We start from the raw sequence: 41,490 nt of genomic DNA on the forward strand, positions 1-41,490 counted from the left end.
GATCAAGGCAACTGAAGGCGGCGACCATGTCGACGATGCCTTCGCCGCCAATTTGCGTGCGGCCCGCGCCGCCGGCCTTGCCGTCGGTGCCTATCATTTCTTCACCTTCTGCAGGCCTGGTGCGGATCAGGCACGCAACTTTATCTCGGTGGTGCCGCGCGATCAGCCTTTGCTGCCGCCGGTGGTAGACATCGAGTTCGGCGGCAATTGCCCGCAGCGGCCAACCCCCGAACAGCTGAGCGCCGAACTCTCCGCCTTCCTCGGCCCGGTCGAAGCAGCGTTCGGCAAGACGGCGATCCTCTATGTGACCGACGAGGCGGCGAAAGCCTATGCCGGGCAGGTAGCCGGCCGGCCGCGCTGGCTGCGTTCGCTGGCGCTGCGGCCGGGCCATGACGACTGGATTTACTGGCAGTACCACAACCGGGGCAGCGTCGACGGCATCAGCGGTGATGTCGACCTGAATGTTCTCCAAGGCGGACCGGCGACGCTGGCCGCGTTGTTTGCGCCAGCGCCTGAAGCGATGTCGTCGGATTGACGCTATTCCTGTCCACCAAATCCTGTCCACCAAAAACAGCCTCAATGGCACGAAGACAGAACGACGAAGCCTTCGCAAATGTAGCTATTCATATCGCAGGCGGCGCCGTGCTAAGGGCATTTGATGCCGGAGCGCCCTTCATCAACCAATGACAGCAACGCCCCGCCTGCTGCGACGGACGGCGGCGACCCCCGCCTTGCATTTGTCTATGCGGAGGCGGTGCGTGGCCTCCAGCACCAGCAGGGCGTGATTGAAAGTCTCAATACGCGCGCCGGCAATCTGATCTTCGCAACCGCGTTCGCGAGTTCTCTCCTCGGAGGCAGGGCGCTCCTGGATGGCGTAGGGCCTTGGGACTGGCTGGCGCTGACATTGCTTTTTCTTATCGGGCTGCTGGTCGCGATTATGGTGTGGCCGTATTATAACTATACGTTCCGTTTCGATCCAGGGACGCTGATCCAGGACTTCGTCGATCAGCACCCTCCCGCAACCATGGACGGGATGCACCGAGCGCTTGCGCTGCGCATCAAATCCGACATGGCCAGCAATTGGCGGATCATCCAACGCCTGCGCGTCGCGCTGCAGCTCGCACTGTTTCTGTGGTTGCTGGATCTCCTGGCCTGGTTGTTCGCGATTGCCCGAATCTAGGGCTTGCCGGCGAGCCTCGTCCGACTCTATGTCTTCAGAAAAGCTTCTATCTGACTGAAGATATTAACGAACATCGCTTCCGTCAGCACGCCGGTATTGGTGTTGTAGCGCGAGCAATGATAGCTGGAAAACAGCGTGATGCCATTGGGTTGCTGCTGCCCACCATGCCGGAACGGATAGGCGGCGACGCGCTGGCCGAGCGCCCGCACGGTCGACTGGTGCGCGATCGAGCCCAGCGCCAGCACGGCGCGCAGGTTTGAAAACCGGGCGATCGTCGGCACCAGAAACGTCCGGCAGGTCGCTATCTCGGCGCCAACCGGCTTGTTCTCCGGCGGCACGCAGCGCACCGCATTGGTAATCGCCGTACCGACAAGCTCCAGCCCGTCATCTGGTCGCGCTTTGAATTCGCCGCGCGCAAAGCCGTGCGCGATCAGCGTGTTGTAGAGCAGGTCGCCGGCAAAATCGCCGGTGAAGGGGCGCCCCGTCCGGTTCGCGCCGCGCAGGCCAGGCGCCAGCCCGACGATCAGCAAGCGTACCGCATTCTCGCCTTCCGGCGGCAAAAAAGTCGGCACCGGCGCGTTGAACCAGGACGGCTCACGCCGCCGCCACTCGGCGATGAAGTCGTGCAGCCGCGGGCAGAGCGGGCAATCGCGATCGGGTTCGGGCGAGACGACCAGGGGCGCGGTCAAGGCAACGACCGTCAATAGTCTTCCTCGTCGACTTCGGCCGGCTCGGGCCGACGCACCGGCCGCTCCGACGGATCGCGGCCGACTTCATTCTTGAGCGTCATCAAGTCGATGAAATGGTCGGCCTGGCGGCGCAGATCGTCGGAGATCATCGGCGGCTGCGAAGCCATGGTCGAGACGATCGACACCTTGCGTCCGCGCCGCTGCAGCGCCTCGACCAGCGTGCGGAAATCGCCGTCGCCCGAAAAGATGACATAATGGTCGACGACGTCGGCAAGCTCGAGCGCATCGACGGTCAGCTCGATATCCATATTGCCCTTGATCTTGCGCCGGCCGGTCGAGTCGGTGAATTCCTTGGCAGGCTTGGTCACCACCTTGAAGCCGTTATAATCGAGCCAGTCGATCAGCGGCCGTATCGAGGAGTATTCCTGATCCTCGACCAGCGCGGTGTAGTAATAGGCGCGCAGTAGATAGCCGCGTTTCTGGAAGCTCGACAGAAGTTTGCGGTAGTCGATGTCAAAGCCCAGCGCGCGCGAGGTGGCGTAGAGATTGGCACCGTCGATAAAGAGAGCGATTTTTTCACGAGGATCGAACATGGAAAAATGTCCTTTTTCGAAATAAGCGGTCGTCTAAATGCGTGGCGACTATCGGCCGGTCTGATAATAGACCTGTTGGCCTTCATCGTTCGAGATAACGCCAGTTTTACGGCAATCCAAGCCACCATGCGGCACCGCAAGCAATTGTGATCGGCGCTGCGTCGTCGCAGGCGGCCCGCGTCAGAGCTGCGCGCCGCCATAAAAGCTTGTATTTTGGCGGCGTTCGGGTTATGGACCGCGCCTGTTTTCCATCAAATCCAGGCATGAAAGGGGCAACTCATGGCCCGCGTAACCGTTGAAGATTGCATCGACAAGGTCGACAACCGCTTCGAGCTGGTGCTCCTGGCCGGCCACCGCGCCCGTCAGATCAGCCAAGGCGCGCAGATCACCGTACCGCGCGACAACGACAAGAATCCGGTCGTTGCGCTCCGCGAAATCGCCGACGAGACGCTGTCGCCGGACGACCTCAAGGAAGATCTCATCCATTCGCTGCAGAAGCATGTCGAGGTCGACGAGCCGGAAGCCGACGGCGAGGCGATTGCCGACCAGACCGGCAGTGCCGTTGCGGCCACCGATGCCGACGACGTCGAGGACAACGTCACCTTCGATCGCATGACCGAAGAAGACCTGTTGGCCGGCATCGAAGGCCTGGTACCGCCGGAAAAAAGCGACGATTATTGATCTTAGCAATAACTGCCGACACTTTCGCGTCGGCAGTTTCGTGGCTATCTATGACATGCGCCGTACGCCAGTGCGGCGCATGATTCATTTCAGCATTGCGAGATCCCGCCCATGATGCGTCAGTATGAGCTTGTCGAGCGCGTGCAGCGCTACAAGCCTGACGTCAACGAGGCGCTGCTCAACAAGGCCTATGTCTACGCCATGCAGAAGCATGGCCACCAGAAGCGCGCCTCCGGCGACCCCTATTTTTCGCATCCGCTCGAAGTCGCCGCCATCCTCACCGAAATGCACATGGACGAGGCGACGATCGCCGTTGCGCTGTTGCACGACACGATCGAGGACACCACGGCGACCCGGGCCGAGATCGACGAATTGTTCGGCCCGGAAATGGGCAAGCTGGTCGAAGGCTTGACCAAGCTGAAGAAGCTCGACCTCGTCTCCAAAAAGGCCGAGCAGGCGGAGAACTTGCGCAAGCTGTTGCTGGCGATCTCGGAAGACGTGCGCGTGCTTCTGGTCAAGCTCGCCGACCGCCTGCACAATATGCGCACCCTCGACCATGTGCCGGAAGCCAAGCGCCTGCGCATTGCCGAAGAGACGATGGACATCTACGCGCCACTGGCCGGCCGCATGGGCATGCAGGGCATGCGCGAGGAGCTGGAGGAGATCGCCTTCCGCTTCATCAATCCCGAAGCCTATCGCGCCGTCACCGCACGGCTCGCCGAAATCTTCGAGCGCAACAAGGGCGTGCTGTCCGAGATCGAGAAGGCGCTGTCCACGCTGTTCGACAAATATTCGATCAAGGCCGAGGTCAAGAGCCGGCAGAAGAAGCCGTGGTCGGTATTCCGCAAGATGGAAGCCAAGGCGCTGTCGTTCGAGCAGCTGTCCGACATTTTCGGCTTCCGCGTCGTTGTCGAGACGGTCGAAGATTGCTATCGCGCGCTCGGCGCTATCCACACCACCTGGTCGATGGTGCCCGGCCGCTTCAAGGACTACATCTCCACGCCGAAGCAGAACGACTACCGCTCGATCCACACCACTATCGTCGGCCCGTCGCGCCAGCGCGTCGAATTGCAGATCCGTACCTACCAGATGAACAAGATCGCCGAATACGGCGTCGCCGCTCATTCGATCTATAAGGATACCGGCGGCAAGATGAATGGTGCCGCCCATGCGATCTCGAAGGAAACCAATGCCTATGCGTGGCTGCGGCGGACCATCGAGCAGCTTGCCGAAGGCGACAATCCCGAGGACTTCCTCGAAAACACCAAGCTGGAGCTGTTTCAGGACCAGGTATTCTGCTTTACGCCGAAGGGCATGCTGATCGCGCTGCCGCGCGGCGCCACGCCGATCGACTTTGCCTATGCCGTCCACACCGACGTCGGCGATACTTGCGTCGGCGCCAAGGTCAATGGCCGCATCATGCCGCTGATGACGGAGCTGAAGAACGGCGACGAGGTCGAGATTATCCGCTCGAAGGCGCAGGTGCCGCCGGCGGCGTGGGAATCGGTGGTCGTTACCGGCAAGGCGCGCTCGGCCATCCGCCGCGCCACCAAGAACGCTATCCGCAAGCAATATTCGGGTCTCGGTATCCGAATTCTGGAGCGCGCCTTCGAACGGTCAGGCAAGACCTTCACCAAGGAAAGCCTGAAGTCGGTGCTGCATCGGCTGGCGCGCAAGGACATCGAGGATGTGCTGGCCTCGGTCGGCCGTGGCGAACTCGCCTCCACCGATGTCATGAAGGCGGTGTTTCCCGACTACAAGGACGAGCGCGTCACGCTGGTCGCGCCCAAGCAGCGCGAGGAGGGCTGGTCGAAGATCCGCAACGCCGCCGGCATGCTGTTCCAGATTCCGGGCCGCGCCGCGCGCAAGGACAAGAACCAGCCGCGCGACGATGCGGTGCCGATCCGCGGCGTGCGCGGCGATCTGCCGGTGCGCTTCGCACCGGAGGGGGCAGTGCCTGGCGACCGCATCGTCGGCATCGTGCAGCCCGGAACCGGTATTACCATCTATCCGATCCAGTCGCCGGCGCTGCAGGCCTTTGACGACCAGCCCGAGCGCTGGATCGACGTACGCTGGGATATTGACGAGCGCACCAAGGAGCGGTTCCCGGCGCGCGTCTCGGTTACCGCCATCAACGCACCGGGTTCGCTGGCCGACATAGCGCAGGTCGTCGCATCCAACGACGCCAACATCCACACTTTGTCGATGGTGCGCACCGCGCCCGATTTCACCGAAATGCTGATCGATCTCGAAGTGTGGGATCTGAAGCACTTGAACCGGCTGCTGTCGCAGCTAAAGGACAATTCGAGCGTCAGCGACGCGCGACGCGTGAATGGGTGAATAGTGAAAGAGGGCGCTCTCACTACTCGCTACTCACCACCATTCACCGTGGACATGGAGCGAACAATGAATACCGATGAAGTGCTGGGCATTTTCCGCGAGGCCGGCGCCGTTCTCGAAGGGCATTTCATCCTGACGTCCGGCCTGCGCAGCCCGGTCTTCCTGCAGAAGGCGCGAGTTTTCATGCATGCCGACAAGACCGAGCGCTTGTGCAAGGCGCTGGCCGAAAAGATCCGCGCTGGCGTGCCCGGCAGGATCGACTACGTCGTCGGTCCCGCGATCGGCGGGCTGATCCCGGCCTATGAGACCTCGCGCCATCTTGGCGCGCCAGCGATCTGGGTCGAGCGGGAAGGGGGCGAATTCAAGCTGCGCCGTTTCGAGATCGCCAAGGGATCGCGCGTTGTCATTGTCGAGGACATCGTCACCACCGGCCTGTCGATCCGCGAGACTATCGACTGCCTGCGCGGACTTGGCGCTGAAGTCGTCGCCGCTGCGTGCATCATCGACCGCTCGGCCGGCAAGACCGATGTCGGCGTGCCGCTGATCGCGCTTGCGGAATATGAAGTTCCGGCCTATCCGGCCGACAGGCTGCCGCCCGAGCTCGCCGCCATACCGGCGATCAAGCCGGGCAGCCGCAATATCTAATGCATGTCGCCCAAAAGTGCGCAGCGGTTTTGGGACAACGACATGCATAAAAACAAGTCAAGAGGCGCTGCCGTGATCGCCGGCATAGATCATTTCGTGCTGACAGTTCGTTCGGTGGACGATACCTGCGCCTTCTATCAGCGCGTGCTTGGCTTCGAGCGCCTCGACGAGCCGGACCGACCAACGGCGCTGCTGTTTGGAACGCAAAAGATCAATGTGCATGAGGTCGGGCACACTTTCGAGCCGAAGGCCAAGGCGGCGACGCCTGGCGCCGGAGATTTCTGCTTGATTGCCACCCGGCCGCTCGTCGAGATATGTGCCAGCCTCGCCGCCAATGGCGTGGTGATAGAGGTCGGCCCGGTCGAGCGTGTCGGCGCTCGTGGCGCGATGATGTCGGTCTATTTCCGTGACCCGGATGGCAACCTCGTCGAGGTCAGCGAATATCGATCCTAAGCGGCGCTCCTTAAATTCGCCGCGATCATACCCTGTTCAGAACGGCGACACCCAGGGCTGGCGCGACCGGCCACCCAGCGGATGCCCTCGGCCTCGTTGTTCTTCGGCCAGCGCATCGCTATATCAAAGTCGTAGTTGCTTTTCGGCGACCGCAGAGCGCAGCATAGGGCTGTCGCGCCCCGGCTGGGAAAAGCCGGCGCGAAGTCATTAATGGAACTAGGAACAGGAACAGAGTGCTTTTTCGACGGCGCAAGCCTGATGGTTTTTTCGAGCGGGTGCGTACTTATTTGTGGCCGCGCCGCTCGTTCTCGCGCTCGCTGCGGTATTTCTCCAAGCGCATCCTGCGGCTTAGGGCCACGCCGCACGCCGTGGCCGCCGGTGTTGCGGCGGGCGTATTCGCGTCGTTTTTCCCGCTTGGCTTCCACTTCATCATTGCCGCCATCCTGTGCTGGCTGATCGCCGGCAATCTGGTCGCGGCAGCACTTGGCACGGTGTTCGGCAACCCCCTGACCTTTCCGCTGCTATGGGCCGCCTCCTGGGAGGTCGGCAAGCTGATCCTGCATGAACACCTGCCGGCGCATGGCCCGCCCGCCCATCTTGGCGACATGCTGCATAATCTCTCCTTTGCGCAGTTGTGGGGACCGGTGCTGAAGCCGATGACAATCGGCGCGATACCGCTCGGCCTGGTTTTCGGCCTGCTGTTTTACGGCATCACCCGCTGGGGCATGGTCACTTTCCACGAGCAGCGCCGCAAGCGTCTGGCCGAAAGAGCCGCAAAGGCTGGAAAAACCGGGCCGGAAGTTCCTGCCGAATGATTATCGGTATCGGCAGCGACCTCATCGACATCAGACGCATCGAGAAGTCGCTGGAACGTCATGGCCAGCGCTTCATCCAACGCATCTACACCGAGATCGAACAGGCGCGCTCCGAAAACCGCGCGGCGCGTGCGGCCTCCTACGCCAAGCGTTTCGCCGCCAAGGAAGCCTGTGCCAAGGCATTGGGCACCGGTATGGCGCAGGGTGTGTTCTGGCGCGACATGGGGGTCGTCAACCTGGCCAGCGGCAAGCCGGCCATGGCGCTGACCAACGGGGCGGCAGCGCGGCTGGACGAAATCCTGCCTGAAGGGCACCGCGCCGTGATCCACCTCACAATAACCGATGATTTTCCGCTCGCTCAAGCCTTTGTGATCATTGAAGCGTTGCCGGTCGAAGAAGCGCCACATTGATTGCATCTGACCACCGGCATGACGTTGCCCAGCGCGCGCCGAGACTCTATACCATCCAACGCACAATCGAGGACGACATGAGCGTGGCTGAAAAAACCCAGAAGAAATCCGGCGGACTTGGCGAAACCGTCAGCGTCATCGTCCAGGCCCTGCTGCTTGCGCTGGTGATCCGCACGCTCCTGTTCCAGCCGTTCTCGATCCCGTCAGGCTCGATGCGGCCGACTTTGCTCGAAGGCGACTATCTCTTCGTCACCAAGTGGTCCTACGGCTTCTCCCGCTATTCACTGCCGTTCGGGCCGAACATCTTTTCGGGCCGCATCTGGGGCTCAGAGCCGAAGCGCGGCGACGTGGTGGTGTTCAAGTTTCCGCCGGATCCTTCGGTCGATTATATCAAGCGCGTCGTCGGCCTGCCGGGCGACAAGATCCAGGTCAAGGATGGCCAGCTCTTCATCAACGACGTGAGCGTGCCGCGCGTCAAGGTCGGGCAGATCGACAACCGCGACATCACCGAGGAGAACGGGCCGGTCGATGTCTATCGCGAGACGCTGCCGAACGGCGTCACCTACGACACGCTCGACCTGACGCAGGCCTCGATCGGCGATAATACCAAAGAGTTCACGGTGCCGCCCGGTCACTATTTCATGATGGGCGACAATCGCGACAACTCGTCGGACAGCCGCTTCACGGTCGGCTTCGTGCCGGAGGAGAACTTGGTCGGCCGCGCCAACCTCATCTTCTTCTCGATCGCCGGCAGCGCCAGCCCGCTCGAAATCTGGAAATGGCCGTCGCAGATGCGCGCCTCGCGCCTGTTCCATTTCGTCAATTAGGGCCATGGCGGCGACGAAACGGCTGACCGCCGATGCGCTCGCCGAGGCGCTCAGGGAGCGCACCGGCCACAGTTTTGGCGACCACCAGCGCCTGCAGCGGGCGCTAACCCATGCCAGCGCTCGCGGTAGTCACGCCGGCATCGACTACGAACGTTTCGAATTCCTGGGCGACCGCGTTCTCGGCCTTGTCGTTGCCGATATGCTGCTGGCGGCATTTCCCGACGCCGCCGAGGGTGAGCTGTCGCTGAGATTGAACGCGCTGGTCAACGCCGAGGCCCTGGCGGAGATCGCCGAGGAGATCGGCCTGGCGGAACTTATTCGCGCCGGTTCGGACGTACGTGGCCTCGATGGCCGCAAGCGCGTCAATCTGCGCGCCGATGCATTGGAATCGCTGATCGCCGTGCTCTATCTCGACGGCGGGTTGGAAGCGGCCCGCGCCTTCATCCACAGATACTGGCAGCCGCGCTCGCAAGCCATCGACGCCGCCCGCCGCGATGCGAAGACCGAACTTCAGGAATGGGCGCATCAGGCGGCGGGCGCAGTGCCGGTTTATATAATCGACAGCCGCGAGGGACCGGACCACGATCCGCTGTTCACCGTCAGCGTCAAGGTCGGCGCCTATCCGCCAGCGACCGGCAGCGGGCGCTCCAAGCGCGAGGCGGAGCAGGCTGCAGCTGCGGCACTTCTGCAGCGGGAAGGCGTCTGGCTCGATCAGGGGAGTGCCGCATGACCGCCACCGAAACTCCGGCGACAGAACCTCCCGCTACCCGCTCCGGCTTCGTCGCGCTGATCGGCGCGCCCAATGCGGGGAAATCGACGCTGGTCAACCAGCTGGTCGGCGCCAAGGTGTCGATCGTGACGCACAAGGTGCAGACCACGCGCGCCATCGTGCGCGGCATTGCCACCCACAACAACGCGCAGATCGTCTTCGTCGACACGCCGGGCATATTCAAGCCGAAGCGCCGGCTGGACACCGCCATGGTGACCACAGCCTGGGGCGGTGCCAAGGACGCCGATGTCGTGCTGCTCTTGATCGATGCCGAGCGCGGCATTCGGGGCGATGCCGACGCCATCCTCGAGCGGCTGAAGGATGTCCGGCAGCCTATGGTGTTGATCCTCAACAAGGTCGATCGGGTCAAGCACGAGACGTTGCTCGCATTGTCGGCGGCAGCCAACGAAAGGGTGCCGTTCAAGCGCACCTTCATGGTTTCGGCGCTGACCGGGTCCGGCTGCAAGGACCTGCTCGACTATCTCGCCGAGACCTTGCCGGCCGGACCCTGGTACTACCCGGAAGACCAGATCTCCGATCTGCCGATGCGCCAGCTCGCGGCCGAGATCACCCGCGAAAAGCTCTATCTCAGGCTGCATCAGGAACTGCCCTATTCCTCCCACATCGAGACCGAGAAATGGGAAGAGAAGAAGGACGGCTCGGTGCGCATCGACCAGACCATCTATGTCGAGCGCGACAGCCAGAAGAAAATCGTGCTCGGCCATAAGGGCGAGACGATCCGCGCCATCGGCCAGGCGGCGCGCATGGAAATAGCAGGCATACTCGAGCAGAAGGTGCACCTCTTCCTGTTCGTCAAGGTGCGCGAGAACTGGGGCGACGATCCCGAGCGCTACCGTGAAATGGGGCTCGAATTTCCGCACTGAGCCTGTTTGGGCGATCCACCGAGCGGCCTGTTGGCCGCCTCAGGATTTTGAGCGATACCCAAGTGCCAGCGACACGCCGTCGGCAAGATGTTCTGCGTCGGAGGCGTTTTCGAACGGGATGCCCGTTCTTGCATAGTCGAGCGGCGAGAAATCGGAGCCGTCGGCGTTGATCAGCGCAGCCTGGCGCTTTGCCGCCTGCATGTCGCCCAACTGAGCGTAACAGGCGGCAAGCCGGGTGCGGATCCATGGCGTCGGTCGCGTCGCCAGCTCCAGCGCCTCGGCGGCAGTGCGGTATTCGCCCAGCATGTACAGCGCGAGCGCGCGATCGTACTGATACCAGTGAGGATGCAGCGGGTTGATGCGGATGGCGCGCGCCAGCCAGGCGAGCGCGTCGAGCGGCCGGCCGCGCATCGTCAACAGATGCCCCATCTGCTCGATACAGTCTGCGTCGCCCGGATTGAGCTCGAGCGCGATGCGTAAATGATGCTCGGCCGCCTCGTGGTCGCGCATATTGAGCCGCACCAGCGACTGGATGCGGTGTGCCGTTGCCTGGTCCGGCGACAATGCGATGCCCCGCTCGGCCAGGTCGCGGGCCTTCGTCAGAACGGCGTCGCTGATGGGTCCGAATTCGCTGTTAAGCACATGCGACAGCGCCAGATAGGTGTAAGCAAGGCCATAGGCCGGGTCTCTGACGATCGCCGCCTCGAAAAACGCTGCCGCTTCTTTCAGTTCGCTTTGCGCCGGATCGCGCAGTAAAGCGACGCCGCGCAGCACCAGTTCATGGGCGGCGAGGCTGGCTACCGGCTGCCGCGAGGCACGTTGCAGGCCGGCATTGTTCAACCGAACCACCAGCCGGCCGACGATCTTTTGGACGATCTCCTGCTGGATGGCGGACAGGCCGGCGTAGTCGGCCTGGTAGCGATCCCCCCAGAGCTGGGAAGCGCTGGCTGCGTCAACGAGATTGACCGCACAGACGATGCTGTCTGCCTGGCGCCGCACCGAACCCTCGACGAGATAATCGGCGCCGATGCGCGAACGCACGACAGGCCATTCACCAGGCGAATATGAGGCAAACGAGAAGCTCGAATTGCGCGCCAGGACCGTCAGCGTGCCGAAGCGGGCGAGGCCGTTGATAATGTCTTCGGCAATACCGTCGACGATCGCTTCGTCGGCCGGATCGGCGCCGTCATTGCGGAACCTGAGCACCGCCAGGATCGGCTGTGCGCCGGCTTCGGGCACCGGTTCGATTTCAGAGATCACCATGTAGCCGCGCTTCGATACGGTCCGTATCGTTTCTTCGCCGAGCACCTTGCGGATCTCGCGAATCGACTGCGTCAGCGAATCCTCGATGACGAAAACACCTGGCCAGACCGCATCCATCAATTCCGACTTCGGCACCACACGACCGATGTGGCGGGCGAGATGCGTCAGCAATGCGTAGGCCTTCGGCCGCAGGAAGGCCGGCTGTTCGGCCCGTCTGAGCGTACCTTTGCCCAGATCGAGCGTGAAACCGCCAAACTGAAAAACCTGGTCAGTGGCCGAAACCGCCATCGAAACGGCCCGCTCCCTGAAGCCGTGCCTGTATTGGCCTACGGCTGGAGGGCTGGGTCAAGGTCTGCCGCCGCCGAAAAGCGGCGACTAAACGGCGCCAGCGAGAGCGGGCTGCGTTGCCGACCTGCGGACGAAGCTCTCGGTGCCGTAGACGGCAACGATGGCGACCGCAGCCACCGCCCAGATCGCAACACCGATCCATTGCTGCTGCATATGGTCGGCGTCGATGAACACCTTGCCCAGGAAGCGTACGCTGTTCTGATGGGTGACGTGCATCAGAATGGCGAGAAGCACGCTACCGGTGTTCTGATAGAGCCAGGTAAATACCACTGCCGCCAGCACGACGTTGACTGTGCCGTAGACGCTGAGATCGCCGACCAGGCCGAGCGGAAAATGCCAGATCGCCCAGATCGCGCCGAGAATCAGGCTTCCGGCAAGCGCCGAATGTTTGGCCAGCAGACGCGATGTTGCAAAGCCGCGCCATCCCGGCTCTTCGCCAAGCGGGCCGCTGAAGACCGCGTACAGCGCGATGATCGGCAGTATCTCAATGACAGCTGGAATATTGCCCCAGGCCGGCGTCGCCGAGCCGAACAGCGGATTTACCAGGATCGAGGCAAGCTGCGTGCCGAATGGCAGGCCGAATGCCACCAGATACCAAAACGGAGATACCCGCCACTTCACCATGGAAGCGAGAATGGCCTTGACCGAAGTCCAGCCTCCGGAGAGGGCTGCGACGACGAATCCGGACAGCATCGGGCCGAAGGTAAACCAGGGAATGCTATCGCCATTCGACAAGTAGAACGGGATAAAGGCAAACCAGGTCAGGGCAAGCGCCAACGAAAAGAAGGCAGCCAACTGATGCTGCCGCACCAGGAGCAGGAAAGAAGTCATATCGGGCCTCTCACGGGCAGACGACAATGAGAGGTCGCCGGGCTGCCCAATCGGTCGACTTGCATCTTGAACAGCCGGCTGAATCAATCCGGGAGGCCATGCGCCGACCACGTCGGTCGACCCGTTTCTTATTGGCACCGGCGCGACCCGAAATCCTGAGCGGGTTCTGAGAAATTTCCGATATTTCATGCAGAACCGGCCAGTTAGACCGGCTGGAGCACCTGCCGACACTGCGATCGTGCATGGTTCCCGTTCGTCGTCTCTCCGTCACACATCCTGCCTATAGCCTGTGCGAAAGGCCGGCTTCCGAGCAAACCGGAACCGGCAGGCAAACAGCCAGATCAGGACATGACCGGGACTTGGAATCGCATCGACCCCATCCGTCAGACCGAGTTTGCAAACGCCGTCGCTGTTGAGATCGAGCGCGTGCTGGCGCGGCAAGGCAAGGTGACGAACAGCGATGCGGTCGTTGCAGCGGGCAGGGTCGCCGGCGCCGTTGCCGCCGCCGTCGCTTTGCTTGCGCCGACCGACATCAGCGCGATCGATACCATGCAGGAAAGATTGCCCGGCATGGCGTCGCGTTTCGTGCGGATATTGGCGGCCGAAGCGACGGAACGCAGTGCCCGGACGCCTCTGGCGACGGCGCACGGAGGCCGAGGGGCAGACATCCGACCCCTGGCCGGAACGGGCGATCGCGATGCGATGCGGGTCGAGGACTGGGCCGGTCGGGTTGCCGGGTCGACATTCCTGCAGGAAAATCTCGGCATATCGCGCTCGACCCTGCATCGCTGGCAGCGGAGCGGCACGGTCGTTGCGTTGCGCACCGGTGGCCGCAAGCATGTATTTCCCCTGGCCCAGTTCATCGACGGCAGGCCGGCGCCGGGTATCAAGGAGGTGTCGTCCGCGATGCCCGATCCGCGGCGTGCCTGGTCGTGGCTGATCGGCCCCGCGCCCGGCCTTGCCGGACGTATTCCCATTGAAATGCTCAAACAGGATCTGGTCGCGGAAGTCGTTCTTGCCGCACAGAACGCAGCGATGGCGAAGTTGGCTCGATTTTCGCCGCCAACGTTAGAAGTATATTCCAAAAAAGAACACGTAAAAGGAATGCGTTCGGATTCTGACCAATTTTCCGGCTAATGGCATGAGTATATTTTCGTACAATTGTGACAAATGTCTCGTTTGTGCCAGGAGAAAACGTGAAGAAAATATGAAGTGATATTTGCGCAACATGGATTTCTTCTGTTATTCAAACATTGATTATCTTTGGAATCGTCATTGAGACTGGAATACGGATGAGTATGTTCGCCGCCTGAAGAGGGGGTGCGGTGCGCGCCTTTTTCGACGTGGGTGAGGCGTTCAGCCGTTCAACCCATGAATCCAAAGCCATTTTTAACTTTGACTGGAGAGGTCAGAAAATGAATATCAAGAGCCTTCTTCTCGGCTCAGCCGCGGCATTCGTCGCGGTCTCCGGTGCGCGCGCCGCCGACGCCGTCGTCGTCGCCGAGCCGGAACCCGCTGAATACGTCAAGATTTGCGACGTCTACGGTGCTGGCTACTACTACATCCCCGGCACCGAGACCTGCCTGCGCATCGGCGGCTATGTCCGCTATGACGCCAGCTTCGGCGACGGTGGCCGCGTTTTCGACGGCGCGACGACACACGACCTTATGGACGGTGACGAGCAGCAGACCTGGAACAAGAATGCCCGCTTCAATCTGAAGACGTGGACCGGCCAGGAAACCGAACTCGGCACGTTGAAGACGTACACCGAGACCCGTTTCAACTTCGGCAATACCAAACGCACCGTGAGCGGTGTTGATTTCAGCGTGCAGGACAACAAGGCGGTTACCCTGAACTTCGCCTGGATCCAGCTTGGAGGTTTCCGCGTCGGTAAGGATGAAACTGTCTATGATTCGTTCATCGGCTACGCCGGCAGCGTCGTCCAGGACACTATCATTCCTTACGGTACCAAGGACACCAACCTGATCAGTTACTATTTCGACGGCGGTAATGGCTTTACGGCAGTCGCCTCGGTCGAAACGGGCTCCGGCGCTGACCAGTCGATCGACAGCTACGTTCCGTTTGTCGTCGGCGGCGTGAAATACAAGGGTGACTGGGGTGCGATCACCGCGGTCGGCGCCTATAACAGCACGTCGGAAGAATGGGCCGGCAAAGCTCGCCTCGACGTCAAGCCGATTACTGACCTGACCCTGTTCGTGATGGCGGGCTACGGCAGCGACGACAACGTCGCAAAGAACTTTTACAAACCGTGGACTGGCAACTTTGCCGTCTGGGGCGGCGGCAGCTATGCCGTCAACAAGAAGACCGCTTTGAACGCCCAGGTCTCCTATACCGACGACAAAGACTTCGCCGTTGCGGCCAACGTCGCCTACACCATCGTTCCTGGTTACACGATCACCGCCGAAGTCGATTATTACGACAATTTCGATGCCGACGATGCCGACGCAATCGGCGGCATCTTCCGCTTCCAGCGCTCGTTCTGATCAAACGACGATCTCGCAAAAAACGGCCCGTAGCGATACGCTACGGGCCGTTTTGGTTTGGCGGCGGATAAGTCGTCATCTTGATTTCGCCATCCAACCGGTGACAAGCTCTCATCATGGAATGGCGCGACGAGGGAATCATTCTCGGCACCCGCAAGCATGGCGAAACCAGCGCCATTCTCGAGGTGATGACACGTGCGCATGGCCGCCATCTCGGTCTCGTGCGCGGCGGCCGTTCGCGCAAACAGCAGCCTGTTTTGCAGCCCGGCAATCGCGTCGACCTGTTGTGGCGGGCGCGGCTCGACGAGCATCTCGGCACCTTCCAGGTCGAGGCCATCGAGATGAACGCCGCCCGGCTGATGGACAGCGCCGTTGCCGTCTACGGCCTGCAGACGATGGCCGCGCATTTGCGTCTTCTGCCTGAGCGCGACGCCCATGGCGGTCTCTATGAGACGCTTGCGGTGATGATCGCTCATCTCGACGATGCCGATGCCGCCGGCGAGTTGGTGGCCCGCTTCGAACTGCTGGTACTCGACGAACTCGGTTTCGGCCTCGATCTCAGCCAGTGTGCATCGACCGGCACCAGGCAGGACCTTGCCTATGTCTCGCCGAAATCCGGCCGCGCCGTGTCGCGGGCGGCGGGCGCGCCGTGGCGCGACAAGATGCTGGCGCTGCCTGCCTTCCTGCAGCGCGGCTCCGGGCTGCGCGCCGATCCGGCGGCGATCGAGGACGCTTTCCGGCTGACCGGCTTCTTTTTGACCCGCCATGTCTACGAGCCGCGCGGCATCGAGCCTCCCGGCGCCCGCGCCGGCTTTCTCGCCGCCTTGCGCAGGCATCATGCACCCGGCCATGAATCCGGCAAGGCAAGCGCCGGGGAAACTGCCACCGGGGAAACCACCAGATGAGCGAAGTTGAACCTGATCCCGACAATTTTCGCCGCACCATTCCGCAGGTGGGCGAGGCCTGTGCGACGGCCGAGTTCAAAGTGAATTTGACGCGGCCGATCACGCCAAGGACGGGCGAGGTGGAATGTGGTGCACAAGGCCGCACGCTGGCGGTTTCGGAAGCGGCGCTGAAGGACGCCAATGGCAAGCTGCTGGCTTTCGGCACCGAAACATGCTCGATCTTTGCGGCGGCCAATCTGGCGGCACGTTGAATGGACCGGCCGTTTGGCCGCCGCATTTGAATGTCACTGAAGATTGAATGTCAGTGACAACTGGCTTGGTTTGGGGGAACCGCCATGTTTGAAAGCCTGATTGGCCTCGTCGCCATCATCGCCCTGTTCGTCATCATTTCACGCCAGCAGAGCCGCATCGGCCTGATCGAGCGCGAGCTTGGCGCCTTGCGCAGCCTTGTGCTTTCAGGCACGCCTGTGCTGCCGCCGCAAGCCAAGGAACCGGCTGCAAACGACAGCAAATCGGCGGATGCCGCAATGCCGCCGGCGGCCGCAGCCAACATGGCCGCATCGCCAGGGACCGCAGCGGTAGCATCAGCCACAGAGGCCGATGCCGATACAACGGCGCCGTCCGCACCGGAGTCGGCGCAACCGGCGGCAGCGGCGAAGGCCGCCCGCCAGTCCGACGTCGAAACGGCTCTCGGTACCCGCTGGGCGGTCTGGGTCGGCGGCATCGCGCTGGCGCTGGGCGGCCTGTTCCTGATCCGCTACACCATCGAGGCCGGCATTTTCGGGCCACGCGTGCGGCTTGCCATGGCGGCGGCACTCGGGCTGGTGCTGGTCGCCGGCGGCGAGTTCATCCGGCGCACCGGCTTCAGGGTGCCGGTGCAAGGTGCCGCCGGTGCCTATATCCCGGCGATCCTGACGGCGGCCGGCGCCTTCATCCTGTTCGGTACCGTCTACGCGGCGTACAGCATTTATGGCTTCATCGGCCCGACGCTCGCTTTCACGCTGCTCGGCGCCATCGGCGTGGCGACGATCGCGGCTAGCCTGGTCCACGGTCAGGCGCTGGCCGGCGTCGGCCTGCTCGGCGCCATGGTGACGCCGCTACTGGTCGCCTCGCAGGCGCCCAATCCGTGGGCGCTGTTCGGCTACCTGGCGATCGTGCTCGCCGCCACCGGCGTCATCGCCCGCATCCGCGACTGGAGGCTTTTGATGGCGGCGGCTTTCGTCGCTAGCGGCATCTGGACCATCCTCTACATGACCGACGCGCCGGCGGCCGACCTTTCAGCGATCCTCTTCATCAACGCGGCGACCCTGGCCGTGCTTGCCTTTGTCTGGCTTGGCCGTCGCGGCGAAGCGGTCGCCGGCAGCGGCTTCGATTGGCCGTCGATCGCGCCGGGCTTCTTCGTCGGCCTCTCGGCGCTGGCCCTGTTCGTCGATCCGGTCTTTGCCGCCGCCGGCGATGCCTTGCAGGGCGCAGCCCTTGTCGCAGCCCTGGTGGCGGTGGCGCTCTATCGGCCGCGGGCGCTGGCACTGCTGCACGCCGCCGGGCTGGCGACGGTGCTGGTCTATCTCGGCATCATTCCGCCGACCACGGTCGCCGTCGATTTTTCGGGCGGCGCTCTCGGTGTCGATGGCGTGCCGGTTGTGGCGTCCGATGCCTTGATGCTCAGGATCGGCATCGCGCTGGGCCTGGTCTTCATCGGCGCCGGCTTTTGGGCGGCGCGCCGTTTTGCGGCCCCTGCCTGGCTGCGTGCCGCCGCATGGGCGGCCTGGAGCGCTGTCGCGCCACTGGTCATCCTGCTGGCGCTCTGGTCTACCTTCGGCAATCTCGACCGTGACCTTGCTTATGCGGCGGTCGCAGCCGTTTTGGTCGGAGTCTTCGTCGCCGGCGGCGAGTGGATAGCGCGCGGCGAAGCGCCGCCGCTAACCGGCGGCGCTGCTGTCTCCCTCGCGCTCGGCGGGGCGGCGATTGCCGGCCTGCTGATGCTGCACATGGCCTTTGGTTCGGGCTGGACAACCACCCTGCTCGGAGCAGCCGCCGTCGTGCCGGCGCTGGCAACGCGCTGGCGTAGCTATCCGGTGCTTGGCTGGATTTCGGTTGGTGCGGTGATTGCCGTGCTCGGCCGCGTTGCCTTCGACCCGACCATCGTCGGTGCCGAGTTCCTGTCGAAGACGCCGGTGTTCAACTGGCTGCTGCTTGGATATGGCGTGCCGGCGCTCGCCTTCGGCTTTGCCGCCTGGCAACTCGCCCGCACCACCAATGGCCGGCCGCGCCTCGCCGTGGAGGCCGGCGCCGCGCTGTTTGCCCTGCTCACCGTCGCCATGCTGGTGCGCCATGCCATGCATGGCGGCGTCATCGATACGGCTGCTGCGACGCTTGCCGAACAGGCGATCTACACGCTGATCGCAATCGGTGCGGGTGCCATCATGGTCGCCATAGACATGCGCTCGCCAAGTTCGGTGCTGCGCTACGGCTCGATTGCAGCGGGCGTGGTCTCGGTCGCTTTCATCGTCCTCCAGCATTTTCTGGCGCTGAACCCGTTGCTGACGGATGAATCGACCGGCAGCATTCCGGTGTTCAACCTTCTGCTCCTCGCCTACCTCTTGCCGGCGGTTGCGGCAGGCGCATTGGCACTCTATGCCCGTGACAAGCGGCCGCAATGGTATGCGGCGATGCTGGCGGTGGTGGCGGCGGTGCTCGCGTTTGCCTATGCCACGCTGTCGGTCAGGCGCCTGTTCAAGGGCGAGTTCATCGGGCTGTGGAGCGGTCTCGGCCAACTCGAGACCTATACTTATTCGGCACTGTGGCTGGTCATCGGCGTGGTGCTGCTCACCGCCGGTGTCTGGCTGAAGTCCCAGGTGCTGCGCATAGCATCGGCGGCGCTGATCTCGGTCGCCGTGCTCAAAGTCTTCGTCTTCGACATGTCGGAGCTGGAAGGCGTGCTGCGGGCGCTGTCCTTCATCGGCCTCGGCGCGGTGCTCATCGGCATCGGCTTGTTCTATCAGCGTCTGCTGACAAGAGCAGCGAAAGGGACGTAAGGGTCAAGTTGCATGAATATTCAAGATGGAATATGTGAATATTCCAAAGGAGATATTCAGTTGCCTCTCTATATTCGCGACGACGAGGTGGATGCGCTGGCCGCAAAACTGCAGCGTGAGACCAACGCCCCGAGCAAGACGGAAGCAGTGCGGACCGCGCTTTTGCACGAGCTCGAGCGCAACCGCGCCCGCAAGCCCCTGCGCGACAGAATTGCGGCGCTACAGGCCAGGTATGCTGCGTTGGGGCCGCCCGATCCCAACTTCGACATGAAGGCGTTCACCGACGAGATGTGGGAAGATTGATGTTCGTCGATGCGTCGGTCATCGTCGCCATTCTCGCCAAGGAACCGGGTTGGGCGGAATTGCTCAAGCGAATCTCTGGTGCCGGCAGTCCGCTGCATATTTCTGCGCTTGTTCGGCTCGAGGCGACACTTGCCCTTGGACGCATAAACGCCGTTTCCAAAAAGCCGACGCCCGAATTGCTGGCCGTGGCGCGCGATCTGGTCGATTCGTTCATTGTCGAAATCAGTGCCCGCAATGTACCTATCGACGAGGACATCGGCGCGCGCGCTACCGACGCGAGCATCCGCTACGGCAAGGCGGTCGGTCATCCGGCCGATCTCAATTTTGGCGATTGCTTCGCCTACGCCTGCGCAAAGGCCCTAAATCTTCCGTTGCTCTACAAGGGCGACGATTTTCTTCAGACGGATCTGGCGTAACCGGCGTTTTGACAATCGGATGCAAGCCGGGAATAAACCTGCCACTGGCAGCGTTATTCAGTTGCTTGGGTGACCGGGGCGGCGGACCGCTTCGCGCTGGCCGCTTGCGCCGCGCTGCAAAGGCGCGTTCAATCACCACGGACAGGGGCCCCAGAACCAGCGGTCATGGACGAAAAGAAGGCAGCAATCCTTGGAGAAATACCGCGTCTGCGCCGCTATGCACGCTCGCTGTTGCGCGACCGCGATTCCGCCGACGATCTCGTCCAGGATTGTCTCGAGCGGGCGCTTGTGCGGCTCGACAATTGGCAGACAGGAGAAAGCCCCAGGAGGTGGCTGTTTACGATCATGCACCATTTGTTCATCGACCAGATGCGCAAGGTGAACCGGCGCGGCGAGGCGGCGATGCTGCCGCTCGAGGCAAGCGAGGCGCAGGCAGCACCCGCCGAGCAGGTCGAGAGCATCGCCTCACGCGAGATCGTCGACGCGCTGCAGGCGATCAGCCCGGACCGGCGCGCGGCGCTTGTGATGGTCGCCATCGAAGGGTTTTCCTATGCCGAAGCCGCCAACATCCTTGGAGTTCCCGCCGGCACCTTAATGTCGCGCATCGCGCGCGGGCGTGAGGAACTGCGCGCGCTGCTGGATGATACCGCGCGCCGCCGCTCGATAAGGATCGTCTAGAAATGAGCCGGCGCGATTTCTCCGAACGCGACATCCACATGGCTCTCGATGGCGAGTTGCCGGGCGACGAGCGGACGGCCTATGAGGCATGGCTCGAGGCCAATGCCGAGATGAAGGCCAAGAGCGCACGCTACGCCGCCGACCGGGCAGCGTTGCGCGCAGCCTTTAACGGCGTGCTGGACGAACCCGTCCCGGTGCGGCTGAGCAAGGTGGTGCAAGGCGAGGCGCCGGTGGTGAGAGCGGCGCCGTCGCGCTCGCGTTGGTGGCTTGCGGCCGCCGCTGCCGCTATCCTGGTGATTGGCGGCGCTGGCGGCTATCTTGCCGGCATCGGCCGCCTTGGCCTGGAAAACACGGCCGAGGACCAGCTTGCCGAAGAGGCGATCGCCGCCCACGTCATCTATGCCGCCGAAAAGCGGCATGCGGTGGAAGTGCCGGCAAGCGACAAGGATCATTTGCAGAGCTGGTTGTCGAACCAGGTGGGTTTGAAGCTCGTTGCACCGGATCTGGCGGCGCAAGGATTCCAACTGGTCGGTGGCCGGCTGCTGCCTGCCGGCCAGGGCAAGGCCGCGATGCTGCTTTATGAGGACGACAAGGGCGAGCGCATATCACTCTTCGTCACCGCCGAATCGGCAGCCAAGGCCAAGGGCACTTATGGGTCGGAGGAAGATGGTCCTGCGGCTGTCTACTGGCTGGACAAGGGTTATGGCTGCGCCGTCGTCGGCTCGCTGCCGCGCGAGCGGCTGGCCGCGGTGGCCAAGAGCGCCTATGGCCAGCTTCTGGCGGGCTTGCAAAGCTAATCAGGCTCTCGTTTTTCCGGAGCCGCGCCCATACTTAAACACGGAGGTCCTTCAAAGCCTTTCCGCGACCTGCCTGCCGTCAAAACTGTCACAATTCGGCCCTAATCGAGGTGCGATAGCGCTTGCTGAATGCTGGCACTTCGGCTGGTGTGACCGATGTTTAGACTAGGGCCGTTTCCACAACCCAATCGAGGTTTTCTCAGCCCGCATGCCTGCCGAGATTCGCAAGGCCCGCGCGTCCGACGTCGATGACCTCGCCGCCATCGAAAAAGCCGTTTTCTCGAGCGATCGCATTTCTCGCCGCTCCTTTCGCCAACTGATCGAACGCGACACCGCCGAACTGCTGGTTGGCGAAAGCGATGGCCGCGTCGCCGGCTATGCAGTCGTGCTGTTTCGCAAGGGCAGCGGCGTCGCGCGGCTTTATTCGATCGCCGTCGGTCCATTTTTCGGCGGCCGTGGCGTTGGCCGGCTGCTGCTGGAAGAGGCCGAGGCCGCCGCTTTCGAGCACGGCCGCATGATGCTTCGTTTGGAAGTCCGCCAGGACAATCCGCGCGCGATCCAGATCTACGAGCAGAGCGGCTACCGCAAGATCGGCCGCGAACTGGACTATTACGAGGATGGCGCCACGGCGCTGCGCTATGAAAAGACCTTGCGCGGCGACATTCCGGTCGCCACCGAAGTGCCGTTTTATCAGCAGACTTGCGAATTCACCTGCGGACCATGCTGCCTGATGATGGCGATGGCTTACTTCGGCCCCGGATTCGTGCCGGACCCGGTGATGGAAATCCGGCTGTGGCGTGAGGCGACGACCGTTTTCATGATGTCCGGCCCCGGCGGCTGCGAGCCGTTCGGGCTTGCCGTCGCCGGCTATGAGAGCGGGCTTGCTGCTGAGATCTATGTCTCCTTCTACGGCGCGCTGTTCCTGCAGTCGGTGCGCAGTGAAGACAAGCGCCGGGTGATGGAACTGGCGCAGGTCGACTTTCGACGCCGCGCGGAACTTTACGGCATCCCGGTGAATTACCGTTCATTCGGGCTTGACGACATTCGCACCGCGATCGCAGAGGGAAAACTGGTACTGGTCCTGATCAGCGGCTTCCTGATGTTCGGCAAGAAGGTTCCGCACTGGGTATTGGCCATCGGTGACGATGGCGATCATATCCTGATCCACGACCCCTGGGTCGAGGACGAGCGGCAGGAGACGATCCTCGATGCTGCCAACATTCCCGTGCCTTACGGCATCTTCATGAACATGGCGCAATTCGGCCGCGACGGATTGCGCGCCGCCATCACTCTCGGAAAGCGCGACAGCCAATGACCTGGGTCATCCTTACCGGCCGGCAGAACGATCTCGATCAGGTGGCGACGCCGCACAAGATCATCACCAATCGCGACTACCTTGCCCATCCGGCACTGTTTCGCGGTCAGCGGCCGAAGGTTATCAACCTGTCGAACAATTACGGCTACCAGAGCCGCGGCTATTACGCTTCGCTGCTCGCCGGTTCGCGTGGCCACAAGGTCATCCCGACTGTCGAGACGATGATCGATCTGTCGGAGCGCAAGCTCTACGAGCACGCGTTGCCGGAACTCGAACTCGCACTCAACAAGTGCCGCAAGGATTTGGGCGGCGCTTTCCCGCAGAAGGTCTGCATCTTCTTCGGCATAGGACCGTCCAGGATCTGGGACCGCTTCGCCAAGCTGCTGTTCGACTGGTTTCGTGCCCCGGCGCTCGAGGTCCACATCAGGGACAGCGCCGAATGGGCCTCGATCCGCAAGATCGGCTTCCATCCTCTGGCCAGGATGACCGAGGACGAGGAAACGCACTTTCTCCAGTGCCTGGAGACCTACACCAACCGCGAGTGGCGCGACACCAAGGGCCGCACGCCGGCGCGCTACACTTTCGCCACGCTGGTCGATCCGCATGAGGAACTGCCGCCGTCGGAGATTTCGTCGCTGCGCCACTGGGCCAAGATCGCTGAAAAGATGGGCGTCGAAATCGAGCCGATCACCAAGCGGGATCTGGCCAAGCTCGCCAACTACGACGCGCTGTTCATCCGCGAGACCACCTCGATCTCCAACCACACCTACCGCTTTGCCCGCCGCGCCCAGCAGGAAGGTATGCCGGTCATCGACGATCCGCTGTCGATGATCCGCTGCACCAACAAGGTCTATCTCAACGAGCTGATGACCTACAACAAGGTACCGGTGCCGCCGACGGTGATGATTGCCGGCACCTCGGACCTGGAAGTTGCGGCACAGACGCTGGGCTTCCCCCTGGTGCTGAAGATCCCGGACTCCTCGTTTTCGCGCGGCGTCAAGAAATGCGGCACCTTCGAAGAGTTGAAAACGCTCGCAACCGAATGGCTGGAGGATTCCGACCTCCTGATCGCACAAAAATTCATTCCGACGGAATATGACTGGCGCGTCGGCGTCCTCGGCGGCCAACCTTTGTTTGCCGTCCATTATCTGATGGCCAAGAAACATTGGCAGATCGTCAATCATAAGGCCAACGGCAAGCCCGACCAGGGCGGCATCAAGACCTTCACCCTGAAGGAAGCGCCGGCCCATGTCGTCGAGACGGCGGTGAGCGCGGCGCGCTGCATCGGCGACGGCCTCTACGGCGTCGACCTCAAGGAAACCAAGGACGGCGTCTTCGTCATCGAGGTCAACGACAACCCCAACCTCGACCACGGCTGGGAAGACTCCGGCGAGAAAGACGACGTCTGGGTGCGGCTGACGCAGTGGTTCCTGGAGCGGCTGGACCGGCCGGGCCGATGACATCCGAATTGAGGGGAAAAAGATGCTGTTCTTCGTAACCGAGGATTTTCGCGGCTGCGACCGTGAGGAGATCTACCGCCGTTTCCGCGACCAGGGCCGCCTGAAGCCGGACGCGCTCCTCGTGCACCACAGCTGGATCGCAGCGGACATGAGCCGCTGTTTCCTGCTGGTGGAAGCCGATGACATCACGCTCCTGCAGCGGTGGGTCATCGAATGGGCGGATCTGGTCGAATTCGAGATCGTTCCCGTGGCGACGAACAAGGATATGGTGGAGGCATTGAGCGGACACCTCTGACCCGCGCTTCGACGAGCAATATCCAGAAATTGTATTGATGGCAGATGTCCAGGCTGAGCCGCCGGCTCGCCAGGCTGCCGCACTCAGCCGGATTGCCGGATCGTCGCGCTCGACCTCAGCAGCCGATTGATGTCCGACGCATTTGACGGCACGCCGATCAAATAGCCTTGAGCCTCGACGCAGCCCTCCTTTTTCAGGAATTCAAACTGCGCTTCGGTCTCGACACCTTCGGCGGTGACGGTGATGCCCAGCTGTGCGCCAAGCCCGATGATGGTGCGCACGATCGCCGCGGTATCGCGGCTGTCGATATCGCTGATGAAGGAACGATCGATCTTGATCTTGTCGACGGGAAAGCGCCTGAGGTAGCCCAGCGAGGAATAGCCGGTGCCGAAATCGTCCAGTGCGATGCGGACGCCCAGATCGCGTAGCTGCCTGAGTGTCTTGAGCACCAGATCGCTCTCGTCCATCAGCACCGTTTCGGTGATTTCCAGTTCAAGCCGGTTGGCCGGCACGCCCGAGAACGCCAGTGCCGAAATGACGCTGCGGGCAAAGGTACCGCTTTTGATCTGCACGGCGGAGACATTGACTGCGATGCGCCAAGGCGCCCAGCCTGCCGCGGTCGTGCAGGCTTTTCGCAGCGCCCATTCTCCAAGCGGCACGATCAGCCCAGTCTCCTCGGCGGCCGGAATAAAGTCGTCCGGCCGCACCAGGCCGCGCACCGGCGAACGCCAGCGCATCAAGGCTTCGGCACCGGCGATTTCGCCGGAGGCGATATTCATGATCGGCTGGAAATCCAGCTCGAATTCGCGGCGCGACAGCGCTGCCCTGAGATCGATTTCGAGCGCCCGGCGTGCCCGCACCATCGCGTCCATGGCTGGTTCGAAGAAGCGGTAGAGGTTGCGCCCTTCGCTCTTTGCCCGATAGAGCGCCATATCGGCGTTTTTCAGCAACGTGTCGGCGTCCTTGCCGTCATTCGGAAACAGCGCGATGCCAAGACTGATGCCGACGCGCATGTCGTGTCTCTTGTCGCGAAACGGCTTTCCGATGATCTCGACGATGCGTTTGGCCAGCTTTTCCGCGTCGCCCGGGCTTTTGAGATTGAACTGGATGATGACGAATTCGTCGCCGCCGAAGCGGGAGACAACGTCCGTTTCATTGCGCAGGCACCGTTGCAGCCGTTCGGCCACGCATTTCAGCAGCCAGTCGCCGGCGGGGTGTCCCCAACTATCATTGACTGCCTTGAAGTGGTCGAGGTCGAGCGAGAATATCGCCAGCGATCCGTTTGTCGTCTCGCTGAGGGCTTGGTCCAGCCGTTCGCGAAGCATAGAGCGATTGGGCAGGTTGGTCAGTGTGTCGTGGTGCGCGAGATGGGTCATGCGCTCTTCCACACGCCTGCGCTCGGTGACGTCGTCGAACGTCGCGACCCAGCCGCCGCCGCTCATCGGCCGGCGCGCAACCAGCAGCGTTCTGCCGTCAGCGAGATGGCGATGCGTTACGTGTGTTTTGCCCGCCCGCAGGCAGGCTTCGATTTGCGAGATTTCGCTGTCGGGGTCGAGTTTTGTATAAATGCCGAGTTCCAGCAGCCGCTTGAACGCATCATGGTGACTCATGCCAAGCGGGAAGTCGGCCGGCCTGACATGATAAAGTTCCAGGAAACGTTCGTTGCGCACGATCAGCTTGCCGTCCGCATCGTACATCAAAAGGCCTTGCGACATGTTGGCAAGAGCCGCGTCGAAACGGCGGTGCTGCTCCTTCAACTCCTGCTCGGCGCGCCGTTGCTCGGTGATGTCCTCGTAGATCGATACCCAACCGCCTGACGCCAGCGGCCGGTGCGAAATGTTGACGATACGCCCGTCTGCAAGCGTTTCCTCATAGGTGGAAGGTTTTGCCTGGTCGATATAGGGCTTGCGGATGGCATAGAGTTGCTCAGCGCTTTGCGAGGCGATGCCGATATCCATGCTGTGCTGGAGGATGTCGAAAAACCGGATGCCGGGCCGCACCACTTCGGCGTCGAGGCGAAAGATGCTGATATAGTTCCTGTTGCAGATGATCATCCGTTCATCGGCATCGAACATGCACAGGCCATGCGACATGTTCTCGACCGCTGCCGAAAAACGCTCGTTCTGTTCGCGCAGCTCGTCTTCAATAGGTTGCGGCTGACCAACGCCTTTGGCCCTCCGTCGGCGGACGGACGAACCAGCCTTGATACCGGCAACGGGCATGAGGCAAGCCTATGGACCATGGTTAACCACGGCACTGTTGTCCCTGCCGGTTAATTTACCGTTTTCAGCCGGCTGGAACGGCAGTCTGGCGTCGCGACTTTTCGATCGTCGCAAAGCGTTTGAGAAAGGCATTCTGCGCCCAAGTCACCGAGCGCGGCGTGACGTCGAAGCGCTCGGCGTTGAAGCCGCGCGGCCTGCCGAAGAACTCCGTCGCCTCTGCCGTCGAAAAACCCGCAAGCAGCGTTGCTTCGAAATAGGCGGCGATCTGATCCGCTCGCTTGATCTCCTTGCGCAGTCCCGCGTCGAGTTCGGCCGGCAGTGAAAAGCGCAGATGGATGGCGCGCTGCAGCCTGATCTCGCAATCCCTGTAGCTGCCGCCCATCACGGACTTGAACGGCGAGATCATGTCGCCGATGACATATTCCGGCGCGTCGTGCAGCAGCGCCGCCAACCGCATATCGGCGTCGGCATCCGGCATCAGCTCACCGACAAGCGTTTCGACCAGCAGTGAATGTTGGGCGACCGAAAAGGCGTGGTCGCCTCTGGTCTGGCCGTTCCAGCGTGCGACGCGGGCAAGGCCATGGGCAATATCGGAGATCTCGATGTCGAGCGGCGAGGGGTCGAGCAGATCGAGCCGTCGCCCGGACAGCATACGTTGCCAGGCGCGCGGCGGCGCCCCGGCGCGATCGGCCGCCATCAGGCGTCCTCCGCGCCGACGGCTTCCTGCGGAAAGCTGAATTTCGCCCAGGACGGGATGGCGAGCGACACGGCGACATCGTCAGCCAGGATCGGCAGGCCGGCGTCGAGCGCTGCCTTGACCCGGTCGATGCGGGCAATGGCAAGGCCTGTCCTGCCGGCGGTCGAGCCAAGCGTGCCGACTGGTCGCCCCTCCACCGTCAACTCTGCGCCCGAAGTGGGCAGGGGGCGTTCGGCCGAGACAATCAACACTCGGCGCCTGGCAGTGCCGCGATGCTGCATGCGCGAGACGACCTCCTGGCCGACGTAGCAGCCTTTCTTGAAGCCGACACCGCCGATCTCGTCGAGCAGTACATCATGCGGAAACGCGTCGCCGAGCTGGTAGTCCGCGCCGCTTTCGGCAATGCCATGGGCGATGCGAAAGGCTTGCCATGCGGCAAGGTCCCCTCCTTCTGCGGTGCCATCATAGAAGCGCTTGACGATAGCATCGACAAACCGCGCATCGGCAAACGGTGCTGATTCAAATTGCGAGGCAGTTGAATCGCTTTCCCATAGGACGGTCACAACCGGCTGATCCAGCTTGCCAATTTGGACTTTGGCGCGCAACTTGTAGAGCGTCAGCCGGCGCATGAAGTCATCGGCGGTCTCAGCACGGCATTCGAGCCGGAAAGCATTTTCGCCGGCGCGCGAGATCAGGAAGTCGAAAAGGATCTTGCCTTGCGGCGTCAGCAGCGCGCCGGGCTTTGCTTCGCTGCTGCCGAGCGCGTCGAGGTCGGTGGTCAGGATGTTCTGCAAAAAGTGCTCGGCATCCGGCCCAGACACGGAAACGAGTGCGCGATCTCTAAGCGAGGCAAAGGGCATGGTGGGAAAACGAGCCTGATCTTGCAAAACTATCGGCCATTACGTAAGCCGCTGGCACTTCCCCCGCAAGAGACCGGATCCGCATGGCCCCCATCTACGATCTCATCCTGACAGGCGGCATCGTGGTCAACCATGACGGCGAGGGTTTTCGCGACGTTGGCATCAATGGTGGGCGCATCGCTGCCATCGGCGACCTCCGCCAGGCGTCGGCGGGCGAGACGATCGACTGCCGCGGGCTGCACATCCTGCCGGGCGTCGTCGACAGTCAGGTGCATTTCCGCGAGCCGGGACTGGAGCACAAGGAAGATTTGGAGACGGGCTCGCGGGCAGCGGTGCTTGGCGGCGTCACCGCCGTCTTCGAGATGCCGAACACCAATCCGCTGACCACCAGTGAGGCAACCCTTGCCGACAAGGTGCGGCGTGCCACCGGCCGCATGCATTGCGACTTTGCCTTCTGGGTCGGCGGGACCCGCGACAATGCAAAAGACGCTGGCGATCTCGAGCGGCTGCCGGGTGCGGCCGGCATAAAAGTGTTCATGGGCTCGTCCACCGGCGACCTGCTGGTCGAGGACGACGAAGGCGTTGCCTCGATCCTGAGGAACACACGCCGCCGCGCCGCCTTTCACTCCGAAGACGAGTTCCGGCTGCGCGAGCGGCTTGGCGAGCGCATCGCGGGCGATCCGTCCTCACATCCGGTGTGGCGCGACGAGATCGCAGCATTGCGCTGCACGGAGCGCCTGGTGCGCATCGCGCGCCAGGTCCGCGCCCGGATCCATGTGCTGCACATCTCGACCGCCGAGGAGATAGGCTTCCTCGAACAGCACAAGGATGTCGCGACCTGCGAGGCGACGCCGCATCATTTGACGCTGAGCGCCGATGATTATGCGCAGCTCGGTACGTTGATCCAGATGAACCCGCCGGTGCGCGCCACGCGCCATCGCGACGGGGTTTGGCAGGGCATTGCGCAGGGCGTTGTCGACGTGCTCGGCTCCGACCATGCGCCGCACACGCTGGCCGAGAAGGCAAAACCTTATCCGGCGTCGCCGTCCGGCATGACCGGCGTGCAGACCCTGGTGCCGATCATGCTGGACCATGTCAACGCCGGCCGACTCACCTTGCAGCGCTTTGTCGACCTGACCAGCCATGGCCCGCAACGCATCTTCGGCATCGCCAGGAAAGGCCGAATTGCCGCCGGCTACGACGCCGATCTGACCATCGTCGATCTGAAGCGCCGCGAGACCATCGCCAACGCCCAGCAAGGCTCCAAGGCCGGCTGGACCCCTTATGACGGCAGGCAGGTGACCGGCTGGCCGGTCGGCACCATCGTTCGTGGCCGACGCGTGATGTGGGAAGGCGAGATTGCCACGCCAGGCCAAGGCAGGGCGGTGGAGTTTTCCGAGGCGTTGGCGCGCTAGGCTCCCTGCGTCGATAAGGGCCAGGCTAGACCACTCAGTCCCCAGCGACGAAGAACGTCCATTGCCCGGTCGGCGTGATGCCGACTCGGTAGAAGATGTAGGCACCGAACTGCTTCATGTTGTCATAGTCGCTTGCGGTGACGATCTTGAACAACTCGACCCGCTGCCTGGCATCGAGCTTGTCCAGCGGCAGGGCGAAAAAATACGGCCAGACGTAGAGATCCTGCGGAGTGCCTGCATCGACGTGGACATAGCCGGCATTGAGCACCTCTTCCAGGATGGCGAGGATTTCCTGGCCTTCCGTGTCGCCCGAAAGGCCTTTCAGGAAGGCGATCGGGTCGCCCTCCATGTCGCCCAGCGACAATTGGGTCATGATGTCGCCCGTGCCGATCAGCGGCCGCAGTCTTTCGATGTCGCCGCTCTTGCAGGCCTCGACGATCAGATCGTGCATGCGCCTGACCGGTTCCGGCAACTTGGCAAGGTCGTAGACGACTTCGGGCACAGGCGCGTCCGGATCGACATGCGGATTGGCCATCCCACCATCGTCCGCTGGCCCTTTCGGTTCGGTTTGCTCTGGCTCGTCGGACGGAGTCGGCTGGCTGGCTGCAGGTGGTGTCGTGCCGAGCGGGCCGGGCATCGGCACGGTACTTCCAGGCGGCGACATGTCGCCGTCCGGCGGCGGCGTGACCGGCGAAGGCAGGTCTTCGCGCTTGATCTCGCTGAGGGCGTGAGCGGGACTGCTCGCAAGAAACAGTGCAAGGGGAATCGTGGCGCAGGAAGCAGTAAGCCAAATGCTGAGGACCAGGCCGCGCGGCTTGCCTGATATCGAAAAATTCACCGCCTGCTACTCCCTGGTTCCAGCCCATCCATGTGCCCGGACATGATGTCCGGCGGCGCGCCGTCGTCAAAGAACCGGGGTCAGTGCCGCAGCCTTTCGGGCTCGAAGGCCCCGGCAATCACCTTTTCACGCATGCGATCGAGCAGGGCAAGCGCCGAGGTCTCGCCATTGGTGCGCAGCATTTCGCCGAATGCCGTTTCGAGGGCTGCCTCGGCGATGATTTCCGGCTCGATCCCGGCCGACAATCCTTCTGCCCAGGCTTCGCTGTGGCTTTCCACGGCGGTCAGGCGCTTTTCTTCCCTGACCAGCGCGTCGATGTCGTTGACGCCATGTTCCATTGCGATGTCCACCCTTTCAAGCGGTGATCCGTTGGATAGGGATCAAGCTTGAGTTGTCCCTTTTACACGCAGGCGCAGTAAGTATTTGTAAATGCGACATTTTTTTGGTCGTTTTCTACAAATTCCGTCGCGTCCAGCAAACCTGCGTCCGATCCGTTTCAAACTTAGCCGATTAGGCCGGCCAAGGGGACGGAAACCTTCAGTTTGAGTTAATTTCACATTCGCGCGCTAACGTTTCGTTAACATAGTTGCAAAAGTGCAACATCAGGTTTGCACCAAGGCCTCACTCGAGGCAAGCGGAGAAGTGTCGAACGCGTCCGCCACCCACAGCGCCGGCGCTTGATGCCGGTTTGCCGGAACGGCAGCTGCCGCCGTCAGTTTCCGTAGCGAGAGGCTATGTCGCGAGACAGTGTCTCGCCTTCCTTCATGTAGCGGCTGATGGCTTCCGTCGCCGAGGCGGTGCATTGGGTATAAGTGCCGCCGAAAGACCGGTAGCCGCGGTTGAAGCTGGCGATGAAGCGGGCGCGCCGCTCCGGGTTCGGATTTTCCGATGCGATCAGTTTTTCCATCTCGGCTCGCCACCGGTCGCCTTTCTCGCCACACAGATTACGCAGGAAATGCAGAGAACCGAGCACTTCCGCCAGCCGCATCAGCCCAGGCTCGAATGGCGCTTCGGCGGCGATTGCCGGACGCACGCCGAAACTCACACTGATGGCGAGGCAGGCGGCGAGAAACGAGGACGTGCGGCTCATGAGGCTTTGTGCTGAAACAATTTGTCGCCTGCAAGGCGATTCTCTGGCTCAGGTCTCGCCATCCTTGTTGGGGCCGAGTAGATCGTCGGCAATTTCAAACACTGCATCGGCGAGCGGCATCGCTGTCATTTCGGCCAGCGTATAGAAAGCCGCGGTTTCGGCGTCGTCGCTGGCCACCGCCTCGCCGCCGGCATAATCGGCGCCAAACACCGTCAGCCAGTAGTCGACCGGATGCCCGTCGCCGCTGCCGTCGATGCGGATTTCCCGCAGCGGCCGGTAGCTGCGCGCCTGCAATCCGGTCTCTTCCAGCAATTCGCGCCGTGCTGCCTGTTCCAGCGTCTCGCCGGCTTCGACCTTGCCGCCGGGAAAGGCATGGAGGCCTTGCGAGGGCGGCCTGGCCCGCTTGACCAGCAGCACCGTGTTCTCGCGCACGACGCAGACCGAGACTGCCGGAATGATCTTGCGTGCTTCCATGGGCTCCGGATCGCTCGATTGGCATAGCCCGTTGTGGACCGGCCGTCGGCGAACAGCTTTAGCGGTTGCGAAAGGCGGGTTCCATGGCCACTTTCACATGCCACCAATTCGAGAGCTGAATTCATGTGCGGACGCTTTGCCTTGACAGCCACTCCGGACCAGACCGCCGCCTTTCTCGGCCTGGCGGAACTTGAGGAGTTTCCGGCCCGCTACAACATCGCGCCGACGCAGCCGGTGCTGATGGCGCTCGCCGGATTCCCACAGGCGCCGGGCTCGAACCTGCCCGACCGCCGCCCGATGCTGGTGCGCTGGGGCCTGATCCCGGCCTGGGTCAAGGATACGCGTAACTTCCCGCTGCTGTTCAACGCGCGTTCTGAGGGGGCTTCGGAAAAGGCGTCGTTTCGCGCTGCCATGCGCCATCGCCGCGCCCTGGTACCGGCTTCGGGATTCTACGAATGGCACCAAACCGGTGGCAGAAGAGGGCAGCCCTATTGGGTGCGGCCAAGGCATGGCCGGCTTGTCGCCTTCGCCGGGCTGATTGAGACCTATGCCGAGCCGGGCGGCTCGGAAATGGACACCGGCGCCATTCTGACCGCCCATGCCAATGCCGATACTGCCCATATCCACGACCGCATGCCGGTGGTGATCCATCCCGAGGATTTCGCGCGCTGGCTGGATTGCCGCACGCTCGAGCCGCGCGATGTGGCCGACCTGCTGAGACCCGCCCAGCCCGATTTCTTCGAAGCGATCCCGGTTTCCGACCTCGTCAACAACGTCGCCAATACCGGGCCGGAGATTCAGGAGAAGGGCGTCGTCAAGCCTGAGCCCGAGAAGGTCAAGCGCCAGAAGTCCGGCGCGAACGACAGTCAGATGAATTTATTTTAGCAAAAGCTACTATTACTGCCGTGAGCGCCTCAATCTTTCCCGACGACATTCTCAGGCAGCGCGCGGCGAAACGATCTTCTGCGCCGGCTTCTTCTTCTTCGCGGTGTGCAGAAGAGCTGCGACGATTGCTGCCGGGCCGATCGCCCGGTAGTGGCTGGCGAGCGCCGGTTGCTTGGCGCGATTGGATTCTTGCTTAGGCATTGTTCTCTTCCCTGGTAACGTCTTCGTGTCTGCGTTTGCTGGCCGAATCTGACCAAATCGTGACGCTTGCTGATCTAGCCGGCGAATGTTTCATGACAGTGCCGACCTGTTTAATAAAATGTTTCAATGGCTCAATTCCTGTGAGCCAACGATATTTTTGGCGAAGGTAGCGACTTGACGGCAACACTGGGCAAGGCGATAAAGCCGGCCATGAGAACGTCTTTCGCCATTTGTGGCATTTGCATTATCGGCTAGCCTCGCGCTGGTCCTGGACGTTTTCGCCTCATCTCCTCCCAGATTGGACAAACGCCCCGGCCAGCAGGCTGGAGCCCGATTTGCGCCTCGGCGTAACCGACTCCATCCAGAGCAGGATCCCAAAAGATCATGCTCAAACAAAGTAACGCACCGGAAACGCACGTATGTCTGACTCATCGAAGAGCCTGCGCCTCTACAACACGCTAACGCGGAGCAAGGAGGATTTCTTCCCGATCGATCCGCGCAACGTGCGCATGTATGTCTGCGGCCCGACGGTCTATGACTTCGCCCATATCGGCAATGCGCGGCCGGTGATCGTCTTCGACGTGCTGTTCCGTTTGCTGCGCCATCTCTACGGGCAAGCGCACGTCACTTACGTCCGCAACATTACGGACGTCGACGACAAGATCAACGCCCGCGCCCTGCGCGATTTCGGCGGCGAGATTGCCTCTGGCAAGCTGTCGCTGAACGAAGCGATCAGGCGGGTCACCGAAAAGACCGCCGACCAGTTCCACAAGGACGTGGCGGCGCTCGGTTGCCTGGAACCGACGGTCGAGCCGCGCGCCACCGAGTTCGTCGAGCCCAGGCCCGACGGCAAGATCGACATGATCTTCTTGATTCAGCGCTTGATCGAACGCGGCCATGCCTATGTCGCGGCTGGAGAAGTCCTGTTCGACACCGCTTCCATGCCGGATTATGGGCAGTTGTCGAAGCGCAATCTCGATGAGCAGCAGGCCGGCGCCCGCGTCGCCGTCGATGCGCACAAGAAGAACCCGCAGGATTTCGTGCTGTGGAAATTGTCTTCGCCCGAGGAACCGGGCTGGGACAGCCCGTGGGGCAGGGGTCGGCCCGGCTGGCACATCGAGTGCTCGGCGATGTCGGCCGCCTATCTCGGCGAGGTGTTCGACATCCATGGCGGTGGTCTCGACCTGATCTTTCCGCACCACGAGAACGAGATCGCGCAGTCGCGTTGCGCCCACGGCACCGAAACGATGGCCAAGGTGTGGATGCACAATGGGTTCCTGCAGGTCGAAGGGCAGAAGATGTCCAAGAGCCTGGGCAATTTCTATTCGATCACCGAATTGCTGGAGACGGAGACCTTTGGCGGCCGCAAATGGCCGGGCGAGGTGCTCAGGCTGGCGATGCTGATGACGCACTATCGCGAGCCGATCGACTTTTCTGTGCGCAAGCTGGAAGAGGCGGAGAATACGCTGCGCAAATGGAAGCGGGCGGCCGATCTCGCGCCGCCGACGGCAAAGCCGGTGCCGGCGGATGTGATCGAAGCGCTGTCGGATGACCTGGCCACCTATGCCGCATTCCAGTTGCTGACGCAGTTGGCTGGCGATGCTGTTGATTTCAACGCTGGTAGCGGCAACGCAGCCGCTGAAGACAACGATGCTGCCGCTTCACTGAAGGCATCGCTGTTGTTCCTCGGCTTCGACGTCGCAACGGCCAAGGTAGATGAAGACGCCATTGCCAAGGCGATCGCCAAACGCCTCGCGTTGATCGCCGCCAAGAACTGGGCCGAGGCCGACCGCATCCGCGACGAGTTGCTGGCGCAAGGCATCCAGTTGAAGGACGGCAAGGACCCTGTCACCGGCGAACGCATCACCACCTGGGAGGTAAAAAGATGATCGATCATCTCGGCATCACCGTTTCGGATTTCGATGCGTCGAAGGCTTTTTACGACAGGGCGATGGCGCCGCTCGGCGCCTCGCTGCTTTACATGGTGCCGCAGGAATATACCGGCGGCGCCAAGGTCGGCGGCTACGGCCGCGACCGGCCGGTGTTTTGGCTGCACGCCGGCAGGGACAAGCCGAAGGATGATCAGCATGTCGCTTTCACCGCGCGCAGCCGCGCCGAGGTCGATGCCTTTCACGCCGCGGCGATCGCCGCCGGCGGCACGGACAATGGTGGGCCGGGCCTGCGCCCGCACTACCATCCGAACTATTACGCTGCCTTCGTCTTCGATCCCGACGGCAACAATGTCGAGGCGGTCTGCCATGCTCCGGAGTAGTGCGCGATGAGCCTCGACAACAGACCGGTGTATACAGGCGGCTGCCAGTGCGGCGCGGTGCGCTTCCGCGTCGAAGGCACGCTCGGCGATGCTTCCGTCTGCCATTGCCGCATGTGCCAGAAGGCGAGCGGCAATTTCTACCTGCCGCTGGTCTCGGTGCGCGGCGCAAGGCTTGACTGGACGCGCGGTGAGCCCAAACGCTTCCGCTCGTCCAACGCGGCTTTGCGCGGTTTCTGCGCCGAATGCGGCACGCCGCTGACCTTCGAAGCGCCCGACGGCGTGGCGCTCGCCATCGCCGCATTCGACCACCCCGAGGAGATCGCGCCGACGATCCAATGGGGTGTCGAAGCCAAGCTCCCCTATGTGGATCAAGTTCACGAATTGCCCGGTGAGGAAACGATGGCCGACGTCTCGTCTGCCTCCTATCTCGCCGACCTCGTCTCTTACCAGCATCCCGACCACGACACCGAACAATGGCCGAGGGAGGAAAGATCATGACCGAAACCGTTCGTACCGGCGGCTGCCAGTGCGGCGCCGTGCGCTTCCGCATCCACGGCGCGCTCGGCCGCCCCTCGATTTGCCATTGCCGCATGTGCCAGAAACAGTTCGGCTCGTTTTTCGGCGCGCTGGTGACAGTGCCGAGCGACGGTGTCGAATGGCTGCGCGAGGAGCCGAGTTACTTTCAGTCGTCGGTCAACATCGATCGCGGCTTCTGCGCCCGCTGCGGCACACCGCTGACCTACCGCCAGCCCGGCGCGCTGGAGATCGCCATCGGCGCCTTCGACGACCGTTCCGATCTGGCGCCGCAGATCCAGGTCAACTACGCCGCCAGGCTGCCCTGGGTCGAGACGATCTTCGACGCGCCGATCCATGACGACCCGGATTTCTACGCGCGACAGGAATCCATCATATCCTTCCAGCATCCCGATCACGAGACGGCCAACTGGCCGCAGCAGGGCTTGAAATTATGAGCAGCGAATTCCGTACCCTCTATCCCGAGATCGAGGCTTTCGAGTCCGGCATGCTCGACGTTGGCGATGGCCATCAGGTTTATTGGGAGCGCTCCGGCACCCGCGGTGCCAAGCCGGCTGTGTTCCTGCATGGCGGGCCGGGCGGCACCATCTCGCCAAAGCACCGGCGGCTGTTCGATCCGAAGCTGTACGATGTCGTCCTGTTCGACCAGCGTGGCTGCGGAAAATCGACGCCCAATGCCTCGCTTGAAGCCAATACCACCTGGCACCTTGTCGCCGACATCGAGCGCCTGCGAAGAATGTGCGGCTTCGACAAATGGCTGGTGTTCGGCGGCTCGTGGGGTTCGACGTTGGCGCTGGCCTATGCCGAGACCCACCCCGAGCGGGTCAGCGAACTGGTCGTGCGCGGCATCTACACGCTGACCCGCGCCGAACTCGAATGGTATTACCAGTTCGGCGTCTCGGAGATGTTCCCCGACAAGTGGGAGCGGTTTCTGGCGCCGATCCCGGAGGCTGAGCGTGGCGACATGATGGCCGCCTATCGCAAACGGCTGGTCGGCAGCGATCCTGTGGCGCGGGTCGAGGCCGCTCGCGCCTGGAGCCTGTGGGAGGGCGAGACGATCACGCTGCTGCCGGAACCGGAAACCAGTGGTCCCTTCGGCCAGGATGATTATGCCCTAGCTTTCGCCCGCATCGAGAACCACTATTTCGTCCATGCCGGCTGGCTTGAAGAGGGACAGCTGCTGCGCGATGCATGGAAGCTTAAGGATATCCCGGGTACCATCGTTCACGGCCGCTACGACATGCCTTGCTCGGCGCGCTATGCCTGGGCGCTGCACAAGGCGTGGCCGAAAGCGGATTTCCATCTGATCGAAGGCGCCGGCCACGCCTATTCGGAGCCGGGCATCCTCGACAGGCTGATCCGCGCAACGGACATGTTTGCCGGGAAATGACCATGGCTCGCGAGCGCCTATATCTGTTCGACACCACGCTGCGCGATGGTCAGCAGACGCCGGGTATCGACTTTTCCGTCGAGGACAAGATCGCCATCGCCAAGCTGCTCGACGAGTTCGGCGTCGACTACGTCGAGGGCGGCTACCCCGGCGCTAATCCAACCGACACCGCCTTCTTTGCCGAGCGTCGCACGGCCGATGCCAAGTTCGTTGCCTTTGGCATGACCAAACGGGCAGGAGTGTCGATCTCGAACGATCCCGGCCTTGCCGCGCTGGTCCAGTCGAAGTCGGACGCCATCTGCTTCGTCGCCAAGAGTTGGGACTACCATGTCCGCGTCGCGCTCGGCTGCACCAATGAGGAGAACCTCGAGGCGATCAAGGCCTCGGTCGAGGCGGCGCTCACTGCCGGCAAGGAGGCGATGGTCGACTGCGAGCATTTCTTCGACGGCTTCAAGGCCAACCCCGATTATGCGCTGGCCTGCGCCAGGACGGCTTATAAAGCCGGCGCGCGCTGGGTGGTGCTGTGCGACACCAATGGCGGCACGCAGCCCTCCGAGGTGCGCGCCATCGTCGAAAAGGTGATCGCCGCTGGCATACCGGGCGACCATCTCGGCATCCACGCCCATGACGACACAGGCCAGGCGGTGGCAAATTCGCTTGCTGCCGTGGAGGCCGGCGTGCGCCAGATCCAGGGCACGCTGAACGGTATCGGCGAGCGCTGCGGCAACGCCAACCTGATCTCGATCGTGCCGACACTGGCGTTGAAGCCAGCCTTTTCCCGCCGCTTTGCCACAGGGATTTCGGCAGAGGCGTTGACCGGTGTATCGCGCCTGTCCCGCGCCTTCGACGAGTTGCTGAACCGCGCGCCGGATGCGCAGGCGCCCTATGTCGGTGCCTCCGCTTTCGCCACCAAGGCCGGCATCCATGCCTCGGCACTGGCCAAGGAGCCGGCGACCTATGAGCATGTGCCGCCAGAAACGGTCGGCAACCGCCGCCGCGTCATGGTTTCGGACCAGGGTGGCAAGGCCAATTTCCTGGCCGAGCTGAAACGGCGCGGCATCGACATGCCCCGGGATGACCATCGCCTCGACGCGCTGATCGCCGTGGTCAAGGAGCGCGAGGCCGAGGGCTACGCCTACGAGGGAGCCGACGCCAGCTTCGAGCTTCTGGCGCGCAAGATGCTGCACGGCCTGCCGGAATTCTTCCGCGTCACCTCGTTCCGCTGCATGGTCGAGCGCCGCTTCGACGCCAACGGCCAGCTGAAGACGGTCTCGGAGGCGATCGTGAAAGTGCTGGTCGAGGGCGAGGAGAAGATGTCGGTCGCCGAAGGCCATGGCCCGGTCAACGCGCTCGACATTGCGCTGCGCAAGGATCTCGGCAAATTCCAGAGCGAGATCGCCGATCTCGAACTGGCCGACTTCAAGGTGCGTATCCTCAATGGCGGCACCGAGGCGATCACCCGCGTGCTGATCGAATCGCATGATGGCACCGGCGCGCGCTGGTGGACGGTCGGCGTCTCCGAAAACATCATCGATGCTTCGTTCCAGGCGCTGATGGATTCGATCGTCTACAAGCTGATGAAGAACCGCGACATGGCGGGATTGGCGGCGGCGGAGTAGCGTTGAACCATCAGCGAGACTCCATTGATCCATCAGCAATTTGCGATGGTTTTGGGCAAGCTGCTGGCGCATAGCCTTGGGCCATGACTACCCAAGCACTTCAAATCGAGACCGACACCAAAGCTCGTCGCGGCTTCCTGCTGGCCCTCGGCGCCTACCTGCTTTGGGGGCTGCTGCCCTTCTACATGAAGGCTGTCGCACATCTGCCGCTGGCCGAAGTCATCGCCCACCGCATCGTCTGGTCGGTGCCAATCGCGGCCGCTGTCCTGGTCTGGGCCGGTCGCACCGCCGATTTCAAAGCGGCAGTTCGTTCGCCGCGCATCATTTCGATGGCGGTGCTGACGGCGGCGCTGATCTCGGTCAACTGGGGCATCTATGTCTGGGCGATCGCGGTCGACCGCACCATCGAGACGGCGCTCGGCTATTACATCAACCCGCTGGTCAGCGTCGTTGTCGGCGCGCTGCTGCTCGGCGAGCGGCTCGACCGCCTGCAGATCGCGGCGGTGGTGCTGGCAGCAATCGCGGTCGCGGTGCTGACCATCGACGCGGGCAAGCTGCCTTGGGTGTCGCTGGTGCTGGCCTTTTCCTTTGCCGCCTATGGCTTCTTCCGCAAGACGCTGCCAATCGGCCCGAGCCAGGGCTTCCTGCTTGAAGTGCTGCTGCTGTCGGTGCCGGCGTTCGGCTACATCGTCTTCCTGATCGCCACAGGACAGGATCATTTCGTCTCCAGCTCGCTGAACGACACCGCCTTGCTGATTGGCTGCGGTCCGGTCACCGCCGTGCCGCTGCTGTTGTTTGCGTTCGGCGCCCGGCTGCTGCGCCTCTCCACCATCGGCATCATGCAATATATCGCGCCGACGATCGTCTTTTTGATCGCGGTTCTGATTTTCGGCGAACCTTTCGGCACCGTTCAGGCCATAGCCTTCGGGCTGATCTGGGCGGCGCTGGCGATGTACTCCTGGTCGATGTTTTCTTCGGCGCGCAAGACCGTTGCCGCATCCGCTCGAGCCGCCTAACGAAGAAGTCAGGACAAGCGTGCGGTCATTGCGGACTTAAGGAGGGCGGTAGGGCAGGGGTGAATAGTGAATAGTGAATGGTGAATAGTCAGTAGAGGATAGACAGGCGCCGGTTCGGAAAGTCTTGTACTTCACCATTCACCATTCACTCTACATCTTATCAATCACCGACTGCACGCCCTCCGTCGGTGCATCTACGGAGGAGCCCGCCACCATGATAGCGGCGACGATTGCTTCCGGATCCTCGACCACCAGCGGCTTGACCCGTTGCGCCGTGTGGATGAAGCCCTCCGTCGCCATGTGGTCGAGCAACGCCAGCATCGGATCCCAGAACCCTCCGACGTTGCCGAAAACGATCGGCTTGCGATGATGGCCGAGCTGCGCCCAAGTCATGATCTCGACGATCTCCTCGACCGTGCCGATGCCGCCGGGCAACGCCACAAAGGCGTCGGATTTCTCGAACATCCTGTGTTTGCGCTCGTGCATGTTGTCGGTGATGACGAGCTCGTCAAGCCGGTTAAGCGCGGTTTCGGTCGCCTCCCGGTTGATCAGAAAACGTGGAATGATGCCCGTTACCTTGCCGCCAGCCTTTAATGCCCCTTCAGCGACGGCACCCATGATACCTTTAGTGCCGCCGCCATAAATCAGACGCAGGCCGGACTTGGCGATCGAGCGGCCAAGCAGGTGTCCGGCCTTGATATAGGTTTCATCTCGGCCCGGGGACGAGCCGCAATAGACGCAGACAGATCGAATCGTGTTCATGTTATGATTGGTGATAGGGACTATTGGCATGGTCAAGCCCCGGGGCGGGCTTTTTCTTGTCGGCTTTGGCAAAACAGGCTAGACCGAAATTAGGTGGCTAAGGGGCAGGGAAACATGGCTATTAATCCATTGAAGGCGTTTTTGTTCGCGGCTGGCGGCTCTGTCGCCGCGGCCGGAACCGCCTATGTATCGGGCGCACTCGACCCGTATCTCAATTCCACACCGCCTGCGGAGGTTGCTGCGCTGACGCCGCCGGCTTCGAAACCGGCCGCTCCGGCGACCGAGGGCCGGCTGCCGCCTGCGCCCGCCGCGTCCACCGATGCGGCAGCGCCCGCCGCGCCGGCCGCAGCAGGTGCAATCGTGCCGACCTTCGACATCGTGCGCATCGAAAGTAACGGCTCGATCGTCGTCGCTGGCTATGCGCCGCCCAACGCCAAGGTCGAGATTCTCAACGGTTCGACTGTGCTCGGCTCGACGGTCGCCGGTCCCGACGGCGCCTTTGCTATTATTCTCGACGATCCGCTGAAGCCCGGCGACTACACGATCACACTGCGCTCGACGGCTGGCAATGTCGTGACCGCCTCGGCGCAGACCGCCGTCGTTTCGATCCCCCAGAATTCTACCGGCCAGGTTCTGGCAATGGTCGAGGAACCGGGCAAGCCGTCCGAACTGCTCACTGTTCCAGCTCCTGAGGCAAAATCTGATGCCTCGCCGCCTGCCACCGGCACCGAACTGCCGGCCGTCGCCGCGCCGGCGCCAGCCGCCCCGGCCGCCATTGC

The 41,490-nt window shown here is 62.5% G+C and carries 47 protein-coding genes; 33 read left to right on the plus strand and 14 right to left on the minus strand.

From position 1 onward, the window contains the following. Both E5W70_RS11635 and E5W70_RS11640 read left to right on the plus strand, forming a co-directional pair. A partial coding sequence (locus tag E5W70_RS11635; protein ID WP_292657889.1) for a GH25 family lysozyme occupies nucleotides 1-535 on the plus strand: 535 nt, incomplete at its 5' end. Nucleotides 536-658: 123 nt separating this feature from the next. After that, a complete protein-coding gene (locus tag E5W70_RS11640) occupies nucleotides 659-1,180 on the plus strand; it encodes a hypothetical protein (RefSeq protein ID WP_292657892.1) in 522 nt (173 codons plus the stop codon). 26 nt (nucleotides 1,181-1,206) lie between these two features. Here E5W70_RS11640 and E5W70_RS11645 read toward each other — a convergent pair whose 3' ends face one another. Further along, complete coding sequence (locus E5W70_RS11645; RefSeq protein WP_292657895.1) at nucleotides 1,207-1,884, minus strand: uracil-DNA glycosylase; 678 nt, start codon at nucleotides 1,882-1,884, stop codon at nucleotides 1,207-1,209. Then, nucleotides 1,881-2,462, minus strand: coding sequence for an NYN domain-containing protein (locus E5W70_RS11650; RefSeq protein WP_292657898.1), 582 nt, complete (start codon nucleotides 2,460-2,462; stop codon nucleotides 1,881-1,883). The genes E5W70_RS11645 and E5W70_RS11650 overlap by 4 nt, the downstream gene beginning before the upstream one ends. Nucleotides 2,463-2,741: 279 nt before the next feature. Between E5W70_RS11650 and rpoZ the strand changes: the two genes are divergently transcribed. The 9 genes from rpoZ to era all read left to right on the plus strand — a co-directional run bounded on the left by rpoZ (nucleotide 2,742) and on the right by era (nucleotide 10,286). Next, nucleotides 2,742-3,143 carry a DNA-directed RNA polymerase subunit omega gene (rpoZ, locus tag E5W70_RS11655; protein WP_292657901.1) on the plus strand — a complete coding sequence of 134 codons (402 nt, stop codon included), beginning with the start codon at nucleotides 2,742-2,744 and terminating at the stop codon, nucleotides 3,141-3,143. Nucleotides 3,144-3,254: 111 nt separating this feature from the next. After that, nucleotides 3,255-5,483 carry a bifunctional (p)ppGpp synthetase/guanosine-3',5'-bis(diphosphate) 3'-pyrophosphohydrolase gene (locus tag E5W70_RS11660; RefSeq protein ID WP_292657905.1) on the plus strand — a complete coding sequence of 743 codons (2,229 nt, stop codon included), beginning with the start codon at nucleotides 3,255-3,257 and terminating at the stop codon, nucleotides 5,481-5,483. Nucleotides 5,484-5,549: 66 nt separating this feature from the next. After that, nucleotides 5,550-6,128, plus strand: coding sequence for an orotate phosphoribosyltransferase (gene pyrE, locus E5W70_RS11665; RefSeq protein ID WP_292657908.1), 579 nt, complete (start codon nucleotides 5,550-5,552; stop codon nucleotides 6,126-6,128). A 42-nt stretch (nucleotides 6,129-6,170) separates the two neighbouring features. Then, nucleotides 6,171-6,581, plus strand: a complete 411-nt coding sequence (locus E5W70_RS11670; RefSeq protein WP_292657911.1) for a VOC family protein — start codon at nucleotides 6,171-6,173, stop codon at nucleotides 6,579-6,581. Nucleotides 6,582-6,814: 233 nt separating this feature from the next. Further along, entirely contained in the window at nucleotides 6,815-7,396 is a 582-nt protein-coding gene (locus tag E5W70_RS11675) for a DUF2062 domain-containing protein (RefSeq protein ID WP_023677769.1), read from the plus strand. Further along, entirely contained in the window at nucleotides 7,393-7,806 is a 414-nt protein-coding gene (acpS, locus tag E5W70_RS11680; RefSeq protein WP_292657921.1) for a holo-ACP synthase, read from the plus strand. The genes E5W70_RS11675 and acpS overlap by 4 nt, the downstream gene beginning before the upstream one ends. 77 nt (nucleotides 7,807-7,883) lie before the next feature. After that, nucleotides 7,884-8,633 (plus strand): signal peptidase I, encoded by a 750-nt coding sequence (gene lepB, locus E5W70_RS11685; protein WP_292657925.1) that lies wholly within the window; start codon nucleotides 7,884-7,886, stop codon nucleotides 8,631-8,633. Nucleotides 8,634-8,637: 4 nt separating this feature from the next. Further along, the gene (gene rnc / locus E5W70_RS11690) at nucleotides 8,638-9,363 is read left to right on the plus strand and encodes a ribonuclease III (RefSeq protein ID WP_292657928.1); all 726 of its coding nucleotides are present in this window, start codon (nucleotides 8,638-8,640) and stop codon (nucleotides 9,361-9,363) included. Then, nucleotides 9,360-10,286 (plus strand): GTPase Era, encoded by a 927-nt coding sequence (era, locus tag E5W70_RS11695; RefSeq protein ID WP_292657930.1) that lies wholly within the window; start codon nucleotides 9,360-9,362, stop codon nucleotides 10,284-10,286. The genes rnc and era overlap by 4 nt, the downstream gene beginning before the upstream one ends. A 39-nt stretch (nucleotides 10,287-10,325) precedes the next feature. Here the strand turns inward: era and E5W70_RS11700 are convergent, their stop codons facing one another. The 3 genes from E5W70_RS11700 to E5W70_RS33090 form a co-directional block, all read right to left on the minus strand. After that, nucleotides 10,326-11,837, minus strand: a complete 1,512-nt coding sequence (locus tag E5W70_RS11700; protein WP_292657933.1) for a winged helix-turn-helix domain-containing protein — start codon at nucleotides 11,835-11,837, stop codon at nucleotides 10,326-10,328. An 87-nt stretch (nucleotides 11,838-11,924) separates the two neighbouring features. Then, on the minus strand, nucleotides 11,925-12,728 hold the full coding sequence (locus E5W70_RS11705) for a type II CAAX endopeptidase family protein (RefSeq protein ID WP_292657935.1): 804 nt from the start codon (nucleotides 12,726-12,728) through the stop codon (nucleotides 11,925-11,927). 383 nt (nucleotides 12,729-13,111) lie between these two features. Next, on the minus strand, nucleotides 13,112-13,300 hold the full coding sequence (locus E5W70_RS33090; protein ID WP_366509693.1) for a hypothetical protein: 189 nt from the start codon (nucleotides 13,298-13,300) through the stop codon (nucleotides 13,112-13,114). On the opposite strand from E5W70_RS33090, the gene E5W70_RS11710 reads away from it, so the two are divergent. The 12 genes from E5W70_RS11710 to E5W70_RS11765 all read left to right on the plus strand — a co-directional run bounded on the left by E5W70_RS11710 (nucleotide 13,299) and on the right by E5W70_RS11765 (nucleotide 24,436). Continuing rightward, nucleotides 13,299-13,865: a hypothetical protein gene (locus tag E5W70_RS11710; protein ID WP_366509694.1), complete on the plus strand. Its 567-nt coding sequence runs from the start codon at nucleotides 13,299-13,301 to the stop codon at nucleotides 13,863-13,865. The two genes, E5W70_RS33090 and E5W70_RS11710, sit on opposite strands and share 2 nt — an antisense overlap. Nucleotides 13,866-14,143: 278 nt before the next feature. Then, a complete protein-coding gene (locus tag E5W70_RS11715; RefSeq protein WP_292658018.1) occupies nucleotides 14,144-15,232 on the plus strand; it encodes a porin in 1,089 nt (362 codons plus the stop codon). Between the two features lie 116 nt (nucleotides 15,233-15,348). Then, nucleotides 15,349-16,137 carry a DNA repair protein RecO gene (gene recO / locus E5W70_RS11720; RefSeq protein ID WP_292657938.1) on the plus strand — a complete coding sequence of 263 codons (789 nt, stop codon included), beginning with the start codon at nucleotides 15,349-15,351 and terminating at the stop codon, nucleotides 16,135-16,137. Further along, nucleotides 16,134-16,388 (plus strand): hypothetical protein, encoded by a 255-nt coding sequence (locus E5W70_RS11725; protein ID WP_292657941.1) that lies wholly within the window; start codon nucleotides 16,134-16,136, stop codon nucleotides 16,386-16,388. The genes recO and E5W70_RS11725 overlap by 4 nt, the downstream gene beginning before the upstream one ends. A gap of 84 nt (nucleotides 16,389-16,472) precedes the next feature. Then, the gene (locus E5W70_RS11730; RefSeq protein WP_292657943.1) at nucleotides 16,473-19,172 is read left to right on the plus strand and encodes a DUF2339 domain-containing protein; all 2,700 of its coding nucleotides are present in this window, start codon (nucleotides 16,473-16,475) and stop codon (nucleotides 19,170-19,172) included. 60 nt (nucleotides 19,173-19,232) lie between these two features. Next, nucleotides 19,233-19,475, plus strand: coding sequence for a type II toxin-antitoxin system VapB family antitoxin (locus E5W70_RS11735; protein ID WP_292658021.1), 243 nt, complete (start codon nucleotides 19,233-19,235; stop codon nucleotides 19,473-19,475). Further along, entirely contained in the window at nucleotides 19,472-19,891 is a 420-nt protein-coding gene (locus E5W70_RS11740; RefSeq protein ID WP_292657945.1) for a type II toxin-antitoxin system VapC family toxin, read from the plus strand. The genes E5W70_RS11735 and E5W70_RS11740 overlap by 4 nt, the downstream gene beginning before the upstream one ends. Before the next feature lie 165 nt (nucleotides 19,892-20,056). Further along, nucleotides 20,057-20,569, plus strand: a complete 513-nt coding sequence (locus E5W70_RS11745; RefSeq protein ID WP_292657948.1) for a sigma-70 family RNA polymerase sigma factor — start codon at nucleotides 20,057-20,059, stop codon at nucleotides 20,567-20,569. Nucleotides 20,570-20,571: 2 nt separating this feature from the next. Next, a complete protein-coding gene (locus tag E5W70_RS11750; RefSeq protein WP_292657951.1) occupies nucleotides 20,572-21,366 on the plus strand; it encodes an anti-sigma factor in 795 nt (264 codons plus the stop codon). A 208-nt stretch (nucleotides 21,367-21,574) separates the two neighbouring features. Next, on the plus strand, nucleotides 21,575-22,681 hold the full coding sequence (locus E5W70_RS11755; RefSeq protein ID WP_292657954.1) for a peptidase C39 family protein: 1,107 nt from the start codon (nucleotides 21,575-21,577) through the stop codon (nucleotides 22,679-22,681). Beyond that, complete coding sequence (locus E5W70_RS11760) at nucleotides 22,678-24,141, plus strand: RimK family protein (RefSeq protein ID WP_292657957.1); 1,464 nt, start codon at nucleotides 22,678-22,680, stop codon at nucleotides 24,139-24,141. Before E5W70_RS11755 ends, E5W70_RS11760 begins: the two co-directional genes overlap by 4 nt. 22 nt (nucleotides 24,142-24,163) lie before the next feature. Beyond that, the gene (locus E5W70_RS11765; RefSeq protein WP_292657961.1) at nucleotides 24,164-24,436 is read left to right on the plus strand and encodes a DUF3303 family protein; all 273 of its coding nucleotides are present in this window, start codon (nucleotides 24,164-24,166) and stop codon (nucleotides 24,434-24,436) included. A gap of 83 nt (nucleotides 24,437-24,519) precedes the next feature. On the opposite strand, the gene E5W70_RS11770 is transcribed toward E5W70_RS11765, so the two are convergent. From E5W70_RS11770 to E5W70_RS11780, 3 genes are all read right to left on the minus strand, one after another. Further along, on the minus strand, nucleotides 24,520-26,658 hold the full coding sequence (locus E5W70_RS11770; RefSeq protein ID WP_292657965.1) for an EAL domain-containing protein: 2,139 nt from the start codon (nucleotides 26,656-26,658) through the stop codon (nucleotides 24,520-24,522). A 64-nt stretch (nucleotides 26,659-26,722) separates the two neighbouring features. After that, nucleotides 26,723-27,355, minus strand: coding sequence for an HD family hydrolase (locus E5W70_RS11775; RefSeq protein WP_292657969.1), 633 nt, complete (start codon nucleotides 27,353-27,355; stop codon nucleotides 26,723-26,725). Further along, nucleotides 27,355-28,215 carry a folate-binding protein YgfZ gene (locus tag E5W70_RS11780; protein WP_292657972.1) on the minus strand — a complete coding sequence of 287 codons (861 nt, stop codon included), beginning with the start codon at nucleotides 28,213-28,215 and terminating at the stop codon, nucleotides 27,355-27,357. The genes E5W70_RS11775 and E5W70_RS11780 overlap by 1 nt, the downstream gene beginning before the upstream one ends. Before the next feature lie 83 nt (nucleotides 28,216-28,298). Here E5W70_RS11780 and E5W70_RS11785 point away from each other — a divergent pair, with 83 nt between their 5' ends. Then, on the plus strand, nucleotides 28,299-29,630 hold the full coding sequence (locus tag E5W70_RS11785) for a dihydroorotase (protein ID WP_292657975.1): 1,332 nt from the start codon (nucleotides 28,299-28,301) through the stop codon (nucleotides 29,628-29,630). Between the two features lie 34 nt (nucleotides 29,631-29,664). Here the strand turns inward: E5W70_RS11785 and E5W70_RS11790 are convergent, their stop codons facing one another. The 4 genes from E5W70_RS11790 to E5W70_RS11805 form a co-directional block, all read right to left on the minus strand. After that, on the minus strand, nucleotides 29,665-30,468 hold the full coding sequence (locus E5W70_RS11790; protein WP_292657978.1) for a hypothetical protein: 804 nt from the start codon (nucleotides 30,466-30,468) through the stop codon (nucleotides 29,665-29,667). An 80-nt stretch (nucleotides 30,469-30,548) separates the two neighbouring features. Continuing rightward, nucleotides 30,549-30,806, minus strand: a complete 258-nt coding sequence (locus E5W70_RS11795; protein ID WP_023677749.1) for a hypothetical protein — start codon at nucleotides 30,804-30,806, stop codon at nucleotides 30,549-30,551. A 374-nt stretch (nucleotides 30,807-31,180) separates the two neighbouring features. Continuing rightward, complete coding sequence (locus E5W70_RS11800; RefSeq protein ID WP_292657983.1) at nucleotides 31,181-31,558, minus strand: TIGR02301 family protein; 378 nt, start codon at nucleotides 31,556-31,558, stop codon at nucleotides 31,181-31,183. Nucleotides 31,559-31,606: 48 nt separating this feature from the next. Then, complete coding sequence (locus E5W70_RS11805; RefSeq protein WP_292657986.1) at nucleotides 31,607-32,032, minus strand: NUDIX hydrolase; 426 nt, start codon at nucleotides 32,030-32,032, stop codon at nucleotides 31,607-31,609. 123 nt (nucleotides 32,033-32,155) lie between these two features. Here E5W70_RS11805 and E5W70_RS11810 point away from each other — a divergent pair, with 123 nt between their 5' ends. Then, nucleotides 32,156-32,917, plus strand: a complete 762-nt coding sequence (locus E5W70_RS11810) for an SOS response-associated peptidase (protein ID WP_292657988.1) — start codon at nucleotides 32,156-32,158, stop codon at nucleotides 32,915-32,917. Nucleotides 32,918-32,968: 51 nt separating this feature from the next. Here the strand turns inward: E5W70_RS11810 and E5W70_RS11815 are convergent, their stop codons facing one another. After that, a complete protein-coding gene (locus tag E5W70_RS11815; RefSeq protein WP_023677745.1) occupies nucleotides 32,969-33,118 on the minus strand; it encodes a hypothetical protein in 150 nt (49 codons plus the stop codon). 419 nt (nucleotides 33,119-33,537) lie between these two features. Between E5W70_RS11815 and cysS the strand changes: the two genes are divergently transcribed. The 7 genes from cysS to rarD all read left to right on the plus strand — a co-directional run bounded on the left by cysS (nucleotide 33,538) and on the right by rarD (nucleotide 39,949). Continuing rightward, nucleotides 33,538-35,007: a cysteine--tRNA ligase gene (cysS, locus tag E5W70_RS11820; RefSeq protein ID WP_292657992.1), complete on the plus strand. Its 1,470-nt coding sequence runs from the start codon at nucleotides 33,538-33,540 to the stop codon at nucleotides 35,005-35,007. Next, a complete protein-coding gene (locus E5W70_RS11825; protein WP_292657995.1) occupies nucleotides 35,004-35,390 on the plus strand; it encodes a VOC family protein in 387 nt (128 codons plus the stop codon). Before cysS ends, E5W70_RS11825 begins: the two co-directional genes overlap by 4 nt. Nucleotides 35,391-35,396: 6 nt before the next feature. After that, nucleotides 35,397-35,888 (plus strand): GFA family protein, encoded by a 492-nt coding sequence (locus E5W70_RS11830; RefSeq protein WP_292657997.1) that lies wholly within the window; start codon nucleotides 35,397-35,399, stop codon nucleotides 35,886-35,888. After that, nucleotides 35,885-36,361 (plus strand): GFA family protein, encoded by a 477-nt coding sequence (locus E5W70_RS11835; RefSeq protein ID WP_292658000.1) that lies wholly within the window; start codon nucleotides 35,885-35,887, stop codon nucleotides 36,359-36,361. The genes E5W70_RS11830 and E5W70_RS11835 overlap by 4 nt, the downstream gene beginning before the upstream one ends. Next, on the plus strand, nucleotides 36,358-37,314 hold the full coding sequence (gene pip, locus E5W70_RS11840) for a prolyl aminopeptidase (protein WP_292658003.1): 957 nt from the start codon (nucleotides 36,358-36,360) through the stop codon (nucleotides 37,312-37,314). The genes E5W70_RS11835 and pip overlap by 4 nt, the downstream gene beginning before the upstream one ends. Further along, nucleotides 37,311-38,933, plus strand: a complete 1,623-nt coding sequence (cimA, locus tag E5W70_RS11845) for a citramalate synthase (RefSeq protein WP_292658006.1) — start codon at nucleotides 37,311-37,313, stop codon at nucleotides 38,931-38,933. The genes pip and cimA overlap by 4 nt, the downstream gene beginning before the upstream one ends. 83 nt (nucleotides 38,934-39,016) lie before the next feature. Continuing rightward, entirely contained in the window at nucleotides 39,017-39,949 is a 933-nt protein-coding gene (gene rarD, locus E5W70_RS11850; protein WP_292658009.1) for an EamA family transporter RarD, read from the plus strand. A 150-nt stretch (nucleotides 39,950-40,099) separates the two neighbouring features. On the opposite strand, the gene E5W70_RS11855 is transcribed toward rarD, so the two are convergent. Beyond that, nucleotides 40,100-40,711 (minus strand): TIGR00730 family Rossman fold protein, encoded by a 612-nt coding sequence (locus E5W70_RS11855; RefSeq protein ID WP_254820219.1) that lies wholly within the window; start codon nucleotides 40,709-40,711, stop codon nucleotides 40,100-40,102. A gap of 114 nt (nucleotides 40,712-40,825) precedes the next feature. Between E5W70_RS11855 and E5W70_RS11860 the strand changes: the two genes are divergently transcribed. After that, the coding region (locus tag E5W70_RS11860; protein ID WP_292658012.1) for an Ig-like domain-containing protein at nucleotides 40,826-41,490 on the plus strand (665 nt) is incomplete at its 3' end.

Origin of the sequence: Mesorhizobium sp., from assembly GCF_005063415.1 — a bacterium.
Taxonomy (GTDB): Bacteria; Pseudomonadota; Alphaproteobacteria; order Rhizobiales; family Rhizobiaceae; genus Mesorhizobium.

Coding starts and splice junctions, on each gene's coding strand:
- E5W70_RS11715 (WP_292658018.1), top strand. CDS start 14,144: ATGAATATCAAGAGCCTTCTTCTCGGCTCAGCCGCGGCATTCGTCGCG.
- E5W70_RS11810 (WP_292657988.1), top strand. CDS start 32,156: ATGTGCGGACGCTTTGCCTTGACAGCCACTCCGGACCAGACCGCCGCC.
- E5W70_RS11770 (WP_292657965.1), bottom strand. CDS start 26,658: ATGCCCGTTGCCGGTATCAAGGCTGGTTCGTCCGTCCGCCGACGGAGG.
- E5W70_RS11755 (WP_292657954.1), top strand. CDS start 21,575: ATGCCTGCCGAGATTCGCAAGGCCCGCGCGTCCGACGTCGATGACCTC.
- recO (WP_292657938.1), top strand. CDS start 15,349: ATGGAATGGCGCGACGAGGGAATCATTCTCGGCACCCGCAAGCATGGC.
- rnc (WP_292657928.1), top strand. CDS start 8,638: ATGGCGGCGACGAAACGGCTGACCGCCGATGCGCTCGCCGAGGCGCTC.
- E5W70_RS11800 (WP_292657983.1), bottom strand. CDS start 31,558: ATGAGCCGCACGTCCTCGTTTCTCGCCGCCTGCCTCGCCATCAGTGTG.
- E5W70_RS11725 (WP_292657941.1), top strand. CDS start 16,134: ATGAGCGAAGTTGAACCTGATCCCGACAATTTTCGCCGCACCATTCCG.
- E5W70_RS11650 (WP_292657898.1), bottom strand. CDS start 2,462: ATGTTCGATCCTCGTGAAAAAATCGCTCTCTTTATCGACGGTGCCAAT.
- E5W70_RS11640 (WP_292657892.1), top strand. CDS start 659: ATGCCGGAGCGCCCTTCATCAACCAATGACAGCAACGCCCCGCCTGCT.
- E5W70_RS11745 (WP_292657948.1), top strand. CDS start 20,057: ATGGACGAAAAGAAGGCAGCAATCCTTGGAGAAATACCGCGTCTGCGC.
- cysS (WP_292657992.1), top strand. CDS start 33,538: ATGTCTGACTCATCGAAGAGCCTGCGCCTCTACAACACGCTAACGCGG.
- E5W70_RS11795 (WP_023677749.1), bottom strand. CDS start 30,806: ATGGAACATGGCGTCAACGACATCGACGCGCTGGTCAGGGAAGAAAAG.
- rarD (WP_292658009.1), top strand. CDS start 39,017: ATGACTACCCAAGCACTTCAAATCGAGACCGACACCAAAGCTCGTCGC.
- E5W70_RS11825 (WP_292657995.1), top strand. CDS start 35,004: ATGATCGATCATCTCGGCATCACCGTTTCGGATTTCGATGCGTCGAAG.
- lepB (WP_292657925.1), top strand. CDS start 7,884: ATGAGCGTGGCTGAAAAAACCCAGAAGAAATCCGGCGGACTTGGCGAA.
- E5W70_RS11705 (WP_292657935.1), bottom strand. CDS start 12,728: ATGACTTCTTTCCTGCTCCTGGTGCGGCAGCATCAGTTGGCTGCCTTC.
- era (WP_292657930.1), top strand. CDS start 9,360: ATGACCGCCACCGAAACTCCGGCGACAGAACCTCCCGCTACCCGCTCC.
- E5W70_RS11855 (WP_254820219.1), bottom strand. CDS start 40,711: ATGAACACGATTCGATCTGTCTGCGTCTATTGCGGCTCGTCCCCGGGC.
- E5W70_RS11805 (WP_292657986.1), bottom strand. CDS start 32,032: ATGGAAGCACGCAAGATCATTCCGGCAGTCTCGGTCTGCGTCGTGCGC.
- E5W70_RS11775 (WP_292657969.1), bottom strand. CDS start 27,355: ATGGCGGCCGATCGCGCCGGGGCGCCGCCGCGCGCCTGGCAACGTATG.
- E5W70_RS11710 (WP_366509694.1), top strand. CDS start 13,299: ATGGCGTCGCGTTTCGTGCGGATATTGGCGGCCGAAGCGACGGAACGC.
- E5W70_RS33090 (WP_366509693.1), bottom strand. CDS start 13,300: ATGCCGGGCAATCTTTCCTGCATGGTATCGATCGCGCTGATGTCGGTC.
- E5W70_RS11765 (WP_292657961.1), top strand. CDS start 24,164: ATGCTGTTCTTCGTAACCGAGGATTTTCGCGGCTGCGACCGTGAGGAG.
- E5W70_RS11830 (WP_292657997.1), top strand. CDS start 35,397: ATGAGCCTCGACAACAGACCGGTGTATACAGGCGGCTGCCAGTGCGGC.
- E5W70_RS11700 (WP_292657933.1), bottom strand. CDS start 11,837: ATGGCGGTTTCGGCCACTGACCAGGTTTTTCAGTTTGGCGGTTTCACG.
- E5W70_RS11670 (WP_292657911.1), top strand. CDS start 6,171: ATGCATAAAAACAAGTCAAGAGGCGCTGCCGTGATCGCCGGCATAGAT.
- E5W70_RS11780 (WP_292657972.1), bottom strand. CDS start 28,215: ATGCCCTTTGCCTCGCTTAGAGATCGCGCACTCGTTTCCGTGTCTGGG.
- E5W70_RS11835 (WP_292658000.1), top strand. CDS start 35,885: ATGACCGAAACCGTTCGTACCGGCGGCTGCCAGTGCGGCGCCGTGCGC.
- E5W70_RS11660 (WP_292657905.1), top strand. CDS start 3,255: ATGATGCGTCAGTATGAGCTTGTCGAGCGCGTGCAGCGCTACAAGCCT.
- E5W70_RS11815 (WP_023677745.1), bottom strand. CDS start 33,118: ATGCCTAAGCAAGAATCCAATCGCGCCAAGCAACCGGCGCTCGCCAGC.
- pip (WP_292658003.1), top strand. CDS start 36,358: ATGAGCAGCGAATTCCGTACCCTCTATCCCGAGATCGAGGCTTTCGAG.
- rpoZ (WP_292657901.1), top strand. CDS start 2,742: ATGGCCCGCGTAACCGTTGAAGATTGCATCGACAAGGTCGACAACCGC.
- E5W70_RS11760 (WP_292657957.1), top strand. CDS start 22,678: ATGACCTGGGTCATCCTTACCGGCCGGCAGAACGATCTCGATCAGGTG.
- cimA (WP_292658006.1), top strand. CDS start 37,311: ATGACCATGGCTCGCGAGCGCCTATATCTGTTCGACACCACGCTGCGC.
- pyrE (WP_292657908.1), top strand. CDS start 5,550: ATGAATACCGATGAAGTGCTGGGCATTTTCCGCGAGGCCGGCGCCGTT.
- E5W70_RS11785 (WP_292657975.1), top strand. CDS start 28,299: ATGGCCCCCATCTACGATCTCATCCTGACAGGCGGCATCGTGGTCAAC.
- acpS (WP_292657921.1), top strand. CDS start 7,393: ATGATTATCGGTATCGGCAGCGACCTCATCGACATCAGACGCATCGAG.
- E5W70_RS11750 (WP_292657951.1), top strand. CDS start 20,572: ATGAGCCGGCGCGATTTCTCCGAACGCGACATCCACATGGCTCTCGAT.
- E5W70_RS11730 (WP_292657943.1), top strand. CDS start 16,473: ATGTTTGAAAGCCTGATTGGCCTCGTCGCCATCATCGCCCTGTTCGTC.